The 43,914-nt window shown below is 74.7% G+C and carries 47 protein-coding genes and 3 pseudogenes; 26 read left to right on the top strand and 24 right to left on the bottom strand.

What is annotated here, in order from left to right; genetic code table 11:
- Positions 1-291: pseudogene (locus V6U89_RS28405) on the bottom strand (hypothetical protein); the annotation flags it as partial.
- Positions 292-1,330: 1,039 nt separating this feature from the next.
- On the opposite strand from V6U89_RS28405, the gene V6U89_RS28400 reads away from it, so the two are divergent.
- Complete coding sequence (locus V6U89_RS28400; RefSeq protein WP_334575877.1) at positions 1,331-2,959, top strand: alkaline phosphatase D family protein; 1,629 nt, start codon at positions 1,331-1,333, stop codon at positions 2,957-2,959.
- 78 nt (positions 2,960-3,037) lie between these two features.
- Here the strand turns inward: V6U89_RS28400 and V6U89_RS30315 are convergent.
- The 4 genes and pseudogenes from V6U89_RS30315 to V6U89_RS28385 form a co-directional block, all read right to left on the bottom strand.
- Positions 3,038-3,469 (bottom strand): annotated as a pseudogene (locus tag V6U89_RS30315) (hypothetical protein); the annotation flags it as partial.
- A gap of 81 nt (positions 3,470-3,550) precedes the next feature.
- Positions 3,551-3,730 (bottom strand): annotated as a pseudogene (locus V6U89_RS30310) (hypothetical protein); the annotation flags it as partial.
- Positions 3,731-3,959: 229 nt separating this feature from the next.
- Positions 3,960-5,069, bottom strand: coding sequence for a DUF3626 domain-containing protein (locus V6U89_RS28390; RefSeq protein WP_334575872.1), 1,110 nt, complete (start codon positions 5,067-5,069; stop codon positions 3,960-3,962).
- A 54-nt stretch (positions 5,070-5,123) separates the two neighbouring features.
- Complete coding sequence (locus V6U89_RS28385; protein WP_334575868.1) at positions 5,124-5,588, bottom strand: VOC family protein; 465 nt, start codon at positions 5,586-5,588, stop codon at positions 5,124-5,126.
- A gap of 172 nt (positions 5,589-5,760) precedes the next feature.
- On the opposite strand from V6U89_RS28385, the gene V6U89_RS28380 reads away from it, so the two are divergent.
- From V6U89_RS28380 to tsaA, 3 genes are read left to right on the top strand one after another with little or no spacing between them, the layout of a single operon-like run.
- Entirely contained in the window at positions 5,761-6,618 is an 858-nt protein-coding gene (locus V6U89_RS28380; protein WP_334575864.1) for an MEDS domain-containing protein, read from the top strand.
- Positions 6,615-7,565 (top strand): sensor histidine kinase, encoded by a 951-nt coding sequence (locus V6U89_RS28375; protein WP_334575860.1) that lies wholly within the window; start codon positions 6,615-6,617, stop codon positions 7,563-7,565. The genes V6U89_RS28380 and V6U89_RS28375 overlap by 4 nt, the downstream gene beginning before the upstream one ends.
- Positions 7,562-7,975, top strand: coding sequence for a tRNA (N6-threonylcarbamoyladenosine(37)-N6)-methyltransferase TrmO (gene tsaA, locus V6U89_RS28370; protein WP_334575856.1), 414 nt, complete (start codon positions 7,562-7,564; stop codon positions 7,973-7,975). Before V6U89_RS28375 ends, tsaA begins: the two co-directional genes overlap by 4 nt.
- Positions 7,976-7,997: 22 nt before the next feature.
- Here the strand turns inward: tsaA and V6U89_RS28365 are convergent, their stop codons facing one another.
- A complete protein-coding gene (locus tag V6U89_RS28365; RefSeq protein ID WP_334575852.1) occupies positions 7,998-8,627 on the bottom strand; it encodes an MBL fold metallo-hydrolase in 630 nt (209 codons plus the stop codon).
- Entirely contained in the window at positions 8,624-9,712 is a 1,089-nt protein-coding gene (locus tag V6U89_RS28360; RefSeq protein ID WP_334575848.1) for an S-(hydroxymethyl)mycothiol dehydrogenase, read from the bottom strand. The genes V6U89_RS28365 and V6U89_RS28360 overlap by 4 nt, the downstream gene beginning before the upstream one ends.
- Before the next feature lie 144 nt (positions 9,713-9,856).
- Here V6U89_RS28360 and V6U89_RS28355 point away from each other — a divergent pair, with 144 nt between their 5' ends.
- The gene (locus tag V6U89_RS28355; protein WP_334575847.1) at positions 9,857-10,276 is read left to right on the top strand and encodes a hypothetical protein; all 420 of its coding nucleotides are present in this window, start codon (positions 9,857-9,859) and stop codon (positions 10,274-10,276) included.
- Between the two features lie 14 nt (positions 10,277-10,290).
- Here V6U89_RS28355 and V6U89_RS28350 read toward each other — a convergent pair whose 3' ends face one another.
- From V6U89_RS28350 to V6U89_RS28340, 3 genes are all read right to left on the bottom strand, one after another.
- Complete coding sequence (locus V6U89_RS28350; RefSeq protein WP_334575843.1) at positions 10,291-11,598, bottom strand: MFS transporter; 1,308 nt, start codon at positions 11,596-11,598, stop codon at positions 10,291-10,293.
- The gene (locus V6U89_RS28345; protein ID WP_334575838.1) at positions 11,595-12,254 is read right to left on the bottom strand and encodes a GntR family transcriptional regulator; all 660 of its coding nucleotides are present in this window, start codon (positions 12,252-12,254) and stop codon (positions 11,595-11,597) included. Before V6U89_RS28345 ends, V6U89_RS28350 begins: the two co-directional genes overlap by 4 nt.
- Positions 12,255-12,344: 90 nt before the next feature.
- Positions 12,345-13,538: a CapA family protein gene (locus V6U89_RS28340; RefSeq protein ID WP_334575834.1), complete on the bottom strand. Its 1,194-nt coding sequence runs from the start codon at positions 13,536-13,538 to the stop codon at positions 12,345-12,347.
- 24 nt (positions 13,539-13,562) lie between these two features.
- Between V6U89_RS28340 and V6U89_RS28335 the strand changes: the two genes are divergently transcribed.
- Complete coding sequence (locus tag V6U89_RS28335; protein WP_334575830.1) at positions 13,563-14,477, top strand: glycosyltransferase family 2 protein; 915 nt, start codon at positions 13,563-13,565, stop codon at positions 14,475-14,477.
- Between the two features lie 28 nt (positions 14,478-14,505).
- Here V6U89_RS28335 and V6U89_RS28330 read toward each other — a convergent pair whose 3' ends face one another.
- Genes V6U89_RS28330 through V6U89_RS28320 form a run of 3 tightly spaced genes read right to left on the bottom strand, consistent with a single transcriptional unit; the run spans position 14,506 to position 17,851 of the window.
- A complete protein-coding gene (locus V6U89_RS28330; RefSeq protein WP_334575825.1) occupies positions 14,506-15,414 on the bottom strand; it encodes an alpha/beta fold hydrolase in 909 nt (302 codons plus the stop codon).
- A complete protein-coding gene (locus V6U89_RS28325) occupies positions 15,411-16,313 on the bottom strand; it encodes an SDR family NAD(P)-dependent oxidoreductase (protein WP_334575821.1) in 903 nt (300 codons plus the stop codon). The genes V6U89_RS28330 and V6U89_RS28325 overlap by 4 nt, the downstream gene beginning before the upstream one ends.
- Before the next feature lie 38 nt (positions 16,314-16,351).
- Positions 16,352-17,851: a flavin-containing monooxygenase gene (locus V6U89_RS28320; protein ID WP_334575817.1), complete on the bottom strand. Its 1,500-nt coding sequence runs from the start codon at positions 17,849-17,851 to the stop codon at positions 16,352-16,354.
- A gap of 112 nt (positions 17,852-17,963) precedes the next feature.
- Between V6U89_RS28320 and V6U89_RS28315 the strand changes: the two genes are divergently transcribed.
- Positions 17,964-18,614, top strand: coding sequence for a TetR/AcrR family transcriptional regulator (locus V6U89_RS28315; RefSeq protein ID WP_334575813.1), 651 nt, complete (start codon positions 17,964-17,966; stop codon positions 18,612-18,614).
- A 36-nt stretch (positions 18,615-18,650) separates the two neighbouring features.
- Here the strand turns inward: V6U89_RS28315 and V6U89_RS28310 are convergent, their stop codons facing one another.
- Entirely contained in the window at positions 18,651-19,109 is a 459-nt protein-coding gene (locus tag V6U89_RS28310) for a hypothetical protein (RefSeq protein WP_334575808.1), read from the bottom strand.
- The gene (locus V6U89_RS28305; protein WP_334575807.1) at positions 19,106-19,582 is read right to left on the bottom strand and encodes a hypothetical protein; all 477 of its coding nucleotides are present in this window, start codon (positions 19,580-19,582) and stop codon (positions 19,106-19,108) included. The genes V6U89_RS28310 and V6U89_RS28305 overlap by 4 nt, the downstream gene beginning before the upstream one ends.
- 44 nt (positions 19,583-19,626) lie before the next feature.
- Between V6U89_RS28305 and V6U89_RS28300 the strand changes: the two genes are divergently transcribed.
- Positions 19,627-20,667 carry a helix-turn-helix transcriptional regulator gene (locus V6U89_RS28300; protein ID WP_334575803.1) on the top strand — a complete coding sequence of 347 codons (1,041 nt, stop codon included), beginning with the start codon at positions 19,627-19,629 and terminating at the stop codon, positions 20,665-20,667.
- A 2-nt stretch (positions 20,668-20,669) separates the two neighbouring features.
- On the opposite strand, the gene pdxR is transcribed toward V6U89_RS28300, so the two are convergent.
- Positions 20,670-22,160, bottom strand: a complete 1,491-nt coding sequence (gene pdxR / locus V6U89_RS28295; RefSeq protein WP_334575798.1) for a MocR-like pyridoxine biosynthesis transcription factor PdxR — start codon at positions 22,158-22,160, stop codon at positions 20,670-20,672.
- A gap of 29 nt (positions 22,161-22,189) precedes the next feature.
- Between pdxR and V6U89_RS28290 the strand changes: the two genes are divergently transcribed.
- A complete protein-coding gene (locus tag V6U89_RS28290; RefSeq protein WP_334575794.1) occupies positions 22,190-22,798 on the top strand; it encodes a LysE family translocator in 609 nt (202 codons plus the stop codon).
- A gap of 7 nt (positions 22,799-22,805) precedes the next feature.
- Entirely contained in the window at positions 22,806-23,504 is a 699-nt protein-coding gene (locus tag V6U89_RS28285; RefSeq protein WP_334575790.1) for a B3/B4 domain-containing protein, read from the top strand.
- Positions 23,505-23,660: 156 nt separating this feature from the next.
- On the opposite strand, the gene V6U89_RS28280 is transcribed toward V6U89_RS28285, so the two are convergent.
- Positions 23,661-24,266 (bottom strand): MBL fold metallo-hydrolase, encoded by a 606-nt coding sequence (locus V6U89_RS28280; protein WP_334575785.1) that lies wholly within the window; start codon positions 24,264-24,266, stop codon positions 23,661-23,663.
- Positions 24,267-24,475: 209 nt separating this feature from the next.
- On the opposite strand from V6U89_RS28280, the gene V6U89_RS28275 reads away from it, so the two are divergent.
- On the top strand, positions 24,476-25,159 hold the full coding sequence (locus tag V6U89_RS28275) for an esterase/lipase family protein (protein ID WP_334575780.1): 684 nt from the start codon (positions 24,476-24,478) through the stop codon (positions 25,157-25,159).
- Positions 25,160-25,216: 57 nt separating this feature from the next.
- On the opposite strand, the gene V6U89_RS28270 is transcribed toward V6U89_RS28275, so the two are convergent.
- Positions 25,217-25,549 (bottom strand): hypothetical protein, encoded by a 333-nt coding sequence (locus V6U89_RS28270; RefSeq protein ID WP_334575775.1) that lies wholly within the window; start codon positions 25,547-25,549, stop codon positions 25,217-25,219.
- Positions 25,550-25,608: 59 nt separating this feature from the next.
- On the opposite strand from V6U89_RS28270, the gene V6U89_RS28265 reads away from it, so the two are divergent.
- On the top strand, positions 25,609-26,034 hold the full coding sequence (locus V6U89_RS28265) for an archease (protein ID WP_334575771.1): 426 nt from the start codon (positions 25,609-25,611) through the stop codon (positions 26,032-26,034).
- A gap of 5 nt (positions 26,035-26,039) precedes the next feature.
- Here V6U89_RS28265 and V6U89_RS28260 read toward each other — a convergent pair whose 3' ends face one another.
- A complete protein-coding gene (locus tag V6U89_RS28260; protein ID WP_334575767.1) occupies positions 26,040-27,458 on the bottom strand; it encodes an RtcB family protein in 1,419 nt (472 codons plus the stop codon).
- Positions 27,459-27,535: 77 nt separating this feature from the next.
- Here V6U89_RS28260 and V6U89_RS28255 point away from each other — a divergent pair, with 77 nt between their 5' ends.
- From V6U89_RS28255 to V6U89_RS28240, 4 genes are all read left to right on the top strand, one after another.
- Positions 27,536-28,345, top strand: coding sequence for an SDR family oxidoreductase (locus tag V6U89_RS28255; protein WP_334575763.1), 810 nt, complete (start codon positions 27,536-27,538; stop codon positions 28,343-28,345).
- Between the two features lie 308 nt (positions 28,346-28,653).
- A complete protein-coding gene (locus V6U89_RS28250; RefSeq protein WP_334575760.1) occupies positions 28,654-29,073 on the top strand; it encodes an SSI family serine proteinase inhibitor in 420 nt (139 codons plus the stop codon).
- A gap of 180 nt (positions 29,074-29,253) precedes the next feature.
- Positions 29,254-30,159 carry a pentapeptide repeat-containing protein gene (locus tag V6U89_RS28245; protein ID WP_334575757.1) on the top strand — a complete coding sequence of 302 codons (906 nt, stop codon included), beginning with the start codon at positions 29,254-29,256 and terminating at the stop codon, positions 30,157-30,159.
- A gap of 42 nt (positions 30,160-30,201) precedes the next feature.
- On the top strand, positions 30,202-30,453 hold the full coding sequence (locus tag V6U89_RS28240; protein WP_334575753.1) for a hypothetical protein: 252 nt from the start codon (positions 30,202-30,204) through the stop codon (positions 30,451-30,453).
- A 179-nt stretch (positions 30,454-30,632) separates the two neighbouring features.
- Here the strand turns inward: V6U89_RS28240 and rnhA are convergent, their stop codons facing one another.
- Positions 30,633-31,133, bottom strand: coding sequence for a ribonuclease HI (gene rnhA / locus V6U89_RS28235; RefSeq protein WP_154936827.1), 501 nt, complete (start codon positions 31,131-31,133; stop codon positions 30,633-30,635).
- Between the two features lie 202 nt (positions 31,134-31,335).
- Here rnhA and V6U89_RS28230 point away from each other — a divergent pair, with 202 nt between their 5' ends.
- Entirely contained in the window at positions 31,336-31,506 is a 171-nt protein-coding gene (locus tag V6U89_RS28230; protein ID WP_334575746.1) for a hypothetical protein, read from the top strand.
- A complete protein-coding gene (locus V6U89_RS28225; RefSeq protein WP_334575742.1) occupies positions 31,458-31,655 on the top strand; it encodes a dihydrofolate reductase family protein in 198 nt (65 codons plus the stop codon). The genes V6U89_RS28230 and V6U89_RS28225 overlap by 49 nt, the downstream gene beginning before the upstream one ends.
- On the opposite strand, the gene V6U89_RS28220 is transcribed toward V6U89_RS28225, so the two are convergent.
- Complete coding sequence (locus V6U89_RS28220; protein WP_334575737.1) at positions 31,640-32,866, bottom strand: lycopene cyclase family protein; 1,227 nt, start codon at positions 32,864-32,866, stop codon at positions 31,640-31,642. The genes V6U89_RS28225 and V6U89_RS28220 overlap by 16 nt on opposite strands.
- Positions 32,867-33,052: 186 nt before the next feature.
- Here V6U89_RS28220 and V6U89_RS28215 point away from each other — a divergent pair, with 186 nt between their 5' ends.
- On the top strand, positions 33,053-34,123 hold the full coding sequence (locus V6U89_RS28215; RefSeq protein WP_334575733.1) for a Gfo/Idh/MocA family protein: 1,071 nt from the start codon (positions 33,053-33,055) through the stop codon (positions 34,121-34,123).
- 4 nt (positions 34,124-34,127) lie between these two features.
- On the opposite strand, the gene V6U89_RS28210 is transcribed toward V6U89_RS28215, so the two are convergent.
- Positions 34,128-35,384, bottom strand: a complete 1,257-nt coding sequence (locus tag V6U89_RS28210) for an MFS transporter (protein WP_334575729.1) — start codon at positions 35,382-35,384, stop codon at positions 34,128-34,130.
- A 76-nt stretch (positions 35,385-35,460) separates the two neighbouring features.
- On the opposite strand from V6U89_RS28210, the gene V6U89_RS28205 reads away from it, so the two are divergent.
- From V6U89_RS28205 to V6U89_RS28185, 5 genes are all read left to right on the top strand, one after another.
- Entirely contained in the window at positions 35,461-36,285 is an 825-nt protein-coding gene (locus tag V6U89_RS28205; protein ID WP_334575725.1) for a class I SAM-dependent methyltransferase, read from the top strand.
- A gap of 68 nt (positions 36,286-36,353) precedes the next feature.
- Entirely contained in the window at positions 36,354-36,872 is a 519-nt protein-coding gene (locus V6U89_RS28200) for a pyridoxamine 5'-phosphate oxidase family protein (RefSeq protein WP_334575721.1), read from the top strand.
- Between the two features lie 628 nt (positions 36,873-37,500).
- Positions 37,501-37,989 (top strand): hypothetical protein, encoded by a 489-nt coding sequence (locus tag V6U89_RS28195; protein WP_334575716.1) that lies wholly within the window; start codon positions 37,501-37,503, stop codon positions 37,987-37,989.
- A gap of 95 nt (positions 37,990-38,084) precedes the next feature.
- The gene (locus V6U89_RS28190; protein WP_334575712.1) at positions 38,085-38,717 is read left to right on the top strand and encodes a class F sortase; all 633 of its coding nucleotides are present in this window, start codon (positions 38,085-38,087) and stop codon (positions 38,715-38,717) included.
- Positions 38,718-38,786: 69 nt separating this feature from the next.
- Positions 38,787-39,881, top strand: coding sequence for a magnesium and cobalt transport protein CorA (locus tag V6U89_RS28185; protein ID WP_334575709.1), 1,095 nt, complete (start codon positions 38,787-38,789; stop codon positions 39,879-39,881).
- Between the two features lie 45 nt (positions 39,882-39,926).
- On the opposite strand, the gene V6U89_RS28180 is transcribed toward V6U89_RS28185, so the two are convergent.
- Positions 39,927-40,934: a phosphotransferase family protein gene (locus V6U89_RS28180; protein ID WP_334575704.1), complete on the bottom strand. Its 1,008-nt coding sequence runs from the start codon at positions 40,932-40,934 to the stop codon at positions 39,927-39,929.
- A gap of 195 nt (positions 40,935-41,129) precedes the next feature.
- On the opposite strand from V6U89_RS28180, the gene V6U89_RS28175 reads away from it, so the two are divergent.
- Together V6U89_RS28175 and V6U89_RS28170 are read left to right on the top strand one after the other, a co-directional pair.
- Positions 41,130-41,897: an SGNH/GDSL hydrolase family protein gene (locus tag V6U89_RS28175; RefSeq protein WP_334575879.1), complete on the top strand. Its 768-nt coding sequence runs from the start codon at positions 41,130-41,132 to the stop codon at positions 41,895-41,897.
- A 50-nt stretch (positions 41,898-41,947) separates the two neighbouring features.
- Entirely contained in the window at positions 41,948-42,694 is a 747-nt protein-coding gene (locus V6U89_RS28170) for a TIGR02452 family protein (RefSeq protein WP_334575700.1), read from the top strand.
- 4 nt (positions 42,695-42,698) lie between these two features.
- Here the strand turns inward: V6U89_RS28170 and V6U89_RS28165 are convergent, their stop codons facing one another.
- Complete coding sequence (locus tag V6U89_RS28165; protein WP_334575698.1) at positions 42,699-43,316, bottom strand: DsbA family protein; 618 nt, start codon at positions 43,314-43,316, stop codon at positions 42,699-42,701.
- Positions 43,317-43,914: the final 598 nt, after the last annotated feature.

Below are 43,914 nucleotides of genomic sequence, written 5' to 3'. Positions count from 1 at the left end.
GATGGCGACCACGGCGGCCCGCTCGTCCATGCCCGACTTCTTCGTCGCGGCGATGATCGCCTTCACGTTGGCGGTCTGCTCGCTGTCCAGGGTGATGCGGGACTGCTTGCCCTGCACACCGTGCGGGATCAGCTTGCCCTTGTCCGGCTTGTCGGCCTGCACCACGGCGACGGCCTTGGCGTCCACCGCCGGAGCGGCGTGGGCCTCGGTGACCGGGCCGGCGAAGACGCCACCGGCGAAGGCCAGACCAGCGATACCCAGCACGCTCTTCCGCAGAATGGTGGTGTTCATCAGGATGGCTCCATTCGGGGGTCGGCACCCGGCTCGATGGGGGTCGAGCGGGTGCAAGCACCACGACGGCGCTCAAAGAATTCAAGGGGGAAAGTCTTCGCCCGGCAGGCTTCACGAGCGGGGGGCTCGGCGCCGGGTCCATGTGTAACGACCGCCGGCCCACCATCATTCCCGGGGGCCCGGCACCCCGGGCCGCCCACTCGATGGGGCCAGGCCAGCGGGTGCTGCCGCGATCGTCCAGGTGATGTAACGACCTGCGGCCCGTCATCATTCCGGGCCAGGCACCCCGCGCGGCCATCAGGCTGAGCGTGCGGGGGTGCTGCTGCGATCGTCAGGTGATGTAACGACCCCGGCCCGGCCACCATTCCACCGCCAGGCTGTCCCGAGCACCGGACTTCGGGAACGATCCTCGCAAAACCGGACCCCATGCGACCCGAAATACCGGACGGGCGGGGCGGCGAGGGTCGGCACCGTATCGGCGTGCGATGGGGCGTGACGCGGACATCCGGCACAGACCCCGGCGGATCGGCCGAGGATTCACGGCGGCGCTGGACGAGCCGCCGCCACGTCATCCGGACAGACCACCGAGCACACACCCGTGTCCTTCGGGCGCGTTTCTTGTCGCTGGGACGACAACAGATGCACCCGCAGTTCGGGGGCCACACCACTCAGGGCGCCGACCACCGCCGCGATGAGCGCGGCGCGAGCCGTGGCCACCGTCCGGGATCCGGGCGGAGGGCACAGGCGTTCCGACCGCCTGCATGCAGGCCGCCGCACCCCCGAGGAGCGGAACACCATGGCGTGTCTCCAGAGGTGGGAGACAGCCGCCACGTTCACGGGTCGGCAACGGAGGGTGCGGCCGGCGGCGGACACACCGTGCAGCCGATCTGTCCGTGCCAGCAGGAACAAGGATTGCCCACAGAGGACGCCGTTAACAAAGTGCTCGTCGGCCGGGAAAGCGAAACACAATGGAAGGACTGGCGAACAGTCACCTCGGGGGGCAGCGGGAACACGGTGGGTACCGGTAAACACATAGACCATGACCAACACCCTCGACCGCCGTACCCTCCTGCGAATGGCCGGCGCATCCGCCGGCACGGCCGTCCTCGCCGGCGCCACCCTTGCCGGCGCCGGTGCCGCCAACGCCGCTGGTGGCGCCTTCCTGCACGGCGTCGCCTCGGGCGATCCGCTGCCGGACGGCATCCTGCTCTGGACCCGGATCAGCCCGACCCCCGACGCGACGCCCGGCTCCGGCGTCGGCCCCGATGTGGAGGTGAGCTGGCAGGTCGCCACCGACCCCGACTTCGTCACGGTGGCCGCACAGGGTCAACTGACGACCGGCCCCGCCCGCGACCACACGGTGAAGGTGGCGGTCTCCGGTCTGGCGCCGGCGACGACGTACTGGTACCGGTTCGGGTACGCCGGCGGATGGTCGCCGACGGGCCGGACCATGACCGCCCCGCCCACCGACGCGGCCATCGACCGGTTGCGCATGGGCGTGGTGTCCTGCGCGAACTGGGAGGCCGGCTACTTCGCGGCGTACCGGCGGCTGGCCGACCGGGGCGACCTGAACCTGGTGGTGCACCTCGGCGACTACCTGTACGAGTACGGCACCGGCCAGTTCGACGCGGCGGGCACGGTGGTGCGCAAGGTGGAGCCGGCGCACGAGGTGCTGACCCTGGCGGACTACCGGATCCGGCACGGGCTCTACAAGTCCGACCCGGACCTGGTGGCGCTGCACGCCGCGCTTCCCTGGGTGATCACCTGGGACGACCACGAGGTGGCCAACGACGCCTGGTCGGGCGGGGCGGAGAACCACACCCCGTCCACGGAGGGCGCCTGGGCGGACCGGGTGGCCGCGGCGCGGCGGGCGTACCAGGAGTGGATGCCGGTGCGGATGGGCGAGGACGGCGCGATCTACCGGCGGTTCCGGTACGGGCAGCTCGCCGAGCTGTCCATGCTGGACCTGCGGACGTACCGCTCGCAGCAGGCCTCGGGCACGGCGGTGGACGACCCGGCTCGCACCATCACCGGCGACGCCCAGATGACCTGGCTCAAGGCCGGTCTGGCCGCGTCGACGGCGCGCTGGAAGCTGGTGGGCAACCCGGTGATGATGGCGCGGGTCGACGTCGGCTCGCTGCCGGCGTGGCTGCTCGGTCCGCTCGGCACGCTGCTCGGCATCCCGCAGAACGGCGCGGTGCTCAACGCCGACCAGTGGGACGGCTACAACGCCGACCGCAACGAGCTGGTCGACCACCTGCGGGCGACCGGGACCCGCGACGTCGTCTTCCTCACCGGTGACATCCACACCTCGTGGGCGAACGAGGTGACCACCAGGTCGACGGGGTTGTCCAACCCGGCCGCGGCGGAGTTCGTGGTGCCGTCGGTGACCAGCGACAACGTCAACGACTTCCTCAAGCTGCCGGCCGGCAATCCGCTGAGCGCCCTCGGTGCCGGGCTGATCCGGTCGACGAATCCGCACGTCAGGTGGACGGAGCTCGACGGGCACGGGTACGGCGTGCTGGAGGTGACGCCGCAGCACTGCCGGATGGACTGGTACCACCTGGCCGACCGGACCCGGGCCGGCAGCGCGAGCCGGTGGGTGGCCGGGTTCTCGGTGGGCGCGGGGTCGGCGAAGCTGCGCCGGGAGACCGCCCCGACGCTCTGAGCCGGGGTACGCCCGCGAAACGACGACCGGCCGGCCCCCGTGACGGGGACCGGCCGGTCGTGCTGCTCGTTCAGGAGGTCACCAGAGCTGCTGGACGATGTCCGCGGCCTGCTCCTCCCACTGCGCGTACGCGTACGGGAAGGCCGAGATCTGGACGGTCTGTGCCGCGGTGGTCAGCGGCAGGTCCTCCCAGCCGTGCACGTTCTTCAGTGCCTCGAAGAACGCCCGCGACGAGTACTCGGGGTCGGTGATCTCCTCCGGCGTACCCCAACCCGACGACGGGCGCTGCTGGAACAGCCCCTGCGAGTCGTGGTCGTTGTACGCGCCGAGGTGCCCCAGGTTGTAGAGCTTCGACTCCTGCAGCGAGGTGGCGATGCCGATCACCGCGCCGCGCTCCCCCACGCCGGTCTTCTTGGCCGTCTTGACGATGGCCTTGGCGTTGGCGAGCTGTTCGTCGTCCAGCGGGATGCGGGACTGCGCGCCCTCCACGCCGTGCGGGATGAGCTTGTCCTTGCCCGGCTTGCCGGTCGGGACCTTGCCGGTCGCGCTGCCGGTGGTCAGGCCCGACTCGACCGTGGCGCCCTGCCGGCTCTTGCCGGTGGCGAGGTCGATGGCGGCCACGGCCCCGGCGTGCGGTCCGCTGGTGACGGGGGCGGCCACAGCGGCGGGTCCGAATGCCAGGCCGCCGAGACAGGCGACGCCGGCGACCTTCAGTGCGGTGCTGCGGTTCTTCGCGATGGCGGGGAGCCATCGAGTGAAGTCGGCCTTCACGATGGTTGCCCTTTCCTCGTGTCGACGCGCTCGCTCAGTGAGCGCCCCTCGGGGGAACTACCTGGCCCACCGGGGTTTGCGTGCCGGCGGTACGGGGGACACAACCAGGTTCATCTGTCGGGCATTCCGGAAATGGCGGGGCCCCGGGGGGCTGCGGCGTGGGTCACCCCGAGGGTCGGACGGCTGGGGCGGAACCGGACGACAGGCGCGGGGCACGCCGGACCGGATTTCAGGCGCGGGGCGCGCCGAACCGGACGAGGACGTGCCAGAGCTGCTTGAGGTGCTGGAGGGTGTCGGCGGTCGGTCCCCGGTCCGCCCAGCGTTGCGGCTCGCGGACCACCGAGGCCGCCGCCCGGCCGATCAGCGCGGCGTCGACCGGCGCCCCCGGCGTACCGAACTCGGCGTGCACCCGGGCGGCCAGCACCGGGATGGCCGGTCCCCGGAAGTCCGGGTCGACGTCCTCGACGGGCAGCGCGAAGCCGGAGTGGAAGAGCAGCTCGATGCCGCACCGGTGGGCGATCCGGGCCAGTACGCGCCCGGTGTCCGTGTCCCGGAACGAGGGGTCGACGACGATGGCCTCGACGTCCCGAGCCAGTTCGACGGCGCCGTGGACCTGCGCCTCGACGTAGTCGTCCAGGGCGCGGCCGGCGGACCCGGGCGCCCACGCCTGCCGCTCCCGCCGGCGCAGCAGCGTCGCGACGAGGCGCCCGGTGTCCATGCCGGCGATGCCCAGGCTGACACCGGTGCCGGCGGTCGCCTCCAGCAGGGCGGCCAGCACCGGCTCGGCGACGTCGACCGTGCCGAAGTCCTTCGGCCCCAGGTGGCTGTCACCGAAGCAGAGCGTGGTCCGGGCCAGCACCTCGGGACGCAGCCGCAGGTGGCAGGAGCCGAAGCGGGGGCAGGCGCCGTCAGGGTGGTCGAGCAGGTTCAACCCGCCGTAGACCGGTCGCTCGGCGGGGCGTACGCCGGGGGCCTGGTACGCAGCGCCGAACATCGCCTCCTCCCAGCGGTCCCGGTCCCCGCCCGGGTACGCCGTGAGCCCGCCGTTGGAGATGCCGGTGACGAACTGGCTGCGGTAGCTCCCCTCCTCGGCGAGCACCTCGGCCACGGTGCGGCCGTCGGCGATCAGCCGGTCGGGGTGGAAGTTGACGGTCAGCCCTCCCCCGGCGGTGATCGCGGCGATCAACTGCTCGGGGTGGTGGCCGGCGCCGGACCCGGCGAGGTGCCGGGCGATGGTGGCCAGCGCGGCCGAGCGGTCCGGCAGCGCGACGGTGCGGACGTGGCGCAGCGCGGCGGACTGCGCCGGGGTGAGGACGACGGGGCGGGTGGCAGCCGGCATGGGCAGCAGTATCGGCGGCGGCCCGCGACCCGTCGACCGGTTTCGGGGCCGGTGTCAGCGCTCGCGATCGGTGCCGAAGCCGTCGAGGGTGGCGCGGTCGTCGAGCTCCCGCAGCTCCTGGAAGAGGGTGAGCTGCAACCCGGCCGGCGCGTCGAGGCGTGAGTTGAGCGAGTGCCAGGGCGTCTCGGTGGGCGGGGCGAGCTCGGTCGCGCCGGCGGCCACCAGCCGGGCGGTGGCGGCCGGCGCGTCGTCCACCTCGAACGCCACCCGGATCTTCGGAGCCACCTGCCGGCCCACCTCGACCTCGTCGATCATGCGCTTCTGGGCCGGGTTGGCGATCTCGAGGGTGGCCCGGCCGGCGTCGAGGATCACCACGCGGGCGTCGCCGGCACCGGAGAACGCGGCCTGCTCCGGCAGGCCCAGGGCGTCGCGGAAGAAGGCGACCGCGGCGTCGTAGTCCTCGGCCTCCACCACCAGACGCAGCTGTCGTACGGTCGGCGTTCGGTCGTCGGTGCTCACCCGGCCGATCCTAGAACCGCGGCTCCCGGTGGTCCGCCGGGCCCCGCTCTGTGGACGGTCCACCGAGGACCGACACGGGCAGGTTCGAGGGGGCGGACCGGCGGGCATCGGGCGTTCGGCGGTGCCCGGGCGCGGGCTAGAGTAAGGGCGCGGCGACCGGAAGGCGATGAGGGTGACGGCAAGCGCGGTGGTCGACCAGCTCCACCTGGGTGATCACGTCTGCTGGGTGGACGACGACGAGACCGGCAGCCTGCACGCCGCCGGCCGGTTCGTCGCCAGCGGTCTCGGCCTCGGTCACAAGGTCGTCTGGTTCACCGACGGGGTCTCCCCGGCCGCCGTCCGGGCCCACCTCGACGGCGCCGGCGTGCCCACGGAGGCCGCGCTGGCCGGCGGCCAGCTGCGAATCGCCCCGGCGGTGGAGACCTACACCGCCGGGGGTCGGTTCACCCCCGACGAGATGATCGGCAACCTCACCACCGAGATCCTGCGGGCCCGCCGCGAGGACCGGGCGGGGGTACGCGTCGTCGGCGACATGGGCTGGGCGATCCGCCAGGGCGTCTCCGTCGCCGACCTGGTCCGGTACGAGGCCGAGGTCAACCGGCTCTTCCTCGACGGCGAGGCCGCCGCGATGTGCCTGTACGACCGGCGGCTCTTCCCCGCCGAGTACCTGCTGCCGGCCACCGCCGCCCATCCCGCCACCGTGGGGCGCAACGCCGGCCGGGCCTGGGCGCCGATGCTGCGGGCGCACCGGACCCGGGAACCGCACGGACTGCGGCTGGTGGGCGAGGTCGATCAGAGCAACCGGGGGGCCTTCGCCGCCATGCTCGAGCACGTCGCCGGTCCGGGCACCAACCAGCGGACGGCGGTGCTCGACGTCTCCGAACTGCGCTTCGCCGACGTCGGCGCCGCGAGTGCGCTGGCCCGCGTCCGCCGCAACGCGCCCTCCCAGGTACGCCTGGTCGGCTGCCGCCCGGCGTTGACACGACTGCTCGACCTGGTCGACGGCGCCGACCCGGAGCCGCCGACGTGACGGCCACGGAGGCGACCGGGCCGAGACCGGGGCTGGTCCACGAGGGAGCGTTCTACCGGGACGCCGCGGAGTTGCTGGCGCTGACGGTGCCCTTCGTCCGGGACGGCCTGACCGGCGGGGAAGCGGTGCTGGTGGCCGCCCCGGAGGACCGGCTGGCGCTGATCCGGGCCGCCGTCGGCGCGGACGACGACCGGATCCGGTACGCCGACCTGACCGTGCAGGGGCGCAATCCGGGGCGGATCATCCCGTGGGTGTTGCAGGCCTTCGTCGACCGGCATCCCGACCGTCGCGTGCGGATCGTCGGCGAGCCGGTGTGGGCGGAGCGCACCGAGCTGGAACAGCCGGCCTGCGCGCAGCACGACGCCTTGGTCAACGTGGCGTTCGCCGAGCGGGGCGTCGCGATCCTCTGCCCGTACGACGTGTCGCGCCTCGCCCCCGCAGTGCTCGCGGACGCCCACCGCACCCACCCGGTGCTGGTCGACGGGGCCGGCCGGCGGCCCAGCCCCACCTTCGCGCCGGAGCAGGTCGTCGCCGGGCACAACAAGCCGCTGCCGGTCCCGGCCGAACCGGTCGCCGTGCTGCGCTACGAGCTCGACACGCTGGCCGACGTGCGGCGCTTCGTCACCGGGCACGCGCAGGCCGCCGACCTGGACCCGGACCGGGTGGCCGACCTGCAGATCGCGGTGACCGAGCTGGCCACCAACAGCATCGCCCACGCCGGTGGTGGCGGTGTGCTCCACGTGTGGCGCACCGGTGAACACCTGGTGTGCGAGATCCACGACGGCGGCTGGCTGACCGATCCGCTGGCCGGCCGGCTGGCGCCCCGGCACGACGGCATCGGCGGGCGTGGCCTGGTCATCGTGCAGGCGCTCTGCGACCTGCTGCTGGTGCACACGACCCCGGCCGGCACCACCGTACGGCTGCACCTGCGCCTGGCGGCCGCGTGAGCGGGGCGTACGAGCTGCGGCCGGTCGGGCGGGTGGAGTCCCCGCTGACCGAGGCGGATCTGGCGCCGAAGCAGGGGGACGAGGGCGCGCCGGAGGCGTGGCTGGTCTTCTCCCCCGCGGTCGGCGCGGGCCTGCGCGACCTGCGGCCGGGCGCCGAGGTGCTGGTGCTGACCTGGCTGGACCGGGCCCGGCGGGACGTCCTCACGGTGCATCCGCGGGGCGACCGGAGCCGGCCGGAGACCGGGGTGTTCAACACCCGCTCCCCGCACCGGCCCAACCCGATCGGCCTGCACCGGGTGCGGGTGCTGGCGGTCGACGGTTTGCGGGTGCGGGTCGCCGACCTGGAGGCCCTGGACGGCACGCCGGTGCTGGACGTCAAGCCGGTGCTGGTGGGGCCCGGGGAACGCTGAGCCGGCCCGGCGCCGGCGTCGCTCAGTGCCCCCGGGCCAGCCACTCCGCAAGGTGCGGGGCCTCCGCGCCGATGGTGGTGTCGTCGCCGTGCCCGGTGTGCACCACGGTCTCCGAGGGCAGGGTGAGCAACCGGTCGCGGATCGACGCGACGATGGTGCCGAAGTCGCTGTACGAGCGGCCGGTGGCGCCGGGGCCGCCGGCGAACAGGGTGTCGCCGGTGAAGACCGCGCCGAGGTCGGGGGCGTGGAAGCTGCACGCGCCGGGACTGTGGCCGGGCGTGTGCAGGACCCGCAAGGTGGTGCCGGCGACGTCGATCCCCTGCCCGTCGGCGAGGGTCCCGTCGGGCGGCAGGTCGGGGTGGACCAGGTCCCACAGCACCCGGTCGGCGGGGTGCAGCAGCACCGGCGCTCCGGTGGCCTTCGCCAGCTCGGGAGCGACCCGTACGTGGTCGTCGTGGGCGTGGGTGGCCAGGACGGCGACGACCCGGCGACCGGCGACCACGCGCCGGATGGCGTCCACGTCGTGCGGGGCGTCGATCACCACGCACTCGGTGTCGTCACCGACCACCCAGACGTTGTTGTCGACGTCGAAGCTCTGGCCGTCGAGGGAGAAGGTGCCGGAGGTGACGGCGTGGTCGACGCGGGCGGTCACGGGAACACCACCACCGAACGCAGCACGTCGCCGTGGTGCATCCGGCGGAACGCCTCCTCGACCTGGTCCAGGGCGATCTCCTCGGTGACGAAGGCGTCCAGGTCGAGGCGGCCCTGCAGGTAGAGCTCGGTGAGCAGCGGGAAGTCCCGGCTGGGCAGGCAGTCGCCGTACCAGCTGGACTTGAGGGCGCCGCCCCGGCCGAAGACGTCCAGCAGGGGCAGCTCGACGGTCATCTCCGGGGTGGGCACCCCGACCAGCACCACCGTGCCGGCCAGGTCGCGGGCGTAGAACGCCTGCTTCCAGGTCTCCGGGCGGCCGACCGCGTCGATCACCACGTCGGCGCCGAACCCGCCGGTGGCGGCGCGGATCGCCTCGACCGGGTCGTCCGCCGAGGCGTTGACGGTGTGGGTGGCGCCGAACCTGCGCGCCCACTCGAGCTTGCGGGCGTCGGTGTCCACCGCGATGATCGTGGTCGCGCCGGCGAGGGCCGCGCCGGCCACCGCGGCGTCGCCGACCCCGCCACAGCCGATCACGGCGACCGAGTCGCCCCGGGTGACCTGGCCGGTGTTCATCGCCGCGCCGAGCCCGGCCATCACCCCGCAGCCGAGCAGCCCGACGGCGGCGGGCCGGGCGGCGGGGTCGACCTTGGTGCACTGCCCGGCGTGGACCAGCGTCTTCTCCGCGAAGGCACCGATGCCCAGCGCCGGGGCGAGCGCGGTGCCGTCGGTGAGGGTCATCTTCTGGGCGGCGTTGTGGGTGTTGAAGCAGTACCAGGGCCGCCCGCGCCGGCAGGCCCGGCACACGCCGCAGACCGCCCGCCAGTTGAGCACCACGAAGTCGCCCGGCGCGATGCCGGTGACCCCCTCCCCCACCTGCTCCACCACGCCGGCCGCCTCGTGGCCGAGCAGGAACGGGTATTCGTCGTTGATCCCGCCGTCCCGGTAGTGCAGGTCGGTGTGGCAGACCCCGCAGGAGCGCACCTTCACGACCGCCTCGCCGGGCCCCGGGTCGGGCACCACGATGGTGGTGACCTCGACCGGCGCGCCCTTGCGCCGCGACACGACTCCCCGGACTTCCTGACTCACGGTGTCCTCCCGGCTGCGCCCACGATCATGCCTCCCGCGAACCTACCGCCGCGCGGCCTCGCCGACACAGCCCCAATCCGGCGGGTTATCGCAGACCGGTACTGGGTAGGCGGCGGCACGGTTCTCCGCGGGACGGGAGTGGACATGAAGCTCACGCATGCGCCGTTGCGGCTCATCATCGGCGCGTTCTTCCTCAATTCCGGGCTCGGCAAGCGCACGCTGGAAGGTGCGGCCGCCGAACAACTGCACGGCATGGCCGCCGGGGCGCTCCCCCAGCTGCGGCAGATCGACGCGACCCGCTTCGCCCGGCTGCTGTCCGCCAGCGAGATCGCGCTGGGCGCCGCCCTGGTCACCCCGTTCGTGCCGTCCCTGCTGGGCGGGCTGGGGCTGACCGCGTTCGGGGCCGGGCTGGTGCAGCTCTACGTGCGTACGCCCGGCCTACGCGAGCCGGGCAGCCTCCGACCCACCCAGGCCGGCGTCGGCCTCGCCAAGGACTCGTGGCTGGTCGGCGTCGGTCTCACCCTCGTCCTGGACTCGCTCACCCACCGCCGGTTGGTCCGCTGACCGCCGCGCCGCGGTCAGCCGCCGGCCACGGTCCCGACGGGTACGGCCTCGGCGGCCCGTTCGGCGGCGTGCCGGCGGCGGGCGGCGTTGCGGTAGCGCAGTACCTGGACCGCGCCGAGCGCCCAGAGCAGGTACTGCACGGCGAAGGCCCAGCGGTAGGCGTCCAGCGTCGGGGGCGCCGGTCCGGCCGGACCGGCCAGGTCCAGGACGACGCCGACCGCGAGGATCAGCACGATCGAGGCGACGAACCCGCCGACGTTGACGATGCCGGTGGCGCTGCCGATCCGGTGCACCGGGTTGAAGGTGCGCGCGTAGTCGAACCCGATCACCGAACCAGGGCCGTTCACCGCCAGGACCAGCACCAGGACCACCAGCAGCCAGTGCGGCGCGCGACCCGGCCAGGCCAGCACCACGGCCCAGACCGCGGCGGTCGCGGCGGTGATGGCGAAGACCACGACCGAACGGCGGAACGGGTGCCGCGCGCACAGGTGCGCGACGACCGGGCCGCTGAGCAGCGTCGCCACGGTCATCAGGGTGAGCAGGCCGGCCGCGGCGGTGGGTGACCGGCCCTGCCCCTGCACCAGGAACGGGTAGCCCCAGAGCAGCGCGAAGACCGCCCCGGAGAACTGGGTGACGAAGTGGGTCCACAGGCCCAGCCGGGTGCCCGGCTGCGCCCAGGCGGCGGCGAGCTGCCGGCGTACGGTGGCGAGGTCGGGGGCGCGGGCGCCGGCGTGTTCGCGGTGCGGGCTGTCCCGGACGGCGGCGGCCACCATCAGCAGCACCGTCGCGCCGAGCGCGGCGGCGGTGAGGAAGGCCGGGGTCCAGCCGGCGTGGTGCAGCAGCGCCACCAGCGGCACCGCGCCGAGGATCGCCCCGAGCTGGCCGAGGGTGCCGGTGAGCTGCACCATGAGCGGGTTGCGCCGGCCGGGGAACCAGAACGCGACGATCCGCAGCACGCTGATGAAGGTCATCGCGTCGCCGAGGCCGACCAGCACCCGGGCGGCCACGGCCAGGCGTACGTCGGTGGCGACGGCGAAGCAGAGCTGCCCGGCGACCATCAGCGCGCCGCCGACGAGGAGCAGCCGGCGGGAGCCGTACCGGTCGAGCAGCACCCCGACCGGCACCTGCATGGCCGCGTACACGGCCAGCTGCGCCACCGAGAAGGTGGCCAGGGCGGCGGCGTTGATGTCGAAGCGGTGCGCGGCGTCGACCCCGGTCACCCCGAGCGAGCTGCGGTGGAACACGGCCGCCACGTACGCGCCGAGCGCGACCGCCCAGACCAGCGCGGCGGACCGGCGCGGGATGGCCGCGGCGGTGCTCACCGCAGGGACCGGAAGACGGTGGCGGCGCTGTCGATGTGCGCGCCGACGGCGTCGAGCCAGGCGTGCGGGTCGTCGCCGTCGAGGGCGGCGAGCTGGCCGGCGTGCTCGGTGAGCGCCACCCGGGCCCAGCCGGGCGAGAGCCGGAAGCTGGCCTCCCCCATCCGCAGCTGGCGGTCGCGCAGCCGGTGGTACAGCTCGGCGAGGATCTCGTTGCCGGCCGCCTCGACCACGCTGGCGTGGAAGGCCCGGTCGGCCTCCATCAGCGCGCGCAGGTCACCGGCGGCGTGGGCCGCGCGCATCCGGTCGAGCCAGTCGGCGAGCACCGGGCGCAGGACGTGCCGCTGCGGCCAGACCCGCTCGGCGGCGTGCAGCTCGACCAGCCGCCGGGCCTCGACGACGTCGGTGATCTCACGGGCGGAGACCGGCCGGACCAGCGCGCCGCGCTTGGGGTAGAGCGCGACCAGGCCCTCGGCCTCGAGCCGGAGCAGCGCCTCGCGGACGGGGGTGCGGGAGACGCCGGCCGCCTCGGCGATCTCGCCCTCGCTGATCAGCGACCCACCCGGGTGGACCTGCTCCAGGATGGCCCGCTTCAGGTGGCGGTAGGCCCGTTCCGCGGCCGACGGCACGGCGCGCGGCGGCGAACTGGGATGCGTCATGTATCTATGATGCGTCCCAGACCGGTGGGCCGCCGTGGCGGGAGGGCCACGGGTGGGGCCCGCCACACCCGGCCGCCAGGGCTGGCCCGATCAGGCGGTACCGCCGGCCGGGTCGAGCGCGATCAGGCCGTCGTCGCCGAGGCGGAACCGGGTTCGGTACGGCGTGCCGAGGCGGTCGGCCAGCTCGGCGAGCCAGCGGGCCTCGTCCGGCGCCGCCGGTTCCAGCCGCATCCGGCGGACCCGCACCGGCACCAGGCGCAGCCCGGCCAGGCCGTCGGCGTCGAACGTGGGCAGGTACAGCGTCCGCAGTTCCGGGCGGAACGACTCCTGCCCGCCGATCCCCTCGTAGTCGTCGATCAGGTCACCGCAGCCGTACAGGATCAGCCCGCCCCGGTACGCCTCGACCGGTCGCGGGTGGTGCGAGGAGTGGCCGTGCACCAGGTGCACCCCGGCCGCCACCAGCCGGCGGGCGAAGCTCACCTGCTCCGCCGGCACCTGGTAACCCCAGTTCGATCCCCAGTGCACGGAGACCACCACCAGGTCGCCCGGCCCGACCTCGCCGGCCACCCGCTCGGCGAGCGCGTCTGCGGACGCCTCGGTCGTCTCCGGCAGGTACGCCACCCCGGGCCGCCCCTCGGCCGCCGCCCACTGTGGCGGGACCCCGGCGGACGGGGCGCCCACCGACCAGAGCAGCAGCCGGCGGCCGCCCGCCAGGTCGATCCGGGCCGGCCGCCAGGCCTCCGCCGCGTCCCGGCCCGCGCCCGCCGGCGTGATGCCGACCCGGCGCAGCTCGTCCAGGGTGTCGGTGAGCCCGTCCGGGCCGAAGTCGAGCACGTGGTTGTTGGCCAATGCGCAGATGTCCAGCCGGGCGGCGCTGAGACAGGCCAGGTTGTCCGGATGCATCCGATAGTGGATCTCCTTGCCGACGGCGAACTCACCCCGGCCGGTCACCGAGGTCTCCAGGTTGACGATCCGGACGTCCGGTCGCAGGTCGTCGAGCAGCCGCAACGCCTCGCCCCACGGCCAGTCCGGCGGGACCGGGCGCGGGATGGGCCCGGACGCCCGCTCGGCGAGTTCCACGTACCCACGGGCGTCGCCCACCATCGGCTCCCGCAGCTCCGGCGGTCCCGGTCGGGGCAGGATCTGGTCGACACCGCGACCGGTCATCACGTCGCCACTGAGAAACAGGGTCACCTGGTCGCCGGGCATGACGTCAGCTTCCCCGTACCGGCGGCGTCGTACCCCGACCATGGTGGGAATTGCACCCACGATTGCGTGAGTCACCGGATCGGGGGTAACAGGGCCGCCATGACGGCGGACGTGACAGTGGTGGTGGCCACCCGGAACCGGCGCGAGCAGCTGCTCGACGTGCTGCGCCGGCACTCCGGGCCGGTGATCGTGGTGGACAACAACTCCGACGACGGCACCCCGGAGGCGGTCGCGGCGGCCTTCCCCGAGGTCCGGGTGGTGCCGCTCGGCACCAACCTGGGCGCCGGCGCCGCCCGCAACGCCGGGGTGGCGCTGGCCCGTACCCCGTTCGTGGCCTTCGCCGACGACGACTCCTACTGGGCGCCGGGGGCGCTGGACCGGGCGGCGGAGATCCTGCGGGCGCACCCGCGTACCGGGCTGCTGACCGCCCAGGTGCGGGTCGGCGCGCAGTGTCGGCTCGACCCGGTCTCCGCCGGGATGGCGCGGGCGCCGCTGGGCACCCCGGCGGGCGCACCGGGTCCGGCGGTGCTGGGCTTCCTGGCCTGCGCGGTGGTGCTGCGGCGCGCCGCGTTCACCCAGGTCGGCGGGTTCGCCGACCGGCTGGGGACGTACGGCGAGGAGGCGCTGCTGGCGATGGACCTGGCCGCCGCCGGCTGGCACCTGGCGTACGTGGACGAGCTGGTCGTGCACCACCTGCCGCTGCCGGCCGGTCGGGACCGGCGAGCCCGGCACCGGCAGGAGGCGCGCAACCGGGTGCTGACGGCGGCGCTGCGCCGGCCGTCGCGGGTGGTCGCCGGGGTGGTCCGCGAGACCTGGCGGGACCCGGAGCGCCGGGCCGGCCTGCTCGACGCGGCGCGACAGCTCGGCTGGGTGGTGCGGGAGCGCCGGCGGTTGCCGGCCGCCGTCGAGGCGGACCTGGCGGTGCTGGAAGGCGTCGCCGCGCCGCGGGTGCCCGCCCAGGGCACACCGGTGGCGCGCGCGGTGCCGGCGCCGGCCGGCACGGAGGTCGGGTAGCCTCCGCTCCGGCCGGCGCCGGTCGCGGTCAGCCGGCCTCGGTCACCGCCGGCCGCTGTGCGGCCACCCCATCGGGGAGGTCGCCGGCCTCGGCCGCGGCCCAGAAGTCGACCAGCAGTCGGTGGAACTCCTCGGCCCGCTCGATCTGCGGCATGTGCCCGCAGTCGGTGAACAGGTGGGTCCGGGCCCGGGGCAGTCGGGCCCGCGCGGCGTCGAGGTGCCCGGCGGGGAGGATGAGGTCCCGGTCGCCCCAGACGATCAGGGTCGGCACGTCGAGCCGGGAGACCTCGGTCAGCAGCTCCTCGCGCCACTGCGGGCGGACGCCCCGGAAGGTGCCGAGGTCACGGCAGGTCTCCAGCATCACCCGGGCGGCGTACGGCTGACGGGCCACCTCCAGCGCGTACGCGATCCGCTCCTCGGTGGCGAACGACGGGTCGTGGAAGAGGCTGCGCTCGACGCGGCGGGCGAAGGACCGGTTGGGGCGCAGCAGCAGCCGGCCGAACGGGCGCAGGGCGAGCACCCGCAGGGCGGCGGCGACCTCCTGGCCGAACCCGGCGCTGTTGATCAGTACGAGGCTGGCCACCCGGGCCGGGTCGGTCACGGCGAAGCGCATCGCGACGGCCCCGCCGAGCGAGTTGCCGACCAGATGCGCCGGCTGGTCGACGCCGACCGCGTCGAGGTAGTCCCCGACGAAGCGGCCCAGCGCCGGCAGGGTGCACGGCTCGGCCATCGGCAGCGACCCGCCGTACCCGGGCAGGTCGACGCTGTGCACCCGGAAGCCGCGGGCGAGCAGCTCGTGCTGCGCGGTGAAGTCGCGCAGGGTGCGCCCGATGCCGTGCAGCAGCACCACCGGCGGCCCGTCGCCGTCGACGCGGTGGCGCACCCGGCGCCCGTTCACCGTGACGTGCCGGGGGCGCGGGTCGGTCGTGGCGGTCATGCCCGCTCCCCCGTGGACAGCTCGGGCGTGGTCGCCGTGGGCGTTCGACCGGCCTGGCGCGCCGGGTCGGCGGCGCCCCGGTTGAGCCCGGCCGCCAGCACCCGGTGGTACGACGCGGGGGCGACCCGGGCCAGCAGGTCGGGCAGCTTCGCCGACCAGCCGATCAGCACCCGGCCGCGCCGCCGCTCGACGCCGCGCAGGATCACCTCGGCGGCCTTCGCGGGCGGGATGGAGAGCAGTTTCTCGAACTGTCGCAGCCCGGCCTCGTACTCCTCGGGCGCCACGCCGCTGCCGATCCGGGCGTTGCGGGCGATCCGGGTGGCGATGCCGCCGGGGTGCACCGAGGTCACGCCGATGCCGTCGTCGGCCAGCTCGTGGCGCAGCGCCTCGGTGAAGCCGCGCACGGCGAACTTGCTGGCCGAGTAGGCGGCCTGGCCGGCGGGGGCGATCAGTCCGAAGAGGCTGGAGACGTTGACCAGGTGCGCGCCCGGCTCGGCCTTGAGCGCCGGCAGCAGGGCGTGGGTCAGCCGCACCACCGCCCGGAAGTTGATGTCGACCACCCAGTTGAACTCGTCGAGGGTGACCTGGTCGAACCGTCCGCCGAGGGCGACCCCGGCGTTGTTGACCAGCAGCCGGAGCCGGGGGTGCCGGGCGCGGATCTCCGCGGCGACCCGGTCGGTGGCGGCCGGGTCGGCCAGGTCGACCAGGTGCGTGTCGACCTGCCGGTCGGGGTGCGCGGTGCGGATCGCCGCGGCCACGGTGTCGAGCCGGCCGGTGTCCCGGTCGAGCAGCACCAGGTTGGTGCCGCGTCGGGCCAGCCCGTGGGCGAGGGCCTCACCGATCCCGCTGGCGGCGCCGGTGACCACGGCGGTCCCGGCGGGGAAGACGAACCTTCGCACGGCGTTCTCCTTCTGCGGTGCGGGTGGTGGAGCCCGGGTCAGGCGACCGGGGCGTCGGCGGTACGGGTGCCGGCGGTGGCCGGCGTGGCGCGGGAGAACCGGATGCCCTCGTCGACGAGCCGCCCGCGCTTCATCAGCAGCACGTCGCGGGCGTAGTTCTGGTAGAGCCGCCAGGGGGCGCGGGGACCCTGCTTGGGCAGCGAGTCGACGCTGCGCAGCACGTAGCCGGACTTCAGGTCGATGATCGGCTCCAGCTCGCCGGAGTCCGGCGGGACCGGGGTGACGACCTGCTGCCCGGTGGCGTCGAGGTGGCGCAGCAGCCGGCAGACGTAGGTGGCGACCAGGTCGGCCTTGAGGGTCCAGGAGGCGTTGGTGTAGCCGATCGTGAACGCGAAGTTGGGCACGCCGGAGATCATCATTCCCTTGTACGCCACGGTCTCCCCCAGGTCGACGTCGACGCCGTCCACGGCGAGGGTCATCCCGCCCAGGGCGAGCAGGTTGAGCCCGGTGGCGGTGACGACGACGTCGGCCGGCAGCTCCTCGCCGGAGCCGAGCCGGATGCCCCGCTCGGTGAACGTGTCGACGGTGTCGGTGACCACCGACGCCCGGCCCGCCCGCACCGCTTGGAACAGGTCGCCGTCCGGGACGATGCAGAGCCGCTGGTCCCAGGGGTTGTAGCGGGGCGAGAAGTGCCGGTCCACGTCGTAGCCGACCGGCAGCCGGCCCTTGGCGGCCCGGCGCAGCAACGACCTGACCAGTTTCGGTGCGCGCCGGCTGAGCTGGAAGTTGGCCGTGCCGAGCAGCACGTTCTTCCAGCGCACCACCGGGTACGCGGCCTTCGCCGGCAGCCAGCGCCGCAGCGCGTCGGCGACCACGTCGCGCGACGGCAGCGACATGACGTACGTGGGTGAGCGCTGGAGCATGGTGACGTGGCCGGCGCGTTCGGCCATCGCGGGGACCAGGGTGACCGCCGTGGCGCCGCTGCCGATCACCACCACCCGCTGGCCGGTGTGGTCGAGATCCTCGGGCCAGTGCTGCGGGTGCACCAGCTTTCCGGTGAACCGCTCCGCTCCGGGGAACTCGGGCGTGTAGCCGGCGTCATAGCGGTAGTAGCCGGAGCAGGCGAAGAGGAACGCGCAGGTGAGCACGACGTCCTCGCCGGTGTCGTCGCGGTGCGCGTGGACGGTCCAGCGGGCCGTCGCGCTGTCCCACTCGGCGCGCAGCACCCGGTGGTGGAAGCGGATGTGCTCCTCGACGCCGAACTCGCGGGCGGTCTCCCGCACGTAGTCGCGGATGGCGTCGCCGTCGGCGATGGCCTTCGGGTCGGTCCACGGCTTGAAGGAGTAGCCGAGGGTGAACATGTCCGAATCGGAGCGGATGCCCGGGTAGCGGAACAGGTCCCAGGTGCCGCCGATCGCGTCGCGGGCCTCGAGCACCGCGTACGTCTTGTCCGGACAGTTGCGCCGCAGATGGCAGGCCGCGCCGACGCCGGACAGGCCGGCTCCGACGATGAGGACGTCGACGTGGTCGGAGGCCATGGCAACTCCCTGGCTGAGGCGGTGGACGGACACTATCCACCACCGTCGACGCCCGTCAACACTCTGTCGAGAGCAATCGACACCCTGTCGAGCGCGTGTAACATCGGCGTTCATGACGACCGTCCGTACCTCCACCGGCGCCGCGCGCGGACGGCGGGCCGGACGGTCCGCGGGCGACGACCGTGAGCTGGCCATCCTGGCCACCGCCGAGCGGCTGCTGGAGCAGCGCGCGTTCGGCGGGATCTCCATCGACGACCTGGCCCGGGGCGCGGGCATCTCCCGGCCGACCTTCTACTTCTACTTCCCGTCCAAGGACGCGGTGCTGCTGACCCTGCTGGACCGGGTCACCGAAGAGGCCGACACCGCCGCCGGGGACGTGCTGGTCCATCTCGCCGAGAACCCCCGGGCCCGGTGGCGGGAGCTGATCAGCCGGTTCCATGCCACCTTCGGCGGCCACCGGGCGGTGGTGCTGGCCTGCGCCGAGGTGCGCGGCACCAACGCCGAGGTGCGCCGGCTCTGGGCCCGGGTGCTGGAGCGCTGGGTGCAGGCGGTGGAGGCCGCCATCGAGGCGGAACGCCGCCGCGGCGCCGCGCCGCCGGGCCTGCCCGCGCGGGACCTGGCGATCGCGCTGAACTCGATGAACGAGCGGGTCTGGTACGCGACCTTCGCCGGCGACGGGCCGGCGGTGGCCGAGCGGAACGTGGTGGACGTGCTGCTCGACGTCTGGCTGACCGCCATCTACCGCACCACCGATCCGGGCTGAGGGCGTGGCGGCCGGGCCGCCACGCCCCCGGACCCCTCAGCCGGCCCGGATGAAGTCCATGATCCAGTTGGTCTCCCAGGTCGTCCCGTCGTCGACGGAGAATGCCTGTTCCCACCGGCAGGAGGTGGCGGTGATGCCGGACCAGATGAACCGGCACCGGATCGGGCGGCCCTCGTCGGTGTCGTCGGCGTAGAAGGTGCCCACCTGATCGGTGAACCCGCCGACGACCGGGGGCAGTTCCAGCAGGCCGCGCCGGCTGTTCATCCAGTAGATCGACCACTGCGCCGAGACCGGGTCGAAGATCCGCACGGTGGCGCCGGAGAAACCCCTGGTCGGGAAGGTGATCTCGTCGAAGCTGCCGGCGCCGTCGAAGAACCGGTGCGCGACCGTGGTGGCCGGGAACTCGTCCCAGTCGTCGCTGCCGACGTGCCGCCGGGTCAACCGACGGTTGGCGACGTCCCACCGGCCGACCAGGAAGTCGAAGTCCCCGCTCACCGGCCCACCGGTCCTTCCGCCCGACTGTCGGCCAGGTACCCGGCCAGGTCCGGCAGGTCCGGCGCCAGCACGTGGCGGACCCAGGCGGCCCGCTCGTGCTCCAGCACGCCGAGCTCCCACACGCAGCCCACCCCGGGCCGGTCCAGCGGCACGAAGTGCGCCGGGTCGTCGTCCGGGCAGCGCAGCGCCGGCTGCCCGGCCACCGCGATCCGGCACTGCACCACGTTGTCCCAGAACCAGGTGTACGCCAGCAGGTAGGCGCCGGTGTCCGCGCCCCGGTGCAGCACCACCCAACCGGCCGGCGGGGTGCCGCCGTCGGGCGGAGGCAGCAGGCGGGGCAGGAAGTCGTACGCGGCGCGCTCCACCTCCGGCGTGAGGCGCGGCTCCGGCTGGTCGATGTGGTAGCGCTTGAGCTGCCGCCCGGCGACCGTGACCGGTCCCGGCGTCCGCAGCTCCTTGTCTCGGAAAGCCATGCCGGGACGGTAGACCCGCTCTGCTGACAGCTAGTGTCAGCGGAATGCGCGCCAGTCGCCTGCTCTCGGTCCTGCTCCTGCTCCAGACGCACGGCCGGATGACCGCCGCGGCACTCGCCGAACGGTTGGAGGTCTCCACCCGCACCATCTACCGGGACGTCGAGTCGCTGCACGCCGCTGGCATTCCGCTCTACGGCGAGGCCGGGCACGCCGGCGGTTACCAACTGCTCGACGGCTACCGCACCCGGCTCACCGGGCTGACCACCGAGGAGGCCGAGCGGCTCTTCCTGGCCGGGCTGCCCGGCCCGGCCGCCGAACTCGGCTACGGCGCCGTGGTCGCCGCGCTGCAACTGAAGCTGGACGCCGCGCTGCCGGCGGCGCTGCGGGACCGGGCCGAGGCGCTCCGCCAGCGATTCCACCTGGACACCCCGAGCTGGTACTCCGACGGCGACGCCTCGCCGTACCTGGCGTCCACGGCGGACGCGGTGTGGCGGCAGCACCGGCTGCGCGTACGCTACCGCAGCTGGCGCGGCGAGCGGACGACGGTGCTGGCGCCGTACGGGCTGGTGCTCAAGGGCGGTCGATGGTACGTGGTCGCCGACGGGGGAAACGGGCCCGCCAGCTACCGGGTCAACCAGATCCTCGACCTGACCGCCCTGCCGGAGACCTTCGAGCGGCCGGCCGGCTTCGACCTGCCGACCTGGTGGCGGACCCACGTCGAGGAATTCCGGGCCCGCCTGCACCGGGACGAGGCGTTGATCCGGCTCTCCCCCGCCGGCCGGGAACGACTCCGGGACATCGGCAGTGCGGTGGTGGTCGCGGCGGCCGAGGCGGGCGCAGGCGCCCCCGACGCCGACGGCTGGGTCACCACCGTGGTGCCGATCGAGTCGCTGACCCACGCCCACGGCGACCTGCTGCGGCTCGGCGCCCAGGTGGAGGTCCTCGCCCCGACCGAGCTGCGCGACCTGCTGGCGGAGACCGCGGCCGGGCTCGCCGCCCTCTACCGGACTGCGACCGCCCCGTCACCGCAGCCCTGCGCCCCGGACGTGGCGGCCTCGACGCCGGGCCGGCGGCCACGTCCCTGAGGTCACGCGGGACCCGGACGGCCGCGGAGCACCGCGCCGATCGTGGCCACGCCCGCGTCGATCTCGCTCGCGGTGTTCGCCGCGTAGCCGAGGACCAGCCCGGGCGGGTACGGGCGCTGGGCGTGCCAGGACAGCGGCTGGGTCTTCACCCCCCGGCGCAGCGTGGCGGCGGCGAGGTCGGCATCGGGCACGTCGTCGGCGAAGGTGACGGTCAGGTGCAGCCCGGCCGCCGCGCCGTGCACCGTGGCCCCCGGCAGGTACGCGGCGATCGCGCGGATCATCGCGTCCCGGCGGCGTACGTGCCGGCGGCGCAGCAGCCGCAGGTGCCGGTCCAAATCACCGGAGGTCATCAGCTCGGCCAGCACCAGTTGCGGCAGGACGGCGTTGCCGAGGTCCGCCATCCGCTTCGCCGCCACCAGGGCGTCGAGGTGGCGCGGAGGCACCAGCATCCAGCCCACCCGCAGGGCCGGGGCGAGCAGTTTGGAGACGCTGCCGGTGTAGCAGACCCGATCGGGCAGCGCGCCACGCAGGGCGGGCACGGGCGGGCGGTCGTACCGGTGCTCGGCGTCGTAGTCGTCCTCCACGACCAGCCCGCCGCCCCGCGCCCAGTCGAGGAGCTGGCGCCGGCGGTCACCGTGCAGCACCACCCCCGTCGGGAACTGGTGGGCCGGGGTGAGCAGGACGGCGGGATGACCGGCGGCGGCCAGGTCGCCGACCCGCAACCCGTGCGCGTCCACCGCGACCGGCGGCGTGTCCAGCCGCCAGTTGCGCAGGTGCTGGCGCACGCCGAGCGAGCCCGGGTCCTCGACCGCGACGGTGTGCACGCCGTCGGCGTGCAGCACCTGGGCGAGCAGGCCGAGCGCCTGCGACACCCCGGCGACCACGACCACCTCCTCGGGTTCCGCGCCGATGCCCCGGGTCCGGGCCAGCCGCTGCGCCACCGCGAGCCGCAGCGCGGCAGCGCCGCGCGGGTCGCCGTACCCGAGGGCGGCGGCGTCGAGGCGGCGCAGCACCGCCCGTTCGGCGCGCAGCCAGGCCGTGCGCGGGAAGGCCGCCAGATCGGGTACGCCGGGCGTCAGGTCGATCCGGGCGGGGGCGGCCCGCAGCGCCTCGAAGATCTCGGTGCCGGGGGCGGCCCCGAACAGCGCCTCCGGCGGTGCCACCGCCGCCCTGGCCGGCGCCGCCGCTGCGGTGGCCGGGGTGGCGACCACGACCGTGCCGGCACGCCCCCGCCCGGCGACCTGCCCCTCCTCGGCCAGCCGCTGATACGCCTCGGTGACCACGCCCCGGGACACGCCGAGCTCGTCGGCGAGCACCCGGCTGGCCGGCAGCCGCCCGCCCAGTGGGAGGCGGCCGTCGGCGATGGCGGCACGCAGCCGCCCGGCCAGCCAGTCGGCCCGGCCACCGGGCGGAGCGGCGCTGACGTCGAGCTGGAGGAAGTCCGATCCGGCGGTTATGGACCCGTCGGATGCCCTGGGTTTGGCCCTGTCCACCGGACCATTGTGGCCCCAGGGTGGAACCCGTGAGCATCGCATTCCTCTTGGCCACGCTGGTCGTGGTCGCCACCCCGGGCACCGGGGTCGTCTACACCCTCTCCGCCGGGCTGTCCCGGGGACGCCGCGCCGGGGTGATCGCCGCGTTCGGCTGCACGGTGGCCGTGGTGCCGCACCTGGCCGCGGCGTGCACCGGGCTCGCCGCGCTGCTGCACGCCAGCGCACCGGCGTTCCGACTGGTCCAGTACCTGGGCGTCGGGTACCTGCTCCTGCTCGCCTGGACGACCTGGCGGGACCGCTCCGGGTTCGCCACCGGCGACACCGACGCCCGTCCCGCCCACCGGGTGATCCTGTCGGCGGTGCTGGTCAACCTGCTCAATCCCAAGCCGACCCTGTTCTTCGTGGCGTTCCTGCCGCAGTTCGTGCCGGCCGGCGAGCCCGGCGCGACCGGCCGGATGCTGGCCCACGGCGCGGTGTTCATGCTGGTCACCTTCGGGGTGTTCGCCGCCTACGGCAGCTTCGCCGGCACGGTCCGCGACCGGGTGCTGGCCCGGCCCCGGCTGACCGACTGGCTGCGCCGCGCCTTCGCCGGGTCGTTCGTCGCGCTCGGCGTCTCCCTGCTGCTCGCCGAGCGATAGGAGTCCCGTGCGTTTCCACCACGCCGCCGAGGTTCGGTCGGCCCATCCGACATTGGTCGCCGGCGTGCTGACCGCCGACGGCGTCACCCCGGACGTCGCGGTGGGCGAGCGGGTCGCGCACTTCGCCGGCCTGGCGCGGCAGCGGTTGGCCGGCGGGGCCGAGAGCGGATTCCCCGAGATCCGGGCCTGGCGGCGCGCCTTCGCCACGATGGGACTGCCGCCGACCCGCTACCGGTGCGCCGCCGAGTCGCTGCTGCGCCGGTTCCGCCGGGACGGCGAGCTGCCCCGGCTCCACCCGCTGGTCGACCTCTGCAACGCGGTGTCGCTCGCGTACGCGATCCCGGTCGCGGTGCTGGACGTGACGCGCATCGACGGCGACCTGGTCGTCCGGCCCGCCACCGGCGGGGAGGAGTACGTGACCCTCGGCGGGGACATCGAGCGTCCGGAGCCCGGCGAGGTGGTCTTCGCCGACGGGGCGGGACGGGCGCACTCCCGGCGGTGGACCCACCGGCAGAGCGGCTGGTCGGCGGTGCGCGACACGACCGGGACGGTACTGATCGTGGCGGAGGCGCTGCACGATTCGGCCGGCCGGGACGTGCCGGCGCTGCTGGACACCCTGACCGCGGAGCTGGCCGCCGGTTGGCCGGTCGACCCGCCCAGCGCCGTGCTGACGGCCGCCGCGCCGGCCGTCGACGTACCCGGCTGAGGTCCCCGCCCTCTCCGGCGGGGACCCGGCGCCGCCGCCCCGCGGCGACCTCAGCCCGCGGGGAGCGGGCGTCGGCCCGGACCAGGACGGCGCGTCATCCGACGGGCGGAGCCGGCCGCTACGCCGCGAGGACGCCACGGGCGGCCACGCCCCGGGTCAGGCCGTCTCGCCGGGCGCGAGGTAGCGGTAGCCGTCGCCGAGCGTCTCGGCGAACCAGCCGTTCACGCTGGCCAGGCCCCGCTCGTTGAGCTGCGCGTCGTGGATCGGGTGGGTGCGCGCCGCGTCGACCGCACGGGCGAAGCCGATCGCCTCGGTCAGTTTCAGCCAGGACGCCTGGGCCGGCGCCAGCAGCGTCCGTACCGGCTGCCCGGGCAGGTGCAGGGAGTCGCCCGGGTGGTAGACCTCGTCGTCCACGACGTACCCGAGGTTGGCGCAGTCGGGCTGGCCGTCGTGGATCATGGCGTGCCGGCCGCCCACCGCGGTGACCGCGAAGCCGGCGGCGGTGAACCGCTGCCCGGCCCGCACCCGCTGGACCGGCAGCGTGGGCAGGGCGGGCAGCTCGGCGCCCTCGGGCGCGAAGACCGGTACGCCGAGGCCGGCCAGCCGCAGCACGTCGAGGTGGTCGGCGTGTTCGTGGGTGACCAGGACGGCGTCCGCGCCCACGAGAGCGGCCGGCTCGCTCCAGGTGCCGGGGTCCACGACGAGCACGCGACCGTCGCGTTCCAGCCGTACGCAGGCGTGGGTGTATTTCGTGATCCGCATCGGACGGACGCTACCGCAGCCCTGCTCGACGTCGCTGTCCGTGCCCTCAGCAGCACAGATTGATGTATTGACATCAAAAGGCAACCCGTCAGTAACATCCGTCACATCGAGGTACCGAGACCCCCGTCGACCGACGTCCGACCGCCAGTTGGGCGTCGGTCCGCGCACATCCCCCTTCCCGCGCGGACACCCGAGAAAGACAGACGACCATGAGGACGTACATCAGCAGGTGGCTGTTCGCGGTGGCCGTGACGGTCGCGGCCGTCGCCGTCGCCCCCACCCCCGCACAGGCCGCCGCGTACACCACGTCGAGCAACCCGATCCTGTTCGTGCACGGCTGGAACAGCAGTGCCAGCACCTGGAACACGATGATCAGCCGGTTCCAGGCCGACGGCTGGCCGTCGAGCCGGCTGCGCGCCTTCTCCTACAACACCAGCCAGTCCAACGCCACCACCGCGCAGCAGGTCGGCCAGGAGGTCGACAAGCTGCTCGCCAGCACCGGCGCGACGAAGGTGGACATCGTCACCCACTCGATGGGCGGGCTCTCCTCCCGCTACTACCTCAAGAACCTGGACGGCGGGGGCAAGGTGGACCGCTGGGTCTCCCTCGGCGGCCCCAACCACGGCACCAGCTCCGCCAACGCCTGCTACAGCACCGCCTGCACCGAGATGCGGGTCGGCTCCACCTTCCTGGCCAACCTCAACTCGGTCGACGAGACCCCCGGCGTCCCGACGTACGGCACCTGGCGGTCGAACTGCGACGGCGTGATCAACCCGGTGGACAGCACGGTGCTCTCCGGGGCGAGCAACACGCTGGCGGGCTGCGTGGCACACACCAGCCTGCAGAGCAACGCCACCATCTACGGCCAGGTGCGCGACTTCGTCAACCCGTGACGGTGGTGGGGCCGGCGGTAGCCCGAATCCGCTCCGCAAGCCGGCGGCCCCCGGGGGTCAGCCTCGGGTCGTGCCCCCGTCGTCGTCCATGATCTCGTGGAACTCGGCCGGGGTGATCTCCCCCGCGCGCAGCCGCCGGGCGTTGGCGGCGAACTTCCCGATCGCCGCGCCCCGGGCGGACTCCGGCGTCGCCGGAGCTTCGTCGGGCTCGCCGCACAGGCGGCGCAGCGCGTCGGCCAGCCGGGCGTCGGCGGCCGGCCCGGTGCCCCAGTCGCGGGCCAGCTCGACGGTGCGGCCGAGGGTGTCGGCACCGGGCCGTTCGGCGGCGAGAACGGCCCGCATCATGCGGTGGAACGTGACGGCCAGGGCGTCCGCGTCATCGGCGATCATGGGAGCAACCTAGCGCCCCGGTGCGACAGTTCCGGCCGCCGGACAGCCGTGGCGGAGGCATGATCGGGGGCATGGACCGAGGGCATCGCGCCGTCCCGCACACCGCCGACGTGCGGATCGAGGCGTGGGCGCCGGACCGGGAGGGCTGCCTGGCCGAGGCGGTCGCCGCGCTGGTGCAGACCTTCGTCGACACCACCGGCGCCCACCCGGACGGCGAGACGACGGTCGAGCTGCCGGCCGACCGGGACGAGGACCTGCTGGTGGGCATCCTCGACGAGGTGATCTTCCGGTTGGAGACCGAGGGCACGGTGCCGCTGGCCACCGAGGCACAGCCGAGGCCCGACGGCCTACGGGTGCGCTGGCACACCGTCGGCACCGACGCGGTGGAGCTGGTCGGCGCGGTGCCGAAGGCGGTCTCGCTGCACGAGCTGCGCTTCACCGGCACCGACTCCGGCTGGCGCTGCGCGGTGACCGTGGACGTCTGACCGGCTCAGCCCTTCACCACGCCGAGCGGCACCAGCCGGGCCACCTTCCGGCACAGGCCGGCCCCCTCGGCCGCCGCCACCACGGCGGTGACGTCCTTGTATGCGACCGGCATCTCCTCGGCCAGCCCGCGCCGGCTGGCGCCCCGCACCGCGATGTCCTGCGCCTCCAGCTCCCGGCGCGGGTCGTGCCCGCGGACCGCCTTGGTGGCCTGCTTACGGCTCTGCACCCGGCCAGCGCCGTGGCAGGTGGACGCCCATGCCGGCGAGCCGGCCACGCCGGTGAGCACGTACGAGCCGGTGCCCATCGAGCCGGGGATGAGGACCGGCTGCCCGGCCGGGCGCAGGTCGTCGGGCAGCTCGGGGTGTCCCGGCGGGAGAGCCCGGGTCGCGCCCTTGCGGTGCACGCAGAGCGGGCGGGGCGTTCCGTCCACCTCGTGCGTCTCGATCTTGGCGAGGTTGTGCGAGATGTCGTACACCAGGTCGAGGTCGCAGCCGGTGACCCGGGCGAAGACCTGCCGGGCGGCGTGGGCGAGCAGCTGCCGGTTGGCCCGGGCGTAGTTGGCTGCGGCGGCCATCGCCCCGAGGTAGGCCCGACCCTCGTGGGACGAGACCGGCGCACAGGCCAGCTGCCGGTCGGGCACGTGGATGCCGTACCCGGGCATCACCTTCTCCATCTCCCGGACGTAGTCGGTGCAGATCTGGTGGCCCAGCCCGCGCGAGCCGGAGTGGATCATGACGCAGACCTGGCCGGCGTGCAGCCCGAAAGCCGCCGCCACGGCCTCGTCGTAGACCTCCTCCACCGCCTGCACCTCGAGGAAGTGGTTGCCGGAGCCGAGGCTGCCCACCTGGCGGGCGCCGCGCTCCACCGCCCGCTCGCTCACCTGGGCCGGGTTCGCGTCGCCCACCGCGCCGTAGTCCTCGCAGCGGTCCAGGTCCCGCTGGACGCCGAAGCCGCGCTCGACGGCGTACCGGGAGCCGCCGCGGAGCACGGCGTCGAGCTCGGCCCGGTCGGTCAGGTGCCACACGGCGCCCTTGCCCATGCCGCGCGGGGTGGACTCGCTCAGGCCGTCCATCACGGCGTCCAGCCGCGGGCGCAGCGCGGCCCGGTCCAGGTCGGCGGTGAGCAGCCGCACCCCGCAGGAGATGTCGAAGCCGACCCCGCCGGGCGAGACCACTCCCCCGTCCTCGACGGCGGTGGCGGCGACCCCGCCGATCGGGAAGCCGTAGCCCCAGTGCACGTCCGGCATGGCGTAGGAGGCGCCGACGATGCCGGGCAGGGTGGCCACGTTCGCCACCTGCTCCAGCGATTTGTCCGCCCCGGCGTCCGGGAGCAGATCCCGGGACGCGAAGACCACGCCCGGCACTCGCATCGGGTCGCGCCGGTCGATGCGGAACCGGTACGGCGACTCCTCGACCAGGTCCATCCCGCCCGGCTACCCCGGCCCGGACCGGTTACACCCCCTCTGGTTCTCCCTCGCCCGATCCGGGTACTGCCGGCAGCATGCCGCAGCGATACGAGAACTACCCGAAGGTCGCCATCGTCACCGGCGCGGACTCCGGCATCGGCAAGGCCTGCGCCGTCGCCCTCGCCGAGGCCGGCTTCGACCTCGGCATCACCTGGCACCGCGATCGCGCGGGCGCGCAGCGCACCGCCGCGGAGGTCGGCGCCCTGGGCCGCCGCTGCGAGGTCGCCGAGCTCGACCTGACCAGGCTGCCGGAGGCCGCCGCCGTCGTGGACGAGCTGGCCGACCGGCTCGACGGGATCGGCGTGCTGGTGAACAACGCCGGCACCGGGGCGTCCGCCCCGTTCGTCGACACCGGCTGGGAGCAGTGGCGCGAGGTGCTCGCCGTGGACCTGGACGGCCCGTTCCTCTGCTCGCAGCGGGCGGCCCGGCGGATGCGCGCCGCCGGGCGGGGCGGCCGGATCGTCAACATCACCAGCGTGCACGAGCACGCGCCCCGGGTGGGGTCGGCCGCGTACTGCGCGGCGAAGGGCGGGCTGGGCCTGCTCACCCGGGTCATGGCGCAGGAGCTGGCCGCCGACGGGATCACCGTCAACGCGGTGGCCCCCGGCGAGATCTCCACCCCGATGACCGGCCAGGAGGACGTCGACCCGTTCACCGAGGACCGTCCGGGCGTACCGGTGGGCCGGCCCGGCGACGCGCGGGAGGTCGCCGCGGTGGTGGCGCTGCTCGCCTCGCCCGCCGCAGCGTACGTGACCGGCGCGTCCTGGCCCGTGGACGGCGGCATGCTGCTGATGGGCCCGCAGGCCGGCTCGCACCTGCGCTCGGACGACTGGCGCTCGGTCTGAATCACCCCGGCGTCCGGGGCGGCCGGGCGGGCGGCCGACGACGTGCGGCCAGCGCGGACGGGTGGCCGGCAACACCGCGGCAACTCATGGGTCGGGCCGGAGACCATGTCGCGGCGGACGACCACCCTCCCGGCGCACGTCGGCGCAGGTTGTCACACCTGACGTCCTCCGGACGGCAGGCGGTGTAACACAGCGTGACGCTTCGCGTTCACACCGTCCACCTAGGGTTCTCGACGGCCCGGCCACACGACGGCTGGGCCGTCCACCGGCCCCGAGACCCGGGGTCCCGCAACCGGAAGGACGTCACGATGCCCTTCGCCCAACGCGCCGCCGCCACGGCGGCCGCCCTCGCCGTCGCCGTACTGACCGCCCAGGCGGCCCTGCTCCCCCAGGCCGCCCAGGCCGCACCCCGATCCGGCCCGGAGACCCCGTCGGTGCTGCTGCTCGACATCGACCGGCCGGGCACCGCCGAGGACCGCTCGGCCGTGCTGGTCTGCGGACCGACCGGCGGCACCCACCCCGACGCGGCCGCCGCCTGCCGCACCCTGGCCCGCGTCGACGGCGACCTGTCCGCCCTGTCGGCCGACCCGGGCCCCTGCACCTTCGACTACGCGCCGGTCACGGTCCACGCCTGGGGGTTCTGGCAGGACCGGCCGGTGACCTGGTCGAAGTCGTACGAGAACCGGTGCCTGCTGCTGCGCGACACCGGCGCCTTGTTCGCCTTCTGACCGGATCGGCGCGGCGCCCGTCCCTGGGGAACGGGCGTCGCGCCTCCCGGCCACGAGACGACGCCGAGATCGGTCAGAGCCTCCCCCGGACGGCCCGGGCACCTCGCTGGCGGACAATGGGGTACGCCGGCCCGGGCGACCCGGGCGGCAGATCAACCAACCAGTGGGAGACCGGTCAGCGTGTCCGAAACACCCCGAGGCGGCACCGAGCTGCGCGCCGACTGCGCCCGCTGCGTCGGCTTGTGCTGCGTCGCCCCGGCCTTCGCCGCCTCGGCGGACTTCGCGCTGGACAAGCCCGCCGGGCAGCCCTGCCCGAACCTGGGCGCCGACTCGCGCTGCGGCATCCACCCGCAGCTGCGCGAGCGGGGCTTCCCCGGCTGCACCGTGTTCGACTGCTTCGGCGCCGGCCAGCACGTCACCCAGGTCACCTTCGGCGGGCGGGACTGGCGGGACGACCGGGCGACGGCGTCGGCCATGTTCGCCACCTTCGCCGTGGTGCGCCCGCTGCACGAGCTGCTCTGGTATCTCACCGAGGCGCTGGCGCTCACCCCGGCGGGGGCGCTGCGCGACGAGCTGCGGGCGGCCGTGGACGAGACCCGACGCCGCACCGCCGGCGGCGCCGACGCGCTGCGCAAGGTGGACGTCGACGCGTACCGGGGGCGGATGAACCCGCTGCTGGTGCGGGCCAGTGAGCTGGCCCGGGCCGGGCACGACGGCGTCGACCGGCGGGGCGCGGCGCTGCTCGGCGTCGACCTGCGCGGGGCGGACCTGGTGGGGGCGAACCTGCGCGGCGCGTGCCTGATCGGCGCGGACCTGCGGGGGGTGCGGCTGCGGCTGGCCGACCTCACGGGCGCGGACCTGCGCGGCGCCGACCTGCGCGGCGCGGACCTGTCCGGCGCGTTGTTCCTGCACCAGTCGCAGCTCGACGCGGCCCGCGGCGACCGACACACCGTGCTGCCGCCCGCGCTGCGCCACCCGCCGCACTGGTCGGGGCTGGCCATCACCCCGGTCGGCCGGCCCCGCCCGGGCGGGGCCCGCGCCGCGGTCCGCCCGACCAGCCGCCGGAAGCGCGATCCCCGCCGCTGACCGGCGTGTTTGCCGGCCGGCCAGACGGGCAGGTAGGTCGGTATGACGGATGAACAGCGTTTCGACCGGGCCGACTCCGACGAACCGGACGGTACCCCCGCGTACGAGGCGTCGCTGCGCCCGCCGGGCGACTCGCTGCGCAGCACCGACGACACCGGCGACGACTTCGCGGACCTGCCCGCCGAGGAGCACCTCTCGGCCCGGGACACCAGCCGCGCCGGCTACGACGTGGACGCGGTTTCCGGCACGACCGACCCCGCCCAGGAGGAGGCGGTCAATCCGCCCACGGAGTAGGGACGGCGCCCCGACCCGGGTCGGGCCCGGCCGGCGGCGTCCGGCCGGGCCCGACGACGTAGCGGGACGGCGCAAGACCCCCGCGCCGATCATCGAGCTCTTCCTGGCGGACCTGGCCGCCGCGCACGGCTCGGTACGCAGCTACGCCCGCGACCCGCTCGGCGTCGACGACGCCCTGGTCAGCGCCCTGCGCGAGCGCCCGCCGGAGCACTGAGCGGCGCCGCCGCCCGCGCCTCGGTCATCCCCTTGTTGGCCAGCGCGTCCGCCCGCTCGTTCTCCGGGTGGCCGTTGTGCCCCTTGACCCACAGCCAGGTCACCTCGTGCCGGGCGCAGGCCGCCTCCAGCCGCTGCCACAGGTCGGCGTTCTTGACCGGCTGCTTCGCCGCCGTCAGCCAGCCGTTGCGCTTCCACGACGCCAACCACCCGGTGATGCCGTTGCGCACGTAGGTGCTGTCGGTGTGCAGCCGCACGGTGACCGGCCGGGTCAGGCTCTCCAGCGCCCGGATGGCCGCGGTCAGCTCCATCCGGTTGTTGGTGGTCGGCGTCGCCTCGCCGCCGCACAGCTCCCGCTCGTGGCCGCCGTAGCGCAGCAGCGCGCCCCAGCCACCCGGGCCGGGATTGCCGCTGCACGCCCCGTCGGTCCAGATCTCCACGACCCTGCCGTCCGCCGCCTCCACCATGGCGCCGAACCTACCGGTGCCGCCCACGGCCGGTCGGCGCGGGCGTCCCGGCGCGCCGCCGCCGCCGGCACCTCCACGGCGCAGGCCGCTGCTCGGCGAGGTCCACGGGGTACGCCGGCTGACGGTGTCGATAGCGCCGTCCGCCGTTCGTCTGGGAGGTGAGGGGCCGGCGTCGGGCCGGCCGTGATCCGCGAGGACCGGCATGAGACGCATCGTCGTGACCAACAACGTCAGCCTGGACGGCGTGATGCAGGCGCCCGGACGCCCGGACGAGGACACCCGCGACGGCTTCGACCGGGGCGGCTGGGCGGCCCGGACATCGCCGTGCTCGGCAGCGGCGAGCTGGTGCGGTCGCTGGCCCCGCACGGGCTGATCGACGCCTATGTGCTGGTCATCCATCCGCTGGTGCTCGGCGCCGGGCGGCGGCTGTTCCCCGACGGCGGGCACCCGGCCCGGCTGACGCTGCTCGAGAGCGTCACCACCACGACGGGAGTGGTCGTGGCGACCTACGAGCCGGCCTGACCCGCCCGGTCCGGGGTCGCGCCGACGGGCGCGGGGGCCGGCCGGGGGCGCAGCCGGGCGCGCAGCCGGCCGACGGCGTCACCGACCACCGCCGAGGTCATCGGCAGCAGCGGACTGGACCGCATCACCGCCAGGTCCTCCGCCGGGGTGGTGGCGCCGTCGAGGAACCGCAGCACCCGCTGCGCCGGGTTGCGGTCGAAGAGCCGGTCGAAGAACTCCGGGCCGCCGACCGCCCCGCGGTCCAGCGCCCGCAGCGCGACGGCGTCCATCCAGAGGTGCCGACGGGGGTACGCCGGCCGGGGCACGGGGGCCCGGCCGGCGGCCAGCGCCCGGGCCACGTCGTCGGCCTGCCGGTGCATGGCGGAGAAGGTGAACCCGGTCGACGGCCGGGTGGCCCCGCCCGCGGTGCCCAGCCGCACCACCCTCGGCGACGGCCGGCCCTCGAACGGGGCGTCGGTCATCGGGATCACCCCGCCCTCCACCTCCCGCACCCTCAGCGCGGTCAGGTCGAGGCCGAGCAGGTCGGCGTAGCCGCGCAGCGCGGCGTCGTAGCCGGCGTCGCTCAGCCGGCGCGGAGAGAACTCGGTGTACTCGACCAGGGCGTACCGGTCGCTGACCGGCAGCACGTAGCCGAAGGAGACACCCCGCGCCGGCTGCGGGGTGCGGAAGTCCATCAGCACCGCCCGGCCCGGGTCGAACACCGGCCCGGCCGCCTCCAGCCACCAGCCGCGGAAGTGCTGCAACCAGCTCGTCCGGCCCGCCCGCCGGGGTGGCCGGGGGCGGGAGTCCAGCACCCACCGGGCCCGCAGCAGCGCCGCGCCGTCGGCGTCCCGGACGGTCACCGACCCGCCGTCGTCGTCGAGGGCGCCGACCGCCGCGTCGACCCAGGTGGCGCCGAGGCGCCGCTGGGCCTCGGCGGCCCGCTCGTAGACCGGGGCGGAGCGCAGCATCGCGTACCGCAGCGGGGCGAGGTCGAGCCGGCGCCGCCCGGCCGGCGTGATCACCTCCACCTGCCGCCAGCTCGCGCTGAGCATCGGCTCCAGGTCGGTGCCGGGCGTACCCCAGAACGCCCAGGTGCGGTCTTGGCCGCGCTTGCGCACCGGGTCCACCACGGCGATCCGCAGCCCACGCAGGTCGTGCCGGTCCAATGCGGCGAGGACCAGGGAACCGGCGCCGCCACCGCCGACGACGGCCAGGTCGACGTTGTCCACCCGACCACGCTGTCACAGCCCCCGGCCCCCGCCGGGCACCGCCCCACCGGCCGGTCCTCGTCGCCGGCTGGGTGACCGAGCCGACTCCCCGCTGACCGGCCGGCGCAGCGGTCCGGGCCGGCGCGTAGGTTCGTATCGGCACAACCTGGAACGACCAGGGCACGGACGGGAAACCGGGGGGACACCATGGCCAACACGCCGGCACCACTGCGGGTCGGACTGCTCGGATACGGGCTGGCGGGCCAGGTCTTCCACGCCCCGCTGATCGCCGCGACCCCCGGGCTGCGGCTGGACGCCGTCGTCACCGGCAACCCGCAGCGGCAGGAGCAGGCCCGCAAGGACCACCCGGACGCCCGCGTCCTCGACGACGCCGACCGGCTGTGGGAGTCGGCGGACAGCCTCGACCTGGTCGTGGTGGCGACGCCGAACCGCACGCACGTGCCGATGGCCCGGGCCGCCGTCACCGCCGGGCTGGCCGTCGTGGTGGACAAGCCGCTGGCCGCCACCGCGGCGGAGGGTCGCGCCCTGGCCGACGAGGCCGACCGGCGCGGCGTGCCGCTGACGGTGTTCCAGAACCGCCGCTGGGACGGCGACTTCCTGACCGCTCGCCGGCTCATCGCCGAGGGTGAGCTGGGCCGCGTCCTCCGCTTCGAGTCGCGGTTCGAGCGGTGGCGGCCGGCCATCAAGGAGGGCTGGCGGGAGAGCGCGGCCCCCGGCGAGGCCGGTGGCGCCCTCTACGACCTCGGCGCCCACCTCGTCGACCAGGCGGTGCAGCTGTTCGGGCCGGTGCGCAGCGTGTACGCCGAGGTGGACCGGCGGCGGCCCGAGGCGCAGGTCGACGACGACGCCTTCGTGGCACTCACCCACGCCGGCGGCGTCCACTCCCACCTCTGGATGAGCGCCGTGACCGCACAGCTCGGGCCGCGAATGCGCGTCCTCGGCGACCGCGCCGGCTGGACCAGCTACGGCCTGGACGTGCAGGAGGAGGCGCTGCGCGCCGGGGGCCGCCCGGACGCGCCGGGCTGGGGCGAGGTCCCCGCCGAGCGGTACGGCCGGCTCGGCGTCGACGGCGACCTGCGCCCGGTGCCCACCGAAGCGGGCCGCTACCAGGACTTCTACGCCCAGGTGGCGGCGGCGCTGCGGGACGGCACCCCGATGCCGGTCGACCCGCGCGACGCCGTCGCCACCGTGGAGCTGATCGAGCTGGCGCACCGCTCCGCGGAGCGGGGCGAGGTGCTGCCCGTCCCGGCCCGCTGACCGCTCAACCGACCCGGACGACCGGCTGCCGGTCGTCCGGGTCGGCGTACGCGGCGGAGACCGTGGCCCGGTCGAACACCCGCCAGGTGGCCGCGGACACCGCCACCGCCACCACGAACCCCACCCAGTACGGCGCGGTCAGTCCGAACGTCGTGGCGATCACCCCGCCCAGCAGGGCGCCCACGCAGTTGCCCCCGGCGGCGATGAACAGCGTCGTGCCGCCGACCCGCCCCTGCAACGCCGCCGGGGTCAGCCGCTGGCGCAGCGAGTTCGCGACCATGTTCCACAGCGCGCCGTGCACCCCGAAGGCGAACAGCGCCCCGCCGATCAGCCAGGCGCTCGTCGACGCGGCCAGGGCCAGGTGCAGGGCCGCCTCGACCAGCAGCCCGACCCGGATGGTCCAGGTGGCGCCGATCGCCGCGACCAGCCGGTCGCCGACCACCGCGCCGAGCAGCCCACCCACCGCCATGCAGGTGAACAGGAGCCCGTAGCCGACCGAGTCCAGACCCAGCCGGTCGGTGGCGAGCAGCACCAGCACCGCCAGCGCCGCGGTGAGGGTCAGGTTGAGCAGCCCGATCAGCACCGCCATGGTGCGCAGCAGCCGCTGCCCCAGCAGCCAGCGGAACCCCTCCCCGATCTCCGCCCGCACCGACCGCGCCGACCGGCGCCCCGCGTCCTCCCCACCCCGGTACGTCCCGGCGACCAGCGCGACGAGCACCGCGCTGAGCGCGTACGTGCCGGCGTTGACCAGGAACGGGATGCTCTCGGCGACGAGGAAGAGGAACCCGCCGAGCGGACCGGCCAGCATCCCGTTCATCAGCGTGGTGCCGCCGCCCAGCCAACCGTTGGCCCGCTCCAACCGGGCCCGGGGCACCACCGCCGGCAGCATCGCCTGGCTGGCCGACCGGAACACGATCTCGCCCGTGTTGATCACGAAGAGCACCACGTACAGCAGCACCACCCCGGACCGGCCGGTCAGCATCGCGCCGGTCAGCACCGCCAGGGCGGCGACCCGTACCCAGTCGATGACGACCATCAGCCGCCGCCGGTCGACCCGGTCCGCCAACACCCCGCCGGGCAGCGCGAACAGCAGCCAGGGCAGCCACGCCACCCCGGACGCCGCCGACACCACCAGCGGGTCGTCGGTGCGCGCCGCCACGTACAGCGGCGCCGCCACCGTGGCCATGCCGCTGCCCAGCGCCGACATGGTGCTGGCCGCCCACAGCTTCGCGAACCGCCGGTCTGACCGCTCCCCCGTCACGGCGAGGCAACCTACCAGCTCCGTCGGCGACGAATCCCCGTTGAGCGGCGCCGGTGGGATGTGCGACGGTTCGCCGGTGACCGACTACCGGACCCTCAACCGGGCCAACTGGGACGAGCGCGCCCCCGCCCACGCCGCGTCGCCCGACTACGCGGTGGAGCGCTTCGCCGCCGACCCGGCGTACCTGAGCGAGGTGGTCCGCTTCGACCTGCCCCGCCTCGGCCACGTGACCGGCCTGCGCGGCGTGCACCTGCAGTGCCACATCGGCACCGACACCGTCTCACTGCACCGGCTCGGCGCGCGGATGACCGGGCTGGACTTCTCCGGCGCCTCGCTGGCCCAGGCCCGCGCCCTGGCCGAGCGGACCGGTGCCGCCGTCGACTTCGTCGAGGCCGACGTCTACGACGCCCCCGAGGTGCTCGGCGGGGGCGGCTTCGACCTGGTCTACACCGGCGTCGGCGCACTGTGCTGGCTGCCCGACATCCGCCGCTGGGCGGGCGTGGTCGCCGCGCTGCTCCGCCCCGGCGGCCGGCTCTTCCTGCGCGAGGGCCACCCGATGCTGTGGGCGCTGGACGAGACCCACCCGGACGGGCTGCTGGTGGTGGAGCACCCGTACTTCGAGCGGCCGGAACCGCTGATCTGGGAGGAGCCGGGCACCTACGTCAGCACCGAGACGACGTTCCAGCACAACACCACCCACGAGTGGAACCACGGCCTCGGCGAGGTGGTCACCGCCCTGCTCGACGCCGGCCTCGACCTCACCATGCTCCAGGAGCACGACAGCGCGCCCTGGGACGCGCTGCCCGGCCGGCAGGTCAAGGACGCCGACGGCGAGTGGCGGCTGGCCGACCGGCCGTGGCGGCTGGCGCAGACGTACACGCTTCAGGCCCGCAAGCGGTGATCCGCCCCGCACCGGGGCGGGTCCGCGACCGGAACTGAGGAGCCGTGACGGGCATGGGATGATCCACCATGCCCGTCACGAACCCCTGGCTCGCCGGCCCCGCCCCCACTGCCCGTCTGGACCGCGAACGCCTCGGCGAGCGGATCCTCAACCTGCTGTCGTCGCAGAACATGTGCGTGCTCGCCACCGCCGGCCCGGACGGCCCGCTCGCCACCCCGGTCCGCTACTTCCACCTCGACTTCGCGGTGATGTTCACCGCCGCGGCCACCTCGCCGAAGATGCGCAACATCGCGGTCGACCCACGGGTGTCGGTCGGGGTGTTCGCCCCGCTCGTCGGGCAGGCCAGCAGCCGCGGCGCGCAGCTGTTCGGTCGGGCCCGGGTGCTGCACCAGGGCGACGCGGACTTCGCGCACTGGTGGCCGGCGGTGCGCTGGCAGTCCGACCACGCGGAGCGGGGACGATCGCTGGACGAGCCACCGAGCGGACCGCTGGTCGTCGTCGAGGCCGACCGGATCGTCTACACCGAACACTGGCTGCGCCGCGACGGGTACGCCCCACGCCAGTTCTGGCGACGCGCCCCGCAGTAGTTCCCGCAACGCGTCTCGGCTTCCCGTCGCGAGGAGCCTCACAACCCGTAAGGCATCCTAGGAGGCTAGCTGGATGCTGAGGCGTCGTCGCCGGTCCGGTGGATCCGCCGCTACGGCCGAGACCGAGCCCTTGCCGACGTGAAATCCATACTGGAGCGTCAACCGACGTGGCCCCGCATGAAACGGGTGCGGGTCGCCGTCACCCACAGTGGAGCGGCATGGGCCCGACGTCGGCAACAGGGCCGGACCGTCGAGTACGGCACCCGTGGCTCCGTCGTGAACCCGGAGGACCGCTTCCGGCGCCGCAGCCTTTCGCCTGCCGAGGAACCAGTCGACCCGGACAGCTCTTCACAGAAGGGACGGGGCCGCGCGGAGGCCCACGTCCCGCCGCAACGGGACGAGCGGCACGAGCGGGTACGACCGGCCGGGCGTTGTGGGCGGTCCTGTGCGGGCATTTCCGCCGGTCCCCGGCGCGAGGGAAAACTCGGGACGGCAACGAAGATTTCTCATTTACGTCGGGCGCGACGCCCAACCCTCCTAGTGTTGGCCACACCGGTGCTTGTTACGGAGTTGGCCACCCGAACGACGTCCCACGCAGACAGCGGACGAAAAGTGAGGGAAGACGCGTATGAAGGCACAGTCAGTTCTCGTATCGACGGCGCTCGGCGTGGGACTCGGCACGCTTCTGCTCCCGGCCGCCGCGCTCGCGCAGACCATCGTGTCACCGGCCACCACCCCGGTCGGCGGGACGGTCGTACTCACCGCGACCACATGCAACCCGAACGCGGGCGACGCGATCTTCCGCGTCACCGGGCCGAACCGGGACCAGAACGTCCGCTCCACCACCGCCGCCGCCGGCGGCGGGCTGAGCGCGGAACTCTTCACCGCCGGCTTCACCCTCGGCACCTACACGGTGACCACCACCTGCGGTAACGGCAGCTCCGGCGGCAGCGCCACCTTCACCGTCACCCCGATCGGCGCGGCGCCGGCCGGTGGCGGCGGTGACGACGGCACCACCGGCCTGCTTGCCGCGGGCGGCGCGCTCGCCGGAGCCGCCGCGATCGGGGCGACCCTCCTGGTCCGCCGCCGACGCCGAGCGGCCGCGCCCGTCGCCTGACCCGTACCTCACACCATCCCTAGGACGGGGTGCCCGCACCGGCGCGACCGGGACGGGCACCCCGACCGCATCGCCGTGTCGCGGGAGGTGAGGCGATGGCCTTCGGCAGGTGGTTCACGCGTACCCGGGCGTCGGTGGCGGCGGTGACGGTCGCCGGCGCCGCCGGACTCAGCCTGATCACGGTGGGGCTCACCGCGTCGCCGGCGGGACCGCCACAGCCCGGCGTGGGCGCGCGCGGCGCCGACCGCAGCGGGTCCCCCGGGCCGGTGCTGCCCCGTTCGGAACCGGTCCGCATCGACATTCCGGCCATCGGCGTCCACGCCGACCTGGTGTCCGTCGCCGGCGACCCGAACGGCACCCTGGAGGTGCCGCCGCTGGACCGCCCCACCGTCGCCGGCTGGTACCGGCCGGGCGTCAGCCCCGGTGAGGCCGGCAACGCCGTGATCGTCGGCCACGTCGACACCCGCGACGGCCCGGCGGTCTTCTTCAACCTGGGGCGGCTGCGGCCCGGCGACACCGTACGGGTCACCCGCGCCGACGGCCGGGGGGTGACGTTCGCGGTGGACGGCGTCGGGGCGTACCCGAAGCGGAGCTTTCCCACCGCGCTGGTCTACGGGCCGGGCGGGCCGGGCGCGGGGCTGCGCCTGGTGACCTGCGGCGGACGCTTCGACGAGCGATCCCGCGACTACTCCGACAACATCGTCGTGCGGGCCACCGCAGTGGCCTGACCCACCGCCAGCGGCGGGAGCACCGCCGTACTACGGTGGCCCCCGGACCGAGGGCGGCGGAGGTGGACGGTGGCGGCACGGCTCATTCCCCGACTGGGGTCGTTGGTCGACCGGGTGCTCGGCCGCGAGGCCGAGGAGGCCGCGCCGGCCCCGCGGCGGTCCAATCCGGACGCCGTGGTCGACTGCGCGGTGTACGTGAACGGTCGCCGGGCGCCCGGCCGCCCGCACTACGCCGACGCGTACGCCCGCTCCCGGCGCGGCCGCAACGCCTTCGTCTGGCTGGGGCTGCACGACCCGGGCGCGGCGGTGATGGCGGCGGTCGGGCGCACCTTCGGCCTCGACGAACTCGTCGTGGAGCAGGCGCTCGCCGACGGGCACCGGCCCACCGTGCAGCGGCAGGACGGGGTGACCCTGCTGGTGCTGCGCACCGCCAGCTACGTCGAGCACGCCGAGCTGACCGCCACCTCCGAGGTGATCGACACCGGGGACGTGATGGTCTTCCTGGGTGACCGGTTCGTCATCACCGTCCGGCACGGCGCCTCCGGCGCGCTGACCCCGGTCCGGCAGGACATCGAGAGCCGCCCGGCGATGCTGGCCGAGGGTCCGTGGGCGGTGGCGTACGCGGTGGCCGCCCGGATGGTCGACCTGTACCTGGAGGTCGCCGCCCACCTGGAGAAGGACCTGGAACGCGTCGAGGAGAGCGTGTTCGCCCGCGACCGGGGCGCCGACATCCAGCACATCTACCAGCTCAAGCGGGAGGTGGTGGAGTTCAAGCGGGCGGTGCTGCCGTTGCAGGAGCCGGTGCGCGCGCTGGTCGCCGACCGGGCGGGTGGGCCGCCGCCAGGGCTGCGCCGCTGGTTCGTCGACGTCGAGGGCCGGCTGAGCCGCGCGGTGGAGCGGGTCGCCGCGTACGACGAGCTGCTCAACTCGGTGCTCCAGTCCCGGCTCGCACAGCTCGCCGTCGACCAGAACAACGACATGCGGAAGATCGCCGCGTGGGCCGCGATCGCCGCCACCCAGACCGCCGTGGCCGGCGTGTACGGCATGAACTTCACGCACATGCCCGAACTGACCTGGCGGTACGGCTACGCCGGTGCCCTGCTGCTGATGGCGACCGCCGCAGTGGTCCTGCACCGACTCTTCCGCCGCTCCGGCTGGCTCTGAGCCCTCCGCCCGACCCGGCGCGGACGAGCGGGGATCAGGGCCGGATCACGGCTCGGCAAGCGCGGCCAGCTCCCGGTCCAGCAGGTCGGCGAGCCGGGCGACGCGGCCCGGATCGTTGTCGCCGGTGATGCCCCGGCTGGGCATCTCGACGGTCATCAGCAGGTACAGGTGCAGCCGGTAGAGCCCGAGCCGGCGGCGCACGCCCGGGTCGTCGAGGGGCACCCGGCCACCCGCCGCCCGGTAGCCGCGCAGGACCGCGTCGTCCGGCTCGTCCTCGGCCCGCCGGAAGATCAGCGGTGCGACCAGGTCCAGCAGCGGGTCGCCGTAGAGGTACCGCTCACCGTCGACCAGACCGTTGAGCCGGGGCACGCCGTCCGGCCCGGCGACGGCCAGCACGTTGCCGGCCCAGCCGTCGAAGTGCAGCAACGCCGGGCGGCGGACCGCGTCGAGGGTGGCGGCGTGCCGGTGGACCAGTTCCCGGATCCGTCCCGGCGGCACGGGCAGCGGCACCGTCCAGTCGGTGGCGTCGGCGAGCAGGTCGTCCACCATGGCGGTGAAGGCCTCCCGCCAGGTCGCCCCGGCCGCCCGGCCGCCGTCGTAGCCGTACCGGTTGCCGTCGACCCGGTGCAGCGCGGCGAGCGCCGCGCCGAACGCGGCGCGGACCGCGTCGACCGGCCCGCCGTCGACGGTGAGCTGGTGCAGGGTACGCCCGGCGAGCAGGCCGGTCAGCAGCCAGTCGCCGAGGACGGGGTCGCTGCCGTGGTGCAGCAGCGGCGGGACGGGCACCTCCGGGGCCCGCGCGGCGACGAGCCGCAGGTAGCGCGCTTCGGCGGCGATCAGCCCGCGCTCGTAGCGCAGCAGCGGCACCTCGGGCGGCGGGCCGACCTTCAGCACCACGCCGCGCCCGTCGTCGAGGGTGGCCGACCAGACCGCGGCGAAACCGCCCCCGGTCAACGGCGCGCAGTCGGTCACCGCGACGTCGGGGCCGAGGGACGCCGCGACGTACCGACGCACCTGGTCGGCGTCGAGCAGGCGCTGGGTCGGGCTGCTCATCCGGCACTCCCCGTCGTCGGCGGCCCGGAGCGGGACCGCGCCCTGGGCGGTTCGCCGTCGGTCGCGGAAACCGGAGGGACGGGCGGTGCGGCTCACCTGCGCACCGTATCGGTGCGGTCGCGGATGCGCCGCCCCGTACCGGCCGCGCGCCCGGCGGACGGCGGCGGCAGTGCCGCCCATAGGCTGTCCACCGTGATGTGGCAGCGGTACGTCGCGATCGGCGACAGCACGACCGAAGGGCTCGACGACCCGGACGACGCCGGCGGCTACCGGGGCTGGGCGGACCGGTTCGCCGAGGCGGTGGCCCGGGAGCAGGGCGGCCTGGAGTACGCCAACCTGGCGATCCGGGGGCGGACCACCGCCCGCATCCTCGCCGAGCAACTGCCGGTGGCCCTCGACCTGGCGCCGGACCTGTGCACGGTGGTGGCCGGCATGAACGACGTGCTGCGTCCCTCGTTCGACGCGCGGCGGATCGCCGCGGACGTGGCGACGATGCAGCGGGCGCTGGTCGGCCAGGGCGCCACCGTGCTGACCTTCACGCTGCCCGATCCGGTGCCCGTGATGCCGCTGGCCCGCCCGCTGCGCGGCCGGGTGGTCATGCTCAACGCGGCGCTGCGGCGGGCCACCGCCGAGACCGGGGCCACCCTGCTGGACTTCGCCGCGCACCCGGTCGCCTCCGACCCCCGGCTGTGGAGCGAGGACCGGCTGCACGCCAACAGCGCCGGTCACGAGCGGATCGCCGCGGCGCTCGCGCACACCGCCGGCCTGCCCGGGTACGACGACTCGTGGACCCGCCCCCTGGCGGTCGCACCCCGGCGACGCGGGCACGAGGTGCTCCGCGCCGAGCTGGCCTGGACCCGGCGGCACCTGCTGCCGTGGCTGGCCCGGCACCTGCGCGGCCGCTCCTCCGGCGACGACCGGGTGGCGAAGCGCCCGGTGCCGCTGCCGGTCGAGCTGACCTGAGCGGGACGGTCGGGGCGGCCGGGGTCGGCCCGCGCCGGCATGATGGGCCGGTGGACCGTACCGAACGGGCGGCGCTGGCCGCCGAGACCGACCGGCTCGTCGCCGAGGGCCGGTACGGGCGGGTGCCGGCCGCCACCCTGCACCTGCCCGACGAGCCGCTGCCCGAGCCCGGCCCGGCGGGACCGTCCACGATGGAGGTGACCGACGAGACGAGCCTCGCCGCCACCCGCCGGCTCGCCGGCACCCCCGACGGCCGGGTCGCCTGCCTCAACTTCGCCTCGGCGAAGAAGCCCGGCGGCGGGTACGCCACCGGCGCGCACGCCCAGGAGGAGAGCCTGGCCCGGTCCTCCGCCCTGGCCGCCAGCCTGCGGACGGCGCCGGAGTTCTACGCGTACCACCGGGCCCGGCCGGACCCGGTCTACTCCGACCGGGTCGTCCACTCCCCCGACGTGCCGGTGTTCCGGGACGACTCGGGTCGGCTGATCGCGCCGTACCGGGTGGCCTTCCTGACGGCGGCGGCGCCCAACGCCGGGGCGCTGCGGGAGCCGGTCGACCTGCCCGGGGTGCTGCGACGCCGCGCCGGGCGGGTGCTCGGGGTGGCGCTGGCGCACGGACACCGGCGGCTGGTGCTCGGCGCCTGGGGCTGCGGGGTGTTCCGCAACGACCCGCGCCAGGTCGCTGCCGCCTTCGCCGACCTGCTCGGGCCGGGCCGCCCGTACGCGGGCCGGTTCGACCTGGTGGTGTTCGCGGTGCCGGATGCGACGAACCGGGGCCCCTTCGCGGCGGCGTTCGGCTGACCGCTCACCGCTCGATCGGCGGCCGGGTCCGGGCCCGCTTCAGCTCGAAGAACCCGTGGGTGCCGGCGACCAGCACCACTCCGTCCCAGAGCCGGCCGGCGTCCTCGCCACGCGGGATCGGCGCGACCACCGGCCCGAAGAACGCGGTGCGCCGGCCGGCGTCGTCGGTGACGTGGATGGTCGGGGTGCCGAGGTCCTCGCCGACCGGTTCCAGGCCGGCGTGGTGGCTGGCCAGCAGTGCCTCGTCGGACGCGGTGGAGTCGGCCGCGTCGGCCAGTTCGACGGGCAGGCCCACCTCGGCCAGCGCCGCCCGGTAGAGCTCGCGCCCGATCGGCGCCCGATCGTGGTGGATCCGGTTGCCCAGCGCGGTGTAGAGGTCCCGCAGCACCTCCGGGCCGGCCTTCATCTCCGCCGCCACCGCCACCCGCACCGGGCCCATGCCGGGCTTCAACCACTCCCGGTACCACTCCTCCAAGCCCTCGCGGCCCTCGTTGAGCACGCTGAGGCTCATCACGTGGAAGCGCACCTCGACCGCGCGGACCTGTTCCACCTCCAGCAGCCAGCGGGAGGCGTTCCAGGCCCAGGGGCAGCGCGGGTCGAACCACATGTCGGCCGTCGTCATCGTCGTTCCGGTCCTTCCAGGAATGTCGTCGTCCTTCGATCCTGGCCGGTGGAGCGGCCCAGTGTGAGGGCCGATTTCCGGGTGACCGGCTGGGCCAATCGGCGACCGGCACGCCGAGGGCCGCCGACCGGCAACGGCAACACGGCGATCGGCTACCGGAAGTAGTGCATGGCCGGTCGATAGGCCGGCGAGCGATATGACTCTGAGGCATATTTGTGACTCACCGGCATATCGCTCACCACGAACATGTCTCCCGGCGGAGACCTGACCAACCGGCCCGCGAGCTGACTAATCGGCACGACCTGACCAGCCGACCGCGAGCCGTGAGCGCGGGGTGTCGGTCGGCCGACAGTGGGCGCCTCCTGGGCTGAGGTGGCCACTCGGTCCGCCGGTTCAGTGCCGGATATCCGGATTGAGGCCCGGTGGCTGCCGCCCGGATGTCCGCTCTGACCTGCGGTGTCGGTTGGTCGAGCCGGTCGGGTGGTGGAATGGCCGGCGGGGCGGGGTCGTTGTACATGGCAGACCGCCGTGGCCTCCCCGGCCCGGACGGGTGGACCGGAGAGTCGGGCCCGGCGGAATGCCGGCCCACCCCGGTTGG

The organism is Micromonospora sp. CPCC 206171, from assembly GCF_036906755.1.
GTDB classification, from domain to species: Bacteria; Actinomycetota; Actinomycetes; order Mycobacteriales; family Micromonosporaceae; genus Micromonospora; species Micromonospora purpureochromogenes.
Note: the sequence above shows the minus strand (reverse complement) of the source record. Positions and strands in the feature narration are given on the sequence as shown.

Coding starts and splice junctions, on each gene's coding strand:
- V6U89_RS28400 (WP_334575877.1), top strand. CDS start 1,331: ATGACCAACACCCTCGACCGCCGTACCCTCCTGCGAATGGCCGGCGCA.
- V6U89_RS28390 (WP_334575872.1), bottom strand. CDS start 5,069: ATGCCGGCTGCCACCCGCCCCGTCGTCCTCACCCCGGCGCAGTCCGCC.
- V6U89_RS28355 (WP_334575847.1), top strand. CDS start 9,857: ATGAAGCTCACGCATGCGCCGTTGCGGCTCATCATCGGCGCGTTCTTC.
- V6U89_RS28345 (WP_334575838.1), bottom strand. CDS start 12,254: ATGACGCATCCCAGTTCGCCGCCGCGCGCCGTGCCGTCGGCCGCGGAA.
- V6U89_RS28335 (WP_334575830.1), top strand. CDS start 13,563: ATGACGGCGGACGTGACAGTGGTGGTGGCCACCCGGAACCGGCGCGAG.
- V6U89_RS28330 (WP_334575825.1), bottom strand. CDS start 15,414: ATGACCGCCACGACCGACCCGCGCCCCCGGCACGTCACGGTGAACGGG.
- V6U89_RS28320 (WP_334575817.1), bottom strand. CDS start 17,851: ATGGCCTCCGACCACGTCGACGTCCTCATCGTCGGAGCCGGCCTGTCC.
- V6U89_RS28315 (WP_334575813.1), top strand. CDS start 17,964: ATGACGACCGTCCGTACCTCCACCGGCGCCGCGCGCGGACGGCGGGCC.
- V6U89_RS28305 (WP_334575807.1), bottom strand. CDS start 19,582: ATGGCTTTCCGAGACAAGGAGCTGCGGACGCCGGGACCGGTCACGGTC.
- V6U89_RS28300 (WP_334575803.1), top strand. CDS start 19,627: ATGCGCGCCAGTCGCCTGCTCTCGGTCCTGCTCCTGCTCCAGACGCAC.
- V6U89_RS28280 (WP_334575785.1), bottom strand. CDS start 24,266: ATGCGGATCACGAAATACACCCACGCCTGCGTACGGCTGGAACGCGAC.
- V6U89_RS28275 (WP_334575780.1), top strand. CDS start 24,476: ATGAGGACGTACATCAGCAGGTGGCTGTTCGCGGTGGCCGTGACGGTC.
- V6U89_RS28270 (WP_334575775.1), bottom strand. CDS start 25,549: ATGATCGCCGATGACGCGGACGCCCTGGCCGTCACGTTCCACCGCATG.
- V6U89_RS28265 (WP_334575771.1), top strand. CDS start 25,609: ATGATCGGGGGCATGGACCGAGGGCATCGCGCCGTCCCGCACACCGCC.
- V6U89_RS28260 (WP_334575767.1), bottom strand. CDS start 27,458: ATGGACCTGGTCGAGGAGTCGCCGTACCGGTTCCGCATCGACCGGCGC.
- V6U89_RS28255 (WP_334575763.1), top strand. CDS start 27,536: ATGCCGCAGCGATACGAGAACTACCCGAAGGTCGCCATCGTCACCGGC.
- V6U89_RS28250 (WP_334575760.1), top strand. CDS start 28,654: ATGCCCTTCGCCCAACGCGCCGCCGCCACGGCGGCCGCCCTCGCCGTC.
- V6U89_RS28240 (WP_334575753.1), top strand. CDS start 30,202: ATGACGGATGAACAGCGTTTCGACCGGGCCGACTCCGACGAACCGGAC.
- rnhA (WP_154936827.1), bottom strand. CDS start 31,133: ATGGTGGAGGCGGCGGACGGCAGGGTCGTGGAGATCTGGACCGACGGG.
- V6U89_RS28230 (WP_334575746.1), top strand. CDS start 31,336: ATGAGACGCATCGTCGTGACCAACAACGTCAGCCTGGACGGCGTGATG.
- V6U89_RS28215 (WP_334575733.1), top strand. CDS start 33,053: ATGGCCAACACGCCGGCACCACTGCGGGTCGGACTGCTCGGATACGGG.
- V6U89_RS28200 (WP_334575721.1), top strand. CDS start 36,354: ATGCCCGTCACGAACCCCTGGCTCGCCGGCCCCGCCCCCACTGCCCGT.
- V6U89_RS28195 (WP_334575716.1), top strand. CDS start 37,501: ATGAAGGCACAGTCAGTTCTCGTATCGACGGCGCTCGGCGTGGGACTC.
- V6U89_RS28190 (WP_334575712.1), top strand. CDS start 38,085: ATGGCCTTCGGCAGGTGGTTCACGCGTACCCGGGCGTCGGTGGCGGCG.
- V6U89_RS28180 (WP_334575704.1), bottom strand. CDS start 40,934: ATGAGCAGCCCGACCCAGCGCCTGCTCGACGCCGACCAGGTGCGTCGG.
- V6U89_RS28175 (WP_334575879.1), top strand. CDS start 41,130: ATGTGGCAGCGGTACGTCGCGATCGGCGACAGCACGACCGAAGGGCTC.
- V6U89_RS28165 (WP_334575698.1), bottom strand. CDS start 43,316: ATGACGACGGCCGACATGTGGTTCGACCCGCGCTGCCCCTGGGCCTGG.